At 62.3% G+C, this 57,318-nt stretch carries 49 protein-coding genes and 1 pseudogene (2 of these 50 cut by a window edge); 24 read left to right on the top strand and 26 right to left on the bottom strand.

The genetic code is table 11. From position 1 onward, the window contains the following. Positions 1-639 carry the end of a PQQ-like beta-propeller repeat protein gene (locus RH858_RS02550; protein ID WP_259533692.1) on the top strand. It extends 1,218 nt beyond the left edge of the window, so 639 of the gene's 1,857 nt are visible here — the last part of the coding sequence; its start codon lies beyond the left edge, outside the window; it ends in the stop codon at positions 637-639. A 30-nt stretch (positions 640-669) separates the two neighbouring features. On the opposite strand, the gene RH858_RS02545 is transcribed toward RH858_RS02550, so the two are convergent. Beyond that, the gene (locus RH858_RS02545) at positions 670-1,509 is read right to left on the bottom strand and encodes an MBL fold metallo-hydrolase (protein ID WP_310561072.1); all 840 of its coding nucleotides are present in this window, start codon (positions 1,507-1,509) and stop codon (positions 670-672) included. Beyond that, positions 1,509-3,038: an ATP-binding protein gene (locus RH858_RS02540; RefSeq protein WP_310561071.1), complete on the bottom strand. Its 1,530-nt coding sequence runs from the start codon at positions 3,036-3,038 to the stop codon at positions 1,509-1,511. Before RH858_RS02540 ends, RH858_RS02545 begins: the two co-directional genes overlap by 1 nt. 145 nt (positions 3,039-3,183) lie before the next feature. On the opposite strand from RH858_RS02540, the gene RH858_RS02535 reads away from it, so the two are divergent. Further along, a complete protein-coding gene (locus RH858_RS02535; protein WP_259533688.1) occupies positions 3,184-4,326 on the top strand; it encodes a thiolase family protein in 1,143 nt (380 codons plus the stop codon). Positions 4,327-4,447: 121 nt separating this feature from the next. Then, positions 4,448-5,587, top strand: coding sequence for a citrate synthase (gene citZ, locus RH858_RS02530; protein WP_310561070.1), 1,140 nt, complete (start codon positions 4,448-4,450; stop codon positions 5,585-5,587). A 45-nt stretch (positions 5,588-5,632) separates the two neighbouring features. Here citZ and RH858_RS02525 read toward each other — a convergent pair whose 3' ends face one another. Together RH858_RS02525 and RH858_RS02520 are read right to left on the bottom strand one after the other, a co-directional pair. Next, on the bottom strand, positions 5,633-6,643 hold the full coding sequence (locus RH858_RS02525; RefSeq protein ID WP_310561069.1) for an alpha/beta fold hydrolase: 1,011 nt from the start codon (positions 6,641-6,643) through the stop codon (positions 5,633-5,635). Further along, positions 6,640-7,032 (bottom strand): hypothetical protein, encoded by a 393-nt coding sequence (locus RH858_RS02520; protein WP_259533680.1) that lies wholly within the window; start codon positions 7,030-7,032, stop codon positions 6,640-6,642. The genes RH858_RS02525 and RH858_RS02520 overlap by 4 nt, the downstream gene beginning before the upstream one ends. Positions 7,033-7,122: 90 nt before the next feature. On the opposite strand from RH858_RS02520, the gene RH858_RS02515 reads away from it, so the two are divergent. The 3 genes from RH858_RS02515 to RH858_RS02505 all read left to right on the top strand — a co-directional run bounded on the left by RH858_RS02515 (position 7,123) and on the right by RH858_RS02505 (position 9,298). Further along, complete coding sequence (locus RH858_RS02515) at positions 7,123-7,842, top strand: DUF1405 domain-containing protein (protein WP_259533679.1); 720 nt, start codon at positions 7,123-7,125, stop codon at positions 7,840-7,842. 66 nt (positions 7,843-7,908) lie between these two features. Beyond that, positions 7,909-8,589, top strand: a complete 681-nt coding sequence (locus RH858_RS02510; RefSeq protein WP_310561068.1) for a DUF5806 family protein — start codon at positions 7,909-7,911, stop codon at positions 8,587-8,589. 145 nt (positions 8,590-8,734) lie between these two features. Further along, positions 8,735-9,298, top strand: coding sequence for a dienelactone hydrolase family protein (locus RH858_RS02505; RefSeq protein ID WP_259536432.1), 564 nt, complete (start codon positions 8,735-8,737; stop codon positions 9,296-9,298). Positions 9,299-9,530: 232 nt separating this feature from the next. Here the strand turns inward: RH858_RS02505 and RH858_RS02500 are convergent, their stop codons facing one another. The 3 genes from RH858_RS02500 to RH858_RS02490 form a co-directional block, all read right to left on the bottom strand. Continuing rightward, positions 9,531-9,887 carry a NifU family protein gene (locus tag RH858_RS02500; protein ID WP_259533677.1) on the bottom strand — a complete coding sequence of 119 codons (357 nt, stop codon included), beginning with the start codon at positions 9,885-9,887 and terminating at the stop codon, positions 9,531-9,533. Between the two features lie 137 nt (positions 9,888-10,024). Further along, positions 10,025-10,354 (bottom strand): DUF5783 family protein, encoded by a 330-nt coding sequence (locus tag RH858_RS02495; RefSeq protein WP_259533676.1) that lies wholly within the window; start codon positions 10,352-10,354, stop codon positions 10,025-10,027. Positions 10,355-10,638: 284 nt separating this feature from the next. Further along, positions 10,639-12,423 carry a transposase gene (locus tag RH858_RS02490; protein WP_310561067.1) on the bottom strand — a complete coding sequence of 595 codons (1,785 nt, stop codon included), beginning with the start codon at positions 12,421-12,423 and terminating at the stop codon, positions 10,639-10,641. A gap of 275 nt (positions 12,424-12,698) precedes the next feature. On the opposite strand from RH858_RS02490, the gene RH858_RS02485 reads away from it, so the two are divergent. Then, positions 12,699-13,346, top strand: coding sequence for a hypothetical protein (locus RH858_RS02485; protein WP_310561066.1), 648 nt, complete (start codon positions 12,699-12,701; stop codon positions 13,344-13,346). Between the two features lie 5 nt (positions 13,347-13,351). Here RH858_RS02485 and RH858_RS02480 read toward each other — a convergent pair whose 3' ends face one another. Further along, a complete protein-coding gene (locus tag RH858_RS02480) occupies positions 13,352-14,479 on the bottom strand; it encodes a PD-(D/E)XK nuclease family protein (RefSeq protein ID WP_310561065.1) in 1,128 nt (375 codons plus the stop codon). An 89-nt stretch (positions 14,480-14,568) separates the two neighbouring features. Continuing rightward, positions 14,569-15,573 (bottom strand): orc1/cdc6 family replication initiation protein, encoded by a 1,005-nt coding sequence (locus RH858_RS02475; RefSeq protein WP_310561064.1) that lies wholly within the window; start codon positions 15,571-15,573, stop codon positions 14,569-14,571. 161 nt (positions 15,574-15,734) lie between these two features. Between RH858_RS02475 and RH858_RS02470 the strand changes: the two genes are divergently transcribed. After that, complete coding sequence (locus RH858_RS02470) at positions 15,735-19,655, top strand: N-6 DNA methylase (RefSeq protein ID WP_310561063.1); 3,921 nt, start codon at positions 15,735-15,737, stop codon at positions 19,653-19,655. 172 nt (positions 19,656-19,827) lie between these two features. On the opposite strand, the gene RH858_RS02465 is transcribed toward RH858_RS02470, so the two are convergent. Next, positions 19,828-20,754, bottom strand: coding sequence for a hypothetical protein (locus tag RH858_RS02465; protein ID WP_310561062.1), 927 nt, complete (start codon positions 20,752-20,754; stop codon positions 19,828-19,830). Between the two features lie 112 nt (positions 20,755-20,866). On the opposite strand from RH858_RS02465, the gene RH858_RS02460 reads away from it, so the two are divergent. Beyond that, on the top strand, positions 20,867-21,826 hold the full coding sequence (locus tag RH858_RS02460; RefSeq protein ID WP_310561061.1) for a hypothetical protein: 960 nt from the start codon (positions 20,867-20,869) through the stop codon (positions 21,824-21,826). Positions 21,827-21,903: 77 nt separating this feature from the next. Here RH858_RS02460 and RH858_RS02455 read toward each other — a convergent pair whose 3' ends face one another. Next, positions 21,904-22,443 carry a hypothetical protein gene (locus RH858_RS02455; protein ID WP_310561060.1) on the bottom strand — a complete coding sequence of 180 codons (540 nt, stop codon included), beginning with the start codon at positions 22,441-22,443 and terminating at the stop codon, positions 21,904-21,906. Between the two features lie 270 nt (positions 22,444-22,713). Continuing rightward, positions 22,714-24,510 carry a S8 family serine peptidase gene (locus tag RH858_RS02450; RefSeq protein ID WP_259533675.1) on the bottom strand — a complete coding sequence of 599 codons (1,797 nt, stop codon included), beginning with the start codon at positions 24,508-24,510 and terminating at the stop codon, positions 22,714-22,716. 162 nt (positions 24,511-24,672) lie between these two features. On the opposite strand from RH858_RS02450, the gene sepF reads away from it, so the two are divergent. Continuing rightward, positions 24,673-25,023 carry a cell division protein SepF gene (gene sepF, locus RH858_RS02445; protein ID WP_259533674.1) on the top strand — a complete coding sequence of 117 codons (351 nt, stop codon included), beginning with the start codon at positions 24,673-24,675 and terminating at the stop codon, positions 25,021-25,023. A 25-nt stretch (positions 25,024-25,048) separates the two neighbouring features. Here the strand turns inward: sepF and RH858_RS02440 are convergent, their stop codons facing one another. Further along, complete coding sequence (locus RH858_RS02440; RefSeq protein ID WP_259533673.1) at positions 25,049-26,104, bottom strand: PrsW family intramembrane metalloprotease; 1,056 nt, start codon at positions 26,102-26,104, stop codon at positions 25,049-25,051. 204 nt (positions 26,105-26,308) lie between these two features. Here RH858_RS02440 and uvrA point away from each other — a divergent pair, with 204 nt between their 5' ends. Beyond that, a complete protein-coding gene (uvrA, locus tag RH858_RS02435) occupies positions 26,309-29,320 on the top strand; it encodes an excinuclease ABC subunit UvrA (protein ID WP_310561059.1) in 3,012 nt (1,003 codons plus the stop codon). 24 nt (positions 29,321-29,344) lie between these two features. Here uvrA and lpdA read toward each other — a convergent pair whose 3' ends face one another. The 6 genes and pseudogenes from lpdA to RH858_RS02405 form a co-directional block, all read right to left on the bottom strand. After that, entirely contained in the window at positions 29,345-30,772 is a 1,428-nt protein-coding gene (lpdA, locus tag RH858_RS02430) for a dihydrolipoyl dehydrogenase (RefSeq protein ID WP_259533671.1), read from the bottom strand. Between the two features lie 70 nt (positions 30,773-30,842). After that, positions 30,843-32,378, bottom strand: a complete 1,536-nt coding sequence (locus tag RH858_RS02425; RefSeq protein WP_259533670.1) for a dihydrolipoamide acetyltransferase family protein — start codon at positions 32,376-32,378, stop codon at positions 30,843-30,845. Next, positions 32,375-33,373, bottom strand: coding sequence for an alpha-ketoacid dehydrogenase subunit beta (locus tag RH858_RS02420; protein ID WP_259533669.1), 999 nt, complete (start codon positions 33,371-33,373; stop codon positions 32,375-32,377). The genes RH858_RS02425 and RH858_RS02420 overlap by 4 nt, the downstream gene beginning before the upstream one ends. A 3-nt stretch (positions 33,374-33,376) precedes the next feature. Next, on the bottom strand, positions 33,377-34,486 hold the full coding sequence (gene pdhA / locus RH858_RS02415) for a pyruvate dehydrogenase (acetyl-transferring) E1 component subunit alpha (RefSeq protein WP_259533668.1): 1,110 nt from the start codon (positions 34,484-34,486) through the stop codon (positions 33,377-33,379). A 114-nt stretch (positions 34,487-34,600) separates the two neighbouring features. After that, positions 34,601-35,551, bottom strand: a pseudogene (lipA, locus tag RH858_RS02410) (lipoyl synthase); the annotation flags it as partial. Between the two features lie 63 nt (positions 35,552-35,614). After that, positions 35,615-36,124, bottom strand: coding sequence for a PadR family transcriptional regulator (locus RH858_RS02405; protein WP_259533666.1), 510 nt, complete (start codon positions 36,122-36,124; stop codon positions 35,615-35,617). A gap of 95 nt (positions 36,125-36,219) precedes the next feature. On the opposite strand from RH858_RS02405, the gene RH858_RS02400 reads away from it, so the two are divergent. Together RH858_RS02400 and RH858_RS02395 are read left to right on the top strand one after the other, a co-directional pair. Continuing rightward, positions 36,220-36,501 carry a hypothetical protein gene (locus RH858_RS02400; RefSeq protein ID WP_259533665.1) on the top strand — a complete coding sequence of 94 codons (282 nt, stop codon included), beginning with the start codon at positions 36,220-36,222 and terminating at the stop codon, positions 36,499-36,501. Continuing rightward, the gene (locus tag RH858_RS02395) at positions 36,501-37,079 is read left to right on the top strand and encodes an adenylate kinase (protein WP_259533663.1); all 579 of its coding nucleotides are present in this window, start codon (positions 36,501-36,503) and stop codon (positions 37,077-37,079) included. Before RH858_RS02400 ends, RH858_RS02395 begins: the two co-directional genes overlap by 1 nt. Positions 37,080-37,101: 22 nt before the next feature. Here the strand turns inward: RH858_RS02395 and RH858_RS02390 are convergent, their stop codons facing one another. Beyond that, on the bottom strand, positions 37,102-38,157 hold the full coding sequence (locus RH858_RS02390) for a hypothetical protein (RefSeq protein ID WP_259533662.1): 1,056 nt from the start codon (positions 38,155-38,157) through the stop codon (positions 37,102-37,104). A 36-nt stretch (positions 38,158-38,193) separates the two neighbouring features. Continuing rightward, positions 38,194-39,351 carry a M24 family metallopeptidase gene (locus RH858_RS02385; protein WP_259533661.1) on the bottom strand — a complete coding sequence of 386 codons (1,158 nt, stop codon included), beginning with the start codon at positions 39,349-39,351 and terminating at the stop codon, positions 38,194-38,196. A gap of 106 nt (positions 39,352-39,457) precedes the next feature. On the opposite strand from RH858_RS02385, the gene RH858_RS02380 reads away from it, so the two are divergent. The 6 genes from RH858_RS02380 (at position 39,458) to RH858_RS02355 (ending at position 45,560) form a co-directional block, all read left to right on the top strand. Next, positions 39,458-40,339 (top strand): COX15/CtaA family protein, encoded by an 882-nt coding sequence (locus RH858_RS02380; RefSeq protein WP_343213804.1) that lies wholly within the window; start codon positions 39,458-39,460, stop codon positions 40,337-40,339. A gap of 103 nt (positions 40,340-40,442) precedes the next feature. Beyond that, a complete protein-coding gene (locus RH858_RS02375) occupies positions 40,443-41,231 on the top strand; it encodes a basic amino acid ABC transporter substrate-binding protein (protein WP_259533660.1) in 789 nt (262 codons plus the stop codon). Further along, positions 41,231-42,004 (top strand): amino acid ABC transporter permease, encoded by a 774-nt coding sequence (locus tag RH858_RS02370; protein WP_259533659.1) that lies wholly within the window; start codon positions 41,231-41,233, stop codon positions 42,002-42,004. The genes RH858_RS02375 and RH858_RS02370 overlap by 1 nt, the downstream gene beginning before the upstream one ends. Beyond that, on the top strand, positions 42,001-42,825 hold the full coding sequence (locus RH858_RS02365) for an amino acid ABC transporter ATP-binding protein (protein ID WP_303650961.1): 825 nt from the start codon (positions 42,001-42,003) through the stop codon (positions 42,823-42,825). Before RH858_RS02370 ends, RH858_RS02365 begins: the two co-directional genes overlap by 4 nt. Before the next feature lies 1 nt (position 42,826). Next, complete coding sequence (locus tag RH858_RS02360) at positions 42,827-43,771, top strand: amino acid ABC transporter permease (RefSeq protein WP_259533658.1); 945 nt, start codon at positions 42,827-42,829, stop codon at positions 43,769-43,771. 94 nt (positions 43,772-43,865) lie between these two features. Further along, positions 43,866-45,560 carry an aldehyde ferredoxin oxidoreductase C-terminal domain-containing protein gene (locus RH858_RS02355; protein WP_259533657.1) on the top strand — a complete coding sequence of 565 codons (1,695 nt, stop codon included), beginning with the start codon at positions 43,866-43,868 and terminating at the stop codon, positions 45,558-45,560. Between the two features lie 367 nt (positions 45,561-45,927). On the opposite strand, the gene RH858_RS02350 is transcribed toward RH858_RS02355, so the two are convergent. Then, positions 45,928-46,920, bottom strand: a complete 993-nt coding sequence (locus RH858_RS02350; protein ID WP_259533655.1) for an ABC transporter substrate-binding protein — start codon at positions 46,918-46,920, stop codon at positions 45,928-45,930. Positions 46,921-47,028: 108 nt separating this feature from the next. Here RH858_RS02350 and RH858_RS02345 point away from each other — a divergent pair, with 108 nt between their 5' ends. Next, positions 47,029-48,201, top strand: a complete 1,173-nt coding sequence (locus tag RH858_RS02345) for an ABC transporter ATP-binding protein (protein ID WP_259533654.1) — start codon at positions 47,029-47,031, stop codon at positions 48,199-48,201. A 42-nt stretch (positions 48,202-48,243) separates the two neighbouring features. Here RH858_RS02345 and RH858_RS02340 read toward each other — a convergent pair whose 3' ends face one another. Then, positions 48,244-48,900, bottom strand: a complete 657-nt coding sequence (locus RH858_RS02340) for a flavin reductase family protein (RefSeq protein WP_259533653.1) — start codon at positions 48,898-48,900, stop codon at positions 48,244-48,246. A 34-nt stretch (positions 48,901-48,934) separates the two neighbouring features. Continuing rightward, a complete protein-coding gene (locus RH858_RS02335; protein ID WP_259533651.1) occupies positions 48,935-49,930 on the bottom strand; it encodes an ABC transporter substrate-binding protein in 996 nt (331 codons plus the stop codon). A gap of 109 nt (positions 49,931-50,039) precedes the next feature. Here RH858_RS02335 and RH858_RS02330 point away from each other — a divergent pair, with 109 nt between their 5' ends. From RH858_RS02330 to RH858_RS02320, 3 genes are all read left to right on the top strand, one after another. Continuing rightward, on the top strand, positions 50,040-51,041 hold the full coding sequence (locus tag RH858_RS02330) for an ABC transporter substrate-binding protein (RefSeq protein ID WP_310561058.1): 1,002 nt from the start codon (positions 50,040-50,042) through the stop codon (positions 51,039-51,041). 66 nt (positions 51,042-51,107) lie between these two features. Then, entirely contained in the window at positions 51,108-52,346 is a 1,239-nt protein-coding gene (locus RH858_RS02325) for a transporter (protein WP_310561057.1), read from the top strand. 100 nt (positions 52,347-52,446) lie between these two features. Then, the gene (locus tag RH858_RS02320) at positions 52,447-54,273 is read left to right on the top strand and encodes an iron ABC transporter permease (protein WP_259533648.1); all 1,827 of its coding nucleotides are present in this window, start codon (positions 52,447-52,449) and stop codon (positions 54,271-54,273) included. Positions 54,274-54,312: 39 nt separating this feature from the next. On the opposite strand, the gene RH858_RS02315 is transcribed toward RH858_RS02320, so the two are convergent. Next, the gene (locus tag RH858_RS02315) at positions 54,313-55,809 is read right to left on the bottom strand and encodes a deoxyribodipyrimidine photo-lyase (protein ID WP_310561056.1); all 1,497 of its coding nucleotides are present in this window, start codon (positions 55,807-55,809) and stop codon (positions 54,313-54,315) included. An 80-nt stretch (positions 55,810-55,889) separates the two neighbouring features. On the opposite strand from RH858_RS02315, the gene RH858_RS02310 reads away from it, so the two are divergent. Beyond that, entirely contained in the window at positions 55,890-56,891 is a 1,002-nt protein-coding gene (locus tag RH858_RS02310; protein WP_259533645.1) for a TIGR04024 family LLM class F420-dependent oxidoreductase, read from the top strand. 18 nt (positions 56,892-56,909) lie between these two features. Here the strand turns inward: RH858_RS02310 and RH858_RS02305 are convergent, their stop codons facing one another. Further along, positions 56,910-57,318: the 3' portion of a hypothetical protein gene (locus tag RH858_RS02305; protein ID WP_259533643.1), read on the bottom strand. It continues 164 nt past the right edge of the window; the window shows 409 of its 573 coding nt (coding positions 165-573); its start codon lies beyond the right edge, outside the window — the gene reads right to left on this strand; its stop codon occupies positions 56,910-56,912.

Here is a 57,318-nt window from a genome sequence, read left to right as displayed (position 1 = left end):
GTCGGCGACACCGTCTACGCGACCCACATGGTCAGAACGACGCAGGCGCTTTCGGAGGGCGCCGACGCCAGGGAAGGCGGCGTCGTCGACTTGGTGCGATGGCTCAGGGACAACGCCGAACTCGGGATGACCAGCTTCGGTGCCGTCGGCGGCCTGCTCGGCGGCCTCGTCGCGGCCGGCCTCACGTGGGGGCTGATCCGGCTGGGCAACTACTCGCGGCTCCCGCCCACGATCTTTGCGGGAAAACTCCGCCGCCGGCCGATCGAGACGGTTACGGGACGGGACGCCGTGTTCGCTCACTTCCTTGCGGGCGTCGCGCTTTCGACCGTCTTCGGGGCGCTGTTTTTGGCCATCCAGCTCGGACTCCCCCGTCTGTTCGGCCCACTCGGTGGGGTTTCCGGGCCACTGCTCGTCGGGGCGTTGTTCCTCTGGCCGCCGGTGGTTGCGGCGCTTGCGATCGGCGGCCCGTGGGCGGTGATCGCCTATCGCTGGCTGCCGGCACACGAGACGGCGCTGGATCGCCCGGCAGACCGGATCAAACGCGAGTGGGCGATCGTCCACGTCGTCTTCGCGTTCGTCGCCGTCCCGATCTACGGGCTCGTGACGTTCCTGCTCGGTATGCTGGTGTTTTTCGTTTGAGCCCGCGTTTCGACGGCGCTGTCGGCCGTCTCACAGCTCGTACCGTTCGCCGTCGACGGCCAGCGGCTCCTCGAACGCCTCGTCTGCGGGGTAAAAGTGGGCGATGTGGACGAGTCGGAGCCTGTCGGCGTTCAGCTCCTCGGCCAGCTGGAGTGCGCCCTCTCGGGTCATGTGTTTGGTTCCGAAGGTCCTGGGGACCCCGTTGTCGTCGTGGTGGTTTCCGCCGATCGGATGATGGACACAGGAACTCGCCGGAACGATGGCGTCGGCAAGCAACAGGTCCGCTCCCGAAAGCGCCGCGCGACTCGCCTCGGGGATGTCGTAACTCGTGTCGCCGGTGATCGCGAGCACGGCCGGATCGTCGCCGTCCTCGACGGGCTCTTCGATCCGGAGCCCGTAACAGAAAAGCGGCGGATGCGACACGGGAACCAGCGTGACGTCGAATCCCGCAGCCCGGAACGGCTCGCCGGGCGTCTCGTGGTGGACCTCGAGCCGCCCCGCGAGGTAGTCGTACCGCCGTTCGACGGTTTCGGCCACGCTTTCGGTCGTTTCGGGGTCGGTCTCGTTTGCGGCGTGCACCGCCAGGTCGTCGATGGTCCGATAGACGTTGCCGAGCCCGTCGAGGTGGTCGAAGTGGATGTGGGTGACGATCGCCGCGTCCGGGAGCGGCACCCCCTGACGGAGCATCTGCGTCCGGAAGTCGGGGCTGACGTCGACCAGCAGCGACTCGCCGGTTCGCTCGTTTTCGACGTGGACAGAAAACCTGGTTCTGGCCACGCCTCGCCGGCGGGCCTCGCTGCAGGTGTCACAGTCACATCCGACCGTCGGCGTGCCGGTCGTGTCACCTGTTCCAAGCAGCGTGACGCGCATTAGTGCTGCGCCGGATCCTGTCGCTGTTCGGCCGACGACTTCGTATCGGACTCCCTCCCGTTCGACGTATCGTGATCGTGATCGTGGTCGTGATCGTGATCGTGGTCGTGATCGTGATCGTGGTCGTGATCGTGATCGTGGTCGTGATCGTGATCGTGGTCGTGATCGTGGGTGTGGTTGTCGTCTCCGCCCCCGGAATCGCCGGAGCCACCGGTGATCGCGGCCCCCTCGCCCTCGATCATGTCCATATTCTTGAGGTTGTCGCGTTCCTCGAAGTCCTCGACGGCCGCGAGGACGTCATCCTGGGTCAGTTCGCGACGCCCCTCGACCAGCGCCTCGAGGACGGCCTCACGCATCACCATCCGGAGGTCGGAGCCGGTGAGTCCCTCCGTCCGGGTCGCCACTTCCTCGGGGTCGAAGCAGGCGATTTCCATCTGCCGGGTGATCACTTCGAGGATGTCCCGGCGCATCTCCTCGTCGGGGCGCGGGAAGTTGACGATCTCGTCGAACCGACGCCAGGCGGCGGCGTCAAGCTGGTCTGGATGGTTGGTGGCGCCGATCAAAAGCACCTCGTCGCGGATCAGCGACACCTCGTCGATGCTCTTGAGTAGGGTGTTCACGGCGCGTTTCAACGCGGCGTGTTCGTCGCTACGTCGGGTCTTCGCCACGGAGTCGAACTCGTCGATGAAGAGAATACACGGGGAGAGCCGCTTTGCGACCTCGAAGGTCTTCTCGACGTTTTTGGCGGTTTCGCCGAGGTACTGGGAGGTGATCATCGAGAGCTTGACCTCGACGAACGGCAGGCCGAGTTCGTGGGCCAGCGCCCGGGAAATCGTTGTCTTTCCGGTTCCGGGCGGGCCGACGAACAGCAGCTTGCCGATCTCTCGGAGGCCGATCGACGCCAGGTAGTCCCGGTGTTCGATCGCCTGTACCAGCTTCGCGATCTCGTCCTCCTGATCTTCGGTCAACACCAGGTCGTCGAGGGTGGTTTCGATTTCCTCGGGCGCTTTCACGGTGACGAGATCCAGCATCTCGGCGTCCTCCTCCTCGTCGAAGTACTCCTCGAGCAGTGAGTCGATCCACACCCGGTCGGCCTGGATCGGCCGGACGTTCTCCTGGGCCTCTTCGTGGGTAATCGCGGTGACGTCGGGGCCGACCTCCTCCGGGACACCATCCTCGAAGAACTTCTCGGCGGCGGAAGCGAGCGTCGGGTTCGTCCGGAGGCGCTCCGGGTCGGTCCGTTTGAGAAACCACTCGAGCGCCATCTCCGGCTGCGTGAGCTGTAGCTCGCCGGAGAACTCCTCGCGCCCAGTGAAGAGGAGATCCGATATCGCCTCCCAGGGACGTTCGACGCCGGTGGCGGTCGTCGTCGTCGACTCCGTGGGGCGGAGCGGTCGTTCGATCTCGCCGTCCGTCCAGAACACCTGGCGGAACCGCGGCGGTAGGTCGCTCTCCTCGAGTCGACGGTCCTCGGTGTAGCAGTGAGCCGTCAACACGAACTCGACCACGTCGAGAGCGGGGTCGTTCATCCTACCGAATTAAAAGGCCGAGTCGTTTAAGCGCGTCGAAGCCGGGCGGCCCGTCCGGCCGCACGGGGATGTAAATAAACAACTTGTTTGGGATTTCTCCGCGTTCCATCCGTCTTTAAGACCGTGAGGGACGACTCACCCGTACATGAGTGACGATACCACACCGGTCGTTACGGCGGCGTACCGAACCCCCCAGGGTCGGGAGGACGGGGTGTTTGCGGACACGCGCACGGAGGATCTGTCGGTCGCGCTGATCGATCACGTTCTCGAAGAGACGGGGCTGTCGGCCGACCAGATCGACGACCTGATGTGGGGAATCGCCCAGCAGCGGACGGAACAGGACAACAACGTCGCGCGCGTGATCGCGCTCCTCTCGGAGCTCGGGGAGGGGACTCCCGCGACGACGATCAACCGATGGTGTGCCTCCTCGATGCAGGCGATCGTCAGCGCGGGCGACGCGATCGCGGCGGGCAACCGCGACTGCGTGCTCGTCGGCGGCGCCGAGAACATGACGCGCGTTCCGATGGACGGTGACTCCTATCAGCATCTCCACCCGGAGCTGTCGAACAAATACAACGTGTTCCAGCTCCAGATGGGAATGACCGCCGAGAAAGTGGCCGAGGAGTACGGGGTGAGTCGCGAGGCGCAAGACGAATACGCTGTTCGCAGCCACCACCGCGCGGCGGAGGCGACCGAAACGGGACGATTCGACGACGAGATCGTCCCCGTCAAAACTGACGAGGGACTGATCGAGGAGGACGAGGGCATTCGTCCGGACACCGACGTCGAGACGATCTCGGGGCTGCCGCCGGCGTTTACGGGCGATGGAACCGTTACGGCGGCCAACTCCTCGCAGATTTCCGACGGCGCGGCGTCGCTTCTGGTGACCAGTCGCGCCTTCGCCGAAGACCAGGGCCTCGACGTACTCGCCGAGATCGGCACCAACGCCGTCGCCGGCGTCGATCCGACGGTGATGGGCATCGGCCCGGTGCCCGCAACCCGGAACCTGCTCGAGCGGGCGGGACGGGAGATCGACGACTACGATCTCGTCGAACTCAACGAGGCGTTCGCCTCCCAGTGTGAGTACTCCCGGCGCGAACTCGGAATCGACGAAGAGCGGTTCAACGTCAACGGCGGCGCGATCGCGATCGGCCACCCGCTGGGCGCCTCGGGCGCGCGACTCCCCGTGACGCTGATTCACGAGATGCTGAAACGCGACGCCGACCGGGGACTGGCGACGCTTTGTGTCGGCTTCGGGCAGGGTGCGGCGATCGAGTTCTCGCGATAGCCGCGTTCCGTCGGGCGATATCCGCCTTTAATTCGTCGATCGACGAAATATGACCCGACGATTCGTTGAATCGGCGCGACAACGGTAATGTTTTTCCACCCTGTCTGTGAATCTCTACGTCATGTCCGAGGAGTTACGACCGGGTCTGGAAGGCGTCCTCGTCGCGGAATCGGAGCTGAGCTACATCGACGGCGAGGCCGGAAAGCTCGTCTATCGGGGGTACGCGATCGAAGACCTCGCACGGGAGGCGAGCTACGAGGAGGTGTTGTATCTCCTGTGGCACGGTGAGTTACCCACCCCGGCACAGCTCGATCGGTTCTCCGAGGAGATGGCAACACAGCGCTCCCTCGCGCCGGGAACGATGGACGTGGTTCGTGAACTGGCCGACCAGGAGGAGGAGCCGATGGCGGCGCTGCGGACGATCACGTCGGCGCTTTCGGCAGCTGACGAAGACGCGGGCGAAGCGGAGGTCACCGACCTCGAAGCGAACGTCCGGAAAGGCAAGCGGATCACCGCAAAGATGCCGACGGCGCTCGCTGCGTTCAAACGGCTTCGGGACGGCGACGAGCCGGTCGAGCCCGATCCCGAACTGGACCACGCCGAGAACTTCCTGTACATGCTCAACGGCGAGGTGCCCGACGCGGTGCTTTCCGAGACGTTCGACATGGCGCTGGTGTTGCACGCGGATCACGGGCTCAACGCCTCGACGTTCTCGGCGATGGTGACCGCCTCCACGCTCGCCGACATCCACGCCGCGGTGACCTCGGCGATCGGGACGCTGTCTGGGAGCCTCCACGGCGGCGCCAACGCCAACGTGATGCGGATGTTGCAGGAGGTCGACGACTCCGAGATGGATTCGGTGGACTGGGTCGTGAACGCGCTCGACCGCGGCGAGCGCATCGCCGGCTTCGGTCACCGTGTGTACGACGTGAAGGATCCGCGGGCGAAGATACTGGGGGAGAAAAGCGAGGAACTCGGCGAGGCGGCCGGCGACACCAGGTGGTACGAGATGAGCGTCGCGATCGAGGATTTCATGGCCGAAGAGAAGGGGATCCCGCCGAACGTCGACTTCTACTCGGCGACCACGTACTACCAGATGGGGATCCCGATCGACCTGTTCACCCCCATCTTCGCGATCTCCCGGGTCGGCGGCTGGATCGCACACGTCCTCGAACAGTACGAGGACAACCGGTTGATCCGTCCGCGGGCCCGGTACGTCGGCGAACTCGAACGGTCGTACCCGCCGGTTGCGGAACGGTAGCCATCCGAAGCGGTAGCGGTCTGCAGTGGGGGCCTCCCGGAACACTCACCGGGAGCGTTCGGGCTTTCCGACCGCGCGGTTCAGGAACGCGAGCTGGTAGGCGACGGCCTCTTCGAAGTCTCCGGCCAGGACGCTGAAGTGGTCCGCCGGCGCGCGAACCACGGTCGCCCGGTCGAGTTCGTCGACGGCCGCGGTCATCCGGCCCGACGGGAGGATGCGATCGCTTTCGGGAACGAACACGAAGGCGTCGACGTCGACGTCCTCGAGCCGCTCGACGGGACGGTACCGGACGAGATCCAGCAGACACCGCGCCGGCGTCGCGTTCTCCCACTCGGAGTTTCGGTCCACCAGATCCAGGTACGCCCGCCTCGTACCCGGTTCGGTGATCACGGCGAGTCGATCGGCGTCGCCGACGATCGGTACCTGTCTGGCACGGCCCGATCCTCGCGCTTCGGCACCGGTCCCCCCGGGGAGCCGTCGACGGAGCCGATCGCGAACGCCGGCGAGTGCGTCACGCGCACCGGAGACCGTCGCGCGGGCGACGTACCCGGCCGGCCGGGTTCGAAGGAAGACACGTCCGTCGGTGTACGGGGCGATCGCCACGACTGCCCGGACGTCGCCCCTATCGGCAGCGGTGACCAGCGCGTGGCCGCCGGAAAGCGAGTGGCCCCAGACGGCGATCCGGCCGGCGTCCACCCCGTCGATCCGGCGAACCCGGTCGATCGCGGCGTCGTAGTCGGCCAGTTGTTTCGACGGCGACACCAGCCGCCGCGGATGGCCGTCGCTTTCCCCGTGGTGGCGGTAGTCGAACAGGAACGCGGCGTAGCCCGCCTCCGCGAACCGCTCGGCGACTGCGGGGTAGCCGAACGACCGTTCGGCACCCAACCCGGGCGCCATGACGACGACCGGCGCGGTATCGGTGCGGTCGGGGAGGTACAACGACCCTCGAGCTCGGGTTCCGTCGCTGTCGAACCCGACCTTCCGGACCGCGTACCGCTCGCGGGCCGGCCGGCGGAGCGATCGCTGACTCCGGTTGATCGGTCGTCGCCTGGTCATGGCTCTCCTCGGTCGTCTGGTTCGCGTTCACCACGGTTCTGTCCTGACGAGTCGGGATAGGTGATCGTCTCGACGACCAGCGTAGAAAACTCGACTTCGGAACACTCCCCGTCCGAGACGTCTTCGATCCATTCGGGTTCTGCATGCCAGTACGCCAGCACGTCGTCGGCCGACCGCACGACGGTCGCGTCGATCCGAGTCGGCTCCCATCGTTCGTTCTCGTACAGGTCGATGAAGGTGCTGCAGATCCGACCGACCTCCCCGCGGTCGACTTCCCTTCCCGGGAACGCCGTCATGTAGGTGAGATCGACGGGTTCGCCAGCCTCGATGGATTCGACGTGTATCCCGTTGCTCCGGAGTTCCGCCTCGATTCCCTGGATGTCGGTCATACTACACACACCGTCCGGCCGCGGTAAATCCCTACCGGCGGTGCGCCCAGGAACCACTACTGCTTTGTCGCACGGACTACAGGATCCGGTATGGATCTTCGCGGCCACCGGCGGCCGGAGCCGGAGCCGGAGTCGCTCCCCCGCTGGCTCGCGCCGTTGCCCGACAGGCTCGAGTCGCTCGCGCTCGAATGGGTGTGGGTCATCGTCGGGATCAACCTCCTGGGCACCGCGTTCGGCTTCTGGTACTACCGGGCTCAGCTTTCCTACACGCCGGTCGTCGGGTGGCCGTTCGTCCCGGATAGCCCGCTCGCGACGCTTTTCATCGCGTTGGCGCTCGCGCTGTGGGCGCTCGACCGTCGCAACGAGTACCTCAACGCGCTGGCGTTTTACGGCAACATCAAACTCGGGCTGTGGACCCCGTGGGTGCTCGCGGTGTTTGCCGACCAGTTCCTCGAAATCAACCCGATCCCGATGTACGCGTTCCTGTTCGTGAGCCACCTCGGGATGGTCGCACAGGCGTTTCTCATCCATCGAATTTCGGAGTTTCCGACGAAGGCGGTCGGGGTCGCGCTGGCGTGGTACACCCTGGATCTCACCGTCGATTACTTCTATCCAGTTTTCGGCGGATTCACCCACACGTGGTATCCTGCGGCCCCCAACGAACCGTATCTCGGCACGACCGCGTTCTTCGTGGCTGCCTGGGCGGCGGTGATTCTCACCGTGGTGCCGACGTTCCTGGCGCTTTCGACGCGGGCGAAGAAACTCCAGGCCCGGACCGACGGCGGGGGGTCCGACATCCCGCGGCTGTGAGATCGGCGGCCGTCTGTCGGCTGACGGGCACGCAATCCTTTTGCCCCCCGCTCCGGAAGCCATCCCATGGCCGAGGACCCAACGACGGGACCGGATCCGGAGCCGACCGGCGCGGATCCCGATCCAACTGAACGGGAATCAGTGGCCGAATCTGAAGCGGAACCGACCGGCGATGTAGAGACGGACGCCGACGACGGGGGCGATGGCGATGGGGCGTCGATCCCGGCCGACGTCCGTCGGTACGAGCGCTTCAAGAAGATGGACGGCGCCCAGTACGAGCGGGTAAACGAGTTCCTCCGGGATCGGACGTACGTCACCGCCCGCGAGTGGGCGATCGCCAGGCTGTGTGCCGACTTCAGGACGGAAACCGGCGTCGAGATGACCAAGATCGGGGAGAACCTCCCGGAACTGGTGCCGTTCATGACCGACACCTACACCCCGCAGGCGGTCAACCAGGCGCGGTCCTCCTTCGAGGACAAGGTGACGAAGGCGGGGGCGACGTTCCTCTACGGCGCGATGTCCGGGTTTTTCACTGCGGAGGAACTCGACGACCTGATGTACGAGGTGACGGAGGTCGCGAAGTTCCTCCTCGAAGTCGAGGGCGTCGACCTCGCAGTCGAGGACGAACTCGACACCGAGGAGCGCATCTCGGAGGTGATGCGGGAGGTCCGACAGTCGAGCGCCGAACTCCGCGCGAGCGAAGTCGAGTGTCCCAACTGCGGACACGTCCACGAACCGCGGGAGTGATCGAGGGGGTGACTGGCCCATGGTCGCAACCGACGACACCGACACCGACACCGACGACACCGACACCGACACCGACGACACCGACACCGACACCGACGACACTGTTCTGATTCCAGGGGGGCGCGACGTCCGGGGAACGCTCGATATGGCTGTCGGTGTCGATCGGGCGGACGACGTCGTCGTCGCCTGCCCGCCTCACCCCCAGTTCGGGGGGACGCGACGCGACAGCCGCCTACTCGCGGTCGGCGAGGCGCTCGCGGACCGGGGGATCGACTGCCTCCGGATCGACTACGGCGACTGGGACGAAGGATACGGCGAGACGACGGATGCGGACAACGCGATCGGCTGGGCGCTCGAACGGTACGAACGGGTCGGGCTGTTCGGCTTCTCCTTCGGCGGGACGGTCGCCCTCGTCACAGCAGCTGCCCGACCGTGTCTGGTCGCGGTCTCGGCGCTCGCGCCCGCCGCCCGGGTCAACGCCGACGTCGACGCCGTCGAGGCGATCGACAGGATCGACTCGCCGATCCAGGTCGTCTACGGCACTCGCGACTCGGTGGCCGACTGGGAGCCGGTCGTCGAACGGGCTCGCAAGCGCGCCGACGCTGGCCACGACGTCGCCGTCGCCGAATTTTCGGCCGATCACCTGTTCGTCGGGCAGTACGACCGGGTCGCCGAGCGCGTCGGGGAGTTCATGGCGGCGCGGATGTAACGATTGTGGATTTGCTATCGTCACATGTGGTTTATAACCGCGCCAAACCCTCTGGAGAGCCCAGCGACACCGGCTTCAAAAACCCGCAGACCGCGGTCCGGCTGTCGTCGACGCCCGAGACGAGCGGTCGAATCGCTGAATCGGCTGAGAACACACGGCCCTCAGCGACGGCTCACGGTGTAACGATAATCGAACGAAAACTGAACTCGAACGGCCCCCGCGATCTCACCGCTTAAAAAGGCGCTTGCGGGCCTTCGTCGTCGGCGTCGTCGCCGCTTTCTTCGTCCGGGAACGAGGGGCTCATTCCGCCCATGCCGCCGCCCCCGTTGAGGCCGGTGTCCGCGTGAACTTCCTCGATTTCGGGAATCTCCTTGACCATCCGGGACTTGATCGCCTGGATCGTCATCGGGGAGATGCCACAGCCGGAACAGGCGCCGCCCAGCTGGACGTGGACCTCGCCCGTTTCGGTATCGAGGTGGCTGATCGCGGCACTGCCCCCGTGCATCTGGATCTGCGGGAAGTTCCGGCGCAGGAAGTTCGTGATCTCCTCGCGAAGCTCGCTTTCCGCATCCGCCGAGTCGGTGCTCATGGGCCGAGGTTAGCGATGTACGGGCTAAAGCCTTTGGTTGGTCCGATTGCTACTTCGATGTTCTTTATAAAACGCCGGGGATTCTCCGGCGAGAGCTGCCCCCCAGCGTGGCCGCATTCCGGCTCCGGAACGTCCGGTCAGTCGGGACGGTCGACGCCGAAGACCCTGTGCAGGTGTGCTTCGATCTCCTCGACGTATCGGTCCAGAATCGGTTCGACCCGATCCTCCTCGACGATGACGCCAACCCCTTCGATCCGGTCGAGGGGGTCATCCGGGAGTTCGACGACGAACTTTCCCTCGCGGTAGAACGGTTCCGACTCGTTGAGGACCGCCTGGTCGATCGCGTGGATCAACTCGGAGTCGTACTCGTCGTTCATCGTCTCGAAGGCGTTCTTGTACGCGCGTTGGAGTTCGGGGAAGTAGTTCGCGTACTTGTCCTCGAACTGCTCGGGATCGAAGTCGGCCATGCATCACGGTTTTACCCGACGGGAATAACGGTTACGCGACGGCACGCAGGTATACACCTTATATTGCGATATAAAATATGTCTCCTGTGGTTACGATTCCCCGTGTGTTGCTGAACGGGATTCCCAGTTTTAGCGACGTTTCGTCCGACTTGACTACCAAATCACGCCGAATAACCAATCAAAATCTAAATATTACGGCGAAACCACGGAGATTAGCACAAAAACACGATCACTGAACACTGATGGCTCTACGGAAAATGAGCTGCCCGAAGACGAGAGTCAGCCTATATCAGCCTCGTCAACCGGCGCTGAACATAGTTCCGGAATCGCTGCGCAGTGATCCGCGGCTTCGACCGGAACTCCACGTCTAACCCTACCTGAACGAGGAAATCGACCAACAACCACGCATTATACAGCAGCACTGCGAACCCGAAATGCCAGAGTCGTACCTCGAACTCTTTCGACGTCGTCCACGCTGCGAACTCCTTGATCTTCTTGTACGCCGTTTCAATACCTCCTCTCTTATTGTATCGTTCGACTTTCTTCTTCGTCTGCCGTCGATCCACCGCAATCTCATCATCCACATGTGTGTTCGTATAGAACGGGACTGGCTCCAGATTCGTTTCCCTATCGTCATCGTCGTTAGTCGCCTCATCCGAGTCTGACGTCTCACCGAACCCGTACTGCTCGTCATCAGGATCACCCGGTAGTCCAACGAGGTTCGTCGTCACGCGTTCGTTCGATGCGCCGTGTTTCACCGGGCCATAGATCGCCCAGTCTTGCTCAGTCGCAAGAATCCCGCGTTCGGCGTCTACGTTTCTCTCTAACCACCGCTTCGTCCGGTCATTCCGCGGTGCAGGCATCATGTACCTTGCATTCTCCTCTTCGAACGCAGCGATGGTGTCTGCCGACGCAAATTCACGGTCAGCGTAGATGCATCGTGGCGTCACGTACTGATTGGTGATCTCCAGCAGATCCCGAACGACGTCCCCAACAACGTACGACTTGTTATCGCTTCCAGGATACGCCTCGTTATCCACGTGAGCCGGGTTCCCGACCGGAAGCATCCCGACGACCATGTGGACGCCGTCACCGACGAGTGTTGCCGTAGCGAACTTGTGACACCAGTCGTACTGCTTGTGGTCAGGTGTTCCCGTCACCCACTCCATCTCATTCCGGTCTCCGTAATAGGCGACGTACGTCATGTCGATCGCCATGAACACGGGGTCTGGGAACTCGGCGTACGGCTTGATTCGGGTGAGCGCGCGTTCAGCTGCTCGGTTCACCATGTCGGTGATCCGTTCTACAGTGAGCAGCTTGATCGTCTCCAAAAGTGTCTCACCAGTCATTCCGTCTTCATAAAACGGGTCCTCTTCCTCGTCGATATCCTTCTCTTCATCAAGCCTGTCACCGTGCGTGACTGCACCGGCGTTTGCAGCGTTCCCCTCGATCCCCAACGCTGTCATCAACTCCAGCATATCGTCCTCGCTGTAGATTGCCTCTTCCGGCCGAGGAAGGTCCAGTGCTGGAAACACGACATCAGCCATCTGCTCCAGAACTTCTTTTGTTCGCTGTCGGAAGAGTCGTTGTTCAGTTCGCTTCGATACCCCGTCAGTTTCCTCAGACTCCAATCCAGTGTGATTACCGATTGGACTCCCGCGTTCCGTGGCGATCTTGTCAATATCCTTCGCAGCCCGCTCGATCCCTTCCTGCAACTCTTCGAACCGGTTGCGCCACGTACGGGCGAACGTATCCCCGTGTGGGATTTCGTTCTTATCGAACCCGAACGCGTCGGCAATCTCCGACTGGTTCTTGAGTCGGTCTGACAATCCCGTCACAGACTCGTCTTCGGTTTTCGCCCACAGAACAGCGAGGAACATAGGAGCGAACTCGTTCGTCTCTGCGTGCCACTCAGGGTACGGGTCCTGCCGTTCGTATCGTGAAACATCGAGCTCAGTAGCGAGTTCTTCCCAGTCGGTTCCAGCCTCGATGATGTCGTCAGCTTGCTTAGCGAGCGGCGTGAGCACCCGCTCCAGATCAAGGTCATCAACACTGGACCGGTCACTCACGACCCATCACCTCTGTAAGACGGTGGTGACTGGGTTGTGATGCCGCCGGACAGTCGTGTTCTCTTCGCATAGTTCTTCCACGAGCAACGACTCCAGAATGGAGTGTAAACATGCGCGTGTGATTTCCGAATATACCCTCATAAGCCGGAGTAAACTGCTTACTGTTCTGATTTCTGGGGGTGCGAGAGATTTGGGCTTGGAAGAAAATGGAGTTAGATTCGGCTTGGAGTTGAGTGTGAATCCTATATGTGTGACCGTCCTCTGACAACGTGAAAATGGCTGACTATGAGCCGTGCGACACTATTGAGGAGTTCCTACGGTCGAAAGGTGCGGTCGGCCTATTGGCGTTACTGCACGAGCGACCGCGAACGTATTCGGAAATCGAATCGGAAATCGAGATCACATCGTCAACGATCACGAACCGCCGTGATGATGCTGCAGACCTTGGACTCCTCACGGTAGAAGTGGCGAGTGACGACCACGGGACAAAGAAGGTCTACGTGCTGACTGACTTGGGTGAATTCCTGGCAGACAGAATGGCTCGGCAGGGACTGTTTGCCAGTTACCGGAAGATGCGGACACTCCAGCAACTCGTCGAGGAGGAAACTGAAGAGGTCATCGAGTGGGTGAGGCAGAACCCGTCACAGTTACTGGAATTCCCAGAGGCAGAACAAGGTATCCTCGATCTCACACGTCCCCAGAAACATTCAGACACTGCAAGGCCCGATGAGTCCGACGACGATGCCGGGAACGATGAGGAAGACACGGAGAATGAGTCGTCGTCTGCACGCGTAATTCGCCCTTCGGACAGAATCCCTGATGACGCAGGAGAATCACACGAAAACGAGTCACAAGGAACATTCGCTGATATTGAGGGTGATTCGGAGCCGGAACAGAGTGGCGGCGATGGGACGGGTTCCTAACAACGTCACTCTCCGGACTCCGGTTTCAGTTGTGTATCGGGGTCGGGACCGCTCAACGTGAGTAGTTCACCGTTGTTGGCACATTCCGGGCAAAACGGTGGGTCAGACGTGTCACAATCCCAGTCTACTGCATCCCACGCGTACGTTTCACCGCACCGCGGACACGACCAATCGTAGGCCCCATACTCAGTTGCTAACTCCGGGTACACGTGCGCAAGTGTCGGTGTCAGTCGCGCATCCGCGTCTGCGTGCGCGTCGAGATACTCTTCCAAGGCGTCCCGGTCGTACCCGTCGAACACCGGAAGCAGCCCGTCAATGTTGATGTCCTGGTATGGCGTATCGGCTTCCCCGCAGCGGTGTTTGAACGAACAGTAACTGCATTCCCAGTCTCGCTCCGGAGAAGCTGGCGGTAGCTCACTATTTTCCTCGTAATCTGTTTGCTTCGCCATCCAACTCACGACGCGCTCCCAAAACTCCACGTCGAATGCAACGTTGAAAACCTCCAAGTCGAGTGTTTCCCGCGACCCGTACAGCAGAACCCCGTTCGTGATGTCGTGAGCGTAGTCCTCATCAAGCGCGTGGAGATACGCGTGAAGTTGCGCTTTGTGGTGAGGCTTCGGTGCAGACATACGCTCAACGTTCGTCGTAGTCTTGATTTCTGTGACCAGAATAGGAGTCCCGTCGGCAGTCACGATCGCAGGGTCCGTCGAACCACGAACCCGAATTTCACTATCACCGACCGTCACCGTACTGTCTATCCACAGTGAGTTCTGCACGTAGAGACCGTCCGGGACTACATCCTGCAAGTACGGCACGATGATCTCTTCCTCGAACGTCGATCCGATCCAGAAAATGCCGTCAGGCGACGTGCCTTCACGTGGTGCGTTCTGTCGCGTATAGGTTGCCTTGCGATGACACTGTAGCAACTGGCTTGGAGAGTGTTTCCCCGGAGGTTTTGCTTGGGATGGGCCGTTGAAGTACGGTTTCCCATCGAGGATGTTCTGTTCGATTTGCCGCTCGTCGTACCATTCACTGAACTTGGTTTCAGAGATCGTTGCAACCAGATCGGTGAGTGACGTGTCCGAGACGAGAGACTCAGCTTCTCTCTCGGTGTTCGTGTCTTCTGATGGCATCTGCACACGTACTGGTCAAGACATGAAGGGATAGGGCTCAGCGTGCAGTTTCCGAAACACCCGAAAGAGAGCCAAATGAAAGGTGACTGTTACGCTTGAGCGCGGTAGACCCGGGCTTTCGTGTTCCCTTCTGCTTCTATGAGATTGTAGTGTTCGAGCTTGGAGAGATGGTTCCGGAGCGTGCGCTTTGTCTTTGGATCAGTCACTCTATTCTCGTACTCGTCGTAGAGAGGTTGAGGTTCGATCGTACCGTGCTCCGTGATGATGTCGAAGAGAGCTTGCTGGTGAGTTGTAAGCCGGTCAATCGTTTTCTGTTGGATTTCCGATTTCGTTTCCGGAACGACGTTCCGAATCACATCATCAGAGATAATGTCGAGGTTGTTTTCGTGAGCGCGCTGCGCCGCGTTGCGTAAGACCCCGATGGCGATTCGAGCGTCGCCAGCTGCCTTCGAGGTGATTTGACTCAACTGACCGTCGCTGATGACACCCGGGTCGAGGCCCCAGCGGACGCGATCGGTCAGTATTGAGTTCAACTCCGAATTAGAGTAATGGTTGAAATGGAGTCGCGTCGCGGTGGTGAGACGGCTTGAGAGGCGGTCATCAACGCTGGCAAACACCTCTGTTTCCTTGTTAGCGATGAGGATCATCGTGAGGTTCTGGATACGGTAGAGGTCGTAGAGAAGCCGTTTGTCCTGGAGTTGGTCTACCTCGTCAAGAATGACGACGTATGGCGGGCCAGTGTAGTCACGGAGTCGATCAAGGAGCACGTCTTTCGGCGTGGATTGCCGGTGAATGTCGATGGTGTCGTTGATGCCGTCGAGGATGCTGTAGAGGGTTTTGAAGCGACTGTAGTCTTCCCAGCAGTTCACGTACTGGTAGTTCAGGTCAACGACTTGTTCGCGGAGGCGTTCGACGGTGAATTGCGCGATGCAGGTCTTCCCCGTGCCTGACGGCCCATAGAGAAACGCTGGGTCAGCTCTGTTACCGTCCGTGAGTGGGCGAAGCACGCTGGAGAGCGTATTGACTTCGGCGTCACGGTGTTTCACCTCGCTTGGGATGAACTCCGGTTGGAGAACGCGTGCGTCCGAAATCATTCTGTGTCGACAGAGCCCGCGGAGGTAATAAATGGAAGGGAGTAATTTCCGAATCTTCCGAATGTAACCCGTCGGAACCCCGGAAATCGGCAGACGTCAGTGTATCGTCAGGTGAGTGACTTTCCAGAGATTTATAACGATGATCTCCAAATTGGAGTAATATGCCCTCGGCCTCCGATTTCCATGAATCTGCTCATGATATCGCCGATCGTGTAAACGATGATATGAGTGAACGTGACGTTGAAAACCTGTTCCTCGAAACCGGGTTTTATGACGCTCTTGGGTACGAAGGGACAGGGACAGACATTCGGAGCGAGTTCACGCTGCCTGACGACCGTCGCCCTGATTACATCACTCTCAACAGCAACGAATCTGTTTCTGTTGTTTACGAATTCAAGAGCCCATCACGTGAGCTCGCTGGCCATGAGGATCAACTCTTCCATTACGTCGAGCAATTACAAGCGGATTATGGGGTACTAACAAACGGCAAAACGCTTCGGGTCTATACGGCAGATAGTTCAAAACTTCTTCCACCACAAGCTCTCAGTGAGGTGTCTGAGGATGTTGCCCGCGACATCGTCAGTGCATTGCAGAAGCGGGCCTATGATCTTACAGATACTGATGATGTCCAGGAACTTCTTGACCCTGATCCTGTTCCCCTTGACAGTGATTCTGAACTCGGTCAAGAACACTTCTTCGACACGTTCAGGTTGGAAGAAGGAAGTCCATTCGCCGAACTGATTGTTGGGCTCATGGACGTGCTGAACGAACTTCGCGGTGAAGATGACGAAGAAGCTGAGAAGTTCGTTCAGGGTGCGTATGACTTCTGGGAGGCTACGTACGCCAGTGAGCCAGAAGTAGTCCCAAGTTCATGGGAGCCATTTATTGACGGGAAGCAGTCGCTTCGGGACTTCATGTTCTGTCTCGAAACAGGACACGCTCTTCTCTCACGGCTGCTGTTAGCAAAAGCAACGGAAGATCATGACTTCTTCCATAATACTGCGTATGGAGGGATGGGCGGCTACTTTGCGGAGTTGAGAGGTTTCGGGGATACCATCAACCTTGACGCTTTCCCCGTTGCAGCTAATGATCTTATCGATGATATGCAGGAACAACTCGTCGAAGGCCTGTTCCAAGATGATATTTTTGTCTGGTGGACTGTCGGTTACCGTGATACCTTAGCCACCGGGCATGATAGCGGTGCGAGTCACTTCCAAAGCATTGCGGAAGAGGAGGAAAGCGGTGTCGAATTATTAACGGACTCTACCCGTGATCGGTTTAGCCGTGCAGTCGCGGACATATTTTTCAACATCCTCCGATTCGACTTCTCTGAGGTTCAAGGAGACCTGCTTGGAGACCTGTACCAGCGGTACTTTGATCCAGAAACTCGAAAAGCGCTTGGTGAGTTCTACACGCCGCAACCAGTGGTAGACTACATCATGGATGGGGTGGAATACGATCGTGGTGTTTCTACTGAACGGCTGATGGACCCAGCATGTGGGTCAGGGACGTTCCTTGTCGAAGCAGCTGAACGATATCTTAAGGATGTAGACCGATATGCAACAGGAGAACCCGATTGGGAGAAGCGACTGAGAGAGTTATGCACGCAGCCTCATATTGTTGGACTTGATATTCACCCGTTCGCCGTGTTGATGGCTCAAATCAGGTTTGTCGTTGCCATCCTTCCAGAATACAAGAAGGCGAAGCATCAGAACCAGGATTTCACACTTCGTCGTCTTCCAATCTACCGAACGGACACGTTGCGAAATGAGCGGGAGTTGACCGGCGCTGATCTTGGTGGTGATGATACATGGCAGATCACGTTTGATGCAATGACGGAGGACGACCAGGATGTTCTTATCCCAGTTCCACTGCCGATCGAGGTTGATGAGGACGAAGTCTCTGAAACAGAGGACGGGTTCCTGGTTCGGCGAGTGAGAATGCCGTTGTTCGATACGATTAAACTGAACACCGGTGTGCGGAACTTTGGGGAGTACTTCGCAGCTCTCCAAGGTGTGCTGGACACGGTAAAGGATCATCTTGCCTTCGCCGAGAGCGACCTGGGAGATAAGTTCGATTGGACGTACAAAAGCGGATTAGAAGAGAACGTCAATCGGTATACATCGCAGCAGTACGGTGGAGTTGAGGAGTTCTTCGAACCGTATGTGAACGATATGCTTGAGAACGTCCGGTACCTGAAAGAAGAACATAATGACGGCCGACTATTCAAAATGCTCGAAGACGCGGTTCTGTCGTTAGTGGTGAAGAATTACATGGACTACGAGTATGTTGTGGGCAACCCTCCGTACGTTCGAATCCAACATCTCCCAGACAGTCAGAAGCAGATGATGGATCAGTTGTACGATTCGACAACGGGCAACTACGATATTTACTGCCCGTTCTACGAGCGAGGGCTCAACTGGCTCAGAGAAGATACAGGGAAGTTAGGATATATCACTCCGAACCAGTTCATGGTTACGGACTATGGTGAAGGGCTACGGCGTGTTCTGCTCCGTGATTCCGCGATTGATGAGGTATATGACTTCCGCGACTCGGGGGTGTTCAAGGATGCAACAAACTACCCGGCAATTGTTATCGCAGAAGACGAATCAGACCAAGAAGAACGGGAAAACAACGAAATCCGGTGTGTCCGCGTAAAGGCAAACGTCGAAGAAGAAACGGGAAGGGCCCTTGATGATGAGATTATCACTGCGGTTCGAGAGCATCGGCATAATGCAGGATACTCTGATGAGTTCATAGACGTCTTCGACTTCCCACAGGGAGATCTTGATGACGGGTATTGGTCGTTGATGCCCCCTGAGGAATACGAGGTCATCAAACAGTTAGAAAAGAACGCCTCTGGTACCGTTGAAGAGGTAACTGACTCCGTATTTGCTGGAACACAAACGAGCGCAAACGACGTGTTCCTCGTCACGCCACTCGACGCTGACCGCATCGAACCGGGAGAGACAGGCGGGACTGTCACCGTTGTTCCGAAAGGGCGAGATAAGGAGTACGAGATCGAGACGGATGCCCTCCGTCCATGGTTACAAGGTCGGGATGTCGAACGGTGGCGTGGTGAGTGGTCTGGCCAGCATGTCGTTGTTCCGTACTCCATTGAGCGTGGAGACGATGGAGAGTTGAACGTAGAGTTGCTCTCGCAAGAATACCTTGAGTCGGAGCTCCCGCTCACATGGGAGTTCTTCTGTGATCACAGAGATGAATTAGAAGAACGGGAAGGTGGCCGGTTTGAGGATCGTGATGACTGGTACGATTTCGGTTACCCAAAGAGCATGGATAGGTTCGAGAATCCGAAACTGATCGGTGCAGAGATTGCATCTGAATCCACGTTCATGCTTGATGAAGTCGGGAGTTGGTACTTTAAAGCGGCATACGGTGTCCAATTAGAATCGAAACACCAGCATCGAACAGAGGTATTCGCAGGGCTGCTGAACTCTAGTGCGTTGGATTACTACTTGAAGCACTATACGAGCATGAAAATGGGGGGATACTACAAGTACACGACAAACTACTTGTCCCCGCTCCCAATCGCGTGGGATGACTCAGATAAGACAAAAGAAATCGAGGACGCGATTGAGAAAATCACGACAGCGTTAGATACAGATAACCGCACGGATCGCTTCCCTGAAGCATATCTAGGTGACTTTGACGGTGAGATTGAATACATAACGTATGAATGGCAGACACGGCGGTATCCGGTTAAAGCTGAGGTACAAGGCGATGTAGAGGGTGAATTCACGGTGCAGGCTGGGCGGTCGGACACGATAACCGACCCAGCAATGTACTCCGACGACCGTGAAGGGCGGAAATTGCGTGCAGAGTACGTATACGAAGCTGTAGACGGTCGTAATGTCAAAAGCGGTGAAGAGACTACCATCCCGATTCCGAGGACAGACCGCGGTGTAGAAGAGTTGCTAACCCAGCTGAAGGCTGACGAGGAGACAGTTGGTAAGACAGACATCGAGGAGTTAGAGGCTGAAATTGATGCTGCTGTATACGACCTGTTCGACCTGACCAAAGAAGAACAAGAGGTTATTGAGGACTACTTAGAAGTCTTCTAACGACTGGTACTCACGATCTGGTTTGTAGTCTCGGTGCTCTGTGTCTGGTTTGTATAATCCCTATTGTGATATACCCCCGTTCAAGAGATTCAGCCAACTCTCGCCGTGACACAGATACAATCACTTTCTCTGGTGTTCGACTTCTGGAGTGTTGTGATTTGACGTGGAGCTTTCAGAGTGGATTGATGAAGACATCATCCACAACTTCCTCTGTGGTAGGAAGTGAGAAATCGACTCCGTCACGCACGTGGTTAATGATGTCCCAAACAATATCAGTGAAGTCCAACTCGTCGAATATTGAGGCAGGAACCTCGTAGACATCTCTGAGTAATTCGATGAAGCCTTCAACGACAGATTCGACTTCACCTGCGATGTTCTCTGCTGAGATATCTCCGTGCTCGCTCAGTATCTCTATTGTGTTGATGCCAACCCATGTGAGGAACTGGGACACTTGATCTACGGAAGAGTGGAGCGCACGCGGGACAATTCCGCGGATGGTATAGTGAACTTCGCTAAGTGTCATCCTGTATAGCGGTGAGTTCAACTCTCGGAGTTGGTAGAGGTACTGGTTGTTCACGTACCGGGTGCCCTGCCATGCAAGACGGTAGTTGTAGTGGTTGATCGGTGTCGTAAAAAGCAGGCATTCAAGAATGAAGATACATCCTGCCCGGTAGAACTCATCGTAGGTCTCTTCACTAACGTCTCCAGCGTCGTTCACGTTCTGGTACTCTTCTGTGAGTGTTTCAGAAGCATCGAGTAGATTGTTCGCTGCAATAGTAATCGAGACGATTGACGTGAGTTGCCCTGCGGTAGACGCAGCTTCAGCGAATTTCCCGTGACCAATATCGACTTGGGTTTCGTCTTCGATTATTTCAGCTACTTTCCGGGCCCGCCGTAGCTGAGTGACAGTCGGCGAAAGGTCATCCTTGGTGAATTCTTCACCGCTGTTGAATTGAACCGACTCATCACCAATCCGGTCAACAGTTGATAACTGGGTTGCGATGCTAACCGCAGTCTGGGCTGGTTTTTCCTCGTTCCGAAACCCATCCCGGATACGATCTAATGCAAGCCCTTCGCGTTCAACTTGCACGTCTTCCATTAGAGAGATGTTGAATCTCCTGTATTAATACTGTTCGCCATATCCCTACGCCGGTAGGGGCGTCGGGTATCTGCAAAGTAGTTTAATTGTGCAACATGTATTGTCGCGTGAAATGGAACGACGTGCATTCCTCCGGCGGTTAGCTACTGTTCCAGTTCTTGGACTTGCCGTTCGGGGAGACGTATCTGATTATACGGACTCAAGCAGAGTGCTTGAGGACTTAGCCGAAGAAATCGATCAGACTGACCTGACGCACGCAGACGAGGTATTCCACCTCTCAAACAGCGTGAGAAGGGCATTACAGGATGCTGAAGCAGGGATTAATACTTCTGAAACAGAGCGTGCGAGAACAGTCGCATCGATCAAACACTCTATTGCAGAAATACTCGCAATCATCCCAGGTGTAGACTCACCACCTGAACAGCCCCGTATTGAAACAGAGATTGACGCTATCGAATCCGCGGCTTCCTACTACAGAACACTACAGACGTATTTGCGTCATAGTGGCGATCTCTACATTGACATCTCAAGGTTTGAGGCAGACGTGTCTGATCCAACGGGTGAACCGTCACTTCCTGATGAGGACCTAATAAGCCGGGGAGATGACGCCGTTGTTCGCGTAAAATCAGAAGGTGAACGTCTTCAGAACGGGGGAGCGTCTCCTGTTCAATCATTACTACCCGATACCGAACGAGTCACCAATCTCTCAGAGGAACTTATGGAGAACTATGAAATCTACGTAACCGCACAACAGAGCTACTCCACAACGACAGAGTACATCACAGAGGGAGCGCAATCGCGTGAACAAGGCGGTTTTGATGACGCCGAGATACACTTCCGTCACGCGAAAGACCATCCGACAATCGACTTTCCAGAGAGTCGCCGAGAATATTCATTGGATGAAAAATCTCTCACACTCGATGAGTACGAAACAGTTATTTCGCTCACGCAGCGGGGAGCTCGCAAGATGCGCGAGTCGTGTGATAGCCCCGGTACTAAGCAGTCACGGGAGTCCTTCAAGGAAGGACTGAATGATGTTATTGCTGCAAGAGGCGTGTTCTCGACACAGTAACACCCGGTCGCCGGACAGAATAAAGAGACTACGACCGTCAAAGGACTACAGTCATGAAAATAACATCCCGCACCGTTCTACTCTGCTTCAGTTAGTGATATGTCCCACCCCTCGTGTTCTTCATCATCCATGAATTCAAGGTGGTTTTGTGCTTGTTCGTACGTGTCGAATCCCCTGAACTGGAAGAATGGGGCATCACATATTGGGCAAGCAGGAGCATCATCGTGACGAGCGGTGGCTGAGGCCCCACTGGACGACACTTTTTCACCTTTTGTGACTCGAATTGCCCGGGAGACGTAATCAACATCTCCTGGCTCAAACTGCTTTGGGATTTGCTCCATCAACGCGATCGCCCAGTTGACTGCTTCAGTTGCCTTGGTAACTTCGCTAGGAGGATCAAGTGGGGCTTCAACACCACCGAACCTATCACCCCACTGTAGAACATGAGTGTAGATGTACTCAACATCGATCTCCTCACCCAGATCAGCAGGGTCAAACTTTGAGACTCGCACCTCTACATCAAGGTGCTTATGTTGGTAGGTTCCTGTGAGAGATTCCTCGTCAGAACTGTATCGGCACTCCCATTTGTCAGGCAGATCAATGGTTTCGCTTGTCATCAGTTGGTCTATTTTGGAGTAAAATCCAGTTTTGCATAAACCCTTACCATCACAGGGTTGATGAACAACTCACGAGTTTCACAAAGGAATCATCAGTGGGAAATCCCGTTCAGCAATTTTGGCGTCCGCAACTACAGTGTCTCCCGGGGGATCGCGTTCCTGTGGCCCACCCGGCTCGTTCGGACGACCAGTCGCTAATTGCTTTGAGTCGACTCCTCCGCGGCCGACCACTGCGTTGAAAACAAGAAAACCGCCGACCGTCGAACGCGACTAGAAGTTCTCGGTGGCGCTCGTGGTTTCACCTTCTTCGTCGGTCACGACGAGCCGAACCTCGTCTGCGTCCCCGCGCGTACGCACTTCGTGTTCGCCGCTGGCACTGGAACCGCTGACGGTGCTCGTCTCTTCGGCAACGACAGAGCCGCCCTCGAGGAGTTCCGTGGTAACGGACTCGAGGTTACCGTCGTCGTCGGACACTTCCCACACCGATTCGGCACGGGACCAGGGACCGGTCGTCCGGGTGCTGACGTCCCAGCTGTCGATTACCGGCGCAGTGTTTTCTGTTTCTTCTTCATCCTCGGTAACGAAAGTCAGTACGTCGCCTTCGTCGCTACCCCCTGCCGTCTCCGCGATTGCGCGGAACTCGTATTCGGTGCCAGACGCGAGGTCCTCCACTGTCGCGTCGAAGGTTCCCGTCGACGAGAGTGTTCCAGCGTCGGCCGTGTTCGCGAGGTCGCCGCCGGTCTCGCCGTACTCGAAGCCGACGTCCGCTTCGTCGGCGTTTTCGAGTTCGGTCACTTCGCCGTTCAGCGTCGCCGACGTCTCACCGACGTCGGTCGCTTCGTTTGTAACGACCGAGACGATCTCCTCGTCGCCGTCATCGTCGTCATCGTCATCTTCGTCCGCGTCGACGGCGTCGGCAACGTTCAGTCGACCGGCACCCTGCTCGTTATCGTCGAGTCCGATGTCGTCGGCCGCTTGCTTCAGTTCGGCCCGCACCGCCTCCCGGTCGGTCGTCCCGTCGGCGATCACGGTGGCGGCTGCCCCCGAAACGTGCGGACACGCCATCGACGTGCCGTCGAACTCCGCGTAGTCGTCCCGTGGCACCGTCGAGAGCACGCCGACGCCTGGCGCGGCGAGTTCGACCTCGGGACCTGTCGAGGAGAAGCTGGCCAGGTCGTCGTTCTCGTCGGTCGCCGATACCGCAATGACCTCCTCGTGTCGCGCCGGGAAGCCAACACAGTCGGTACATTCGCCGTCGTTGCCGGCTGCCGCCACCAGCACGACGTTCCGCTCGACGGCGTAGTCGATCGCGTCCGAGACCACGTCAGAATCGGAGTCCGCCCCGAGGCTCATGCTCTGGACCTCGTGACCCTGGTCGGCCGACCACTCGATCCCGGCGGCGATGTCGTCGAAGCTCCCGCTGCCCTCACAGTCTAACACCTTCACTGCGTGGAGCGTTGCGTCAGGAGCTACCCCGAGCACACCCTCTCCGTTGTCCGCCGCGGCGGCGGTCCCGGCACAGTGGGAGCCGTGGTCGTTGTCGTCGTCCCATTCCTCGAGACATTCGTCGATGTCGTTGCCGCCGAAGGGACCGCCTCCACAGTCGGTGGTACACGCAGCGTCGTCGGTTGCCCAGCCCTCGCCGAGGTTCTCCTCCAGCGTCTCGTGCTGGGCATCGATCCCGGTGTCGAGGATCGCGATCGACACCCCGTCGCCGGTGTTGCCGCCGTCGATGGCGACGTCGGCGTCGGTGATCTCGATCCCGTACGGCGTCGTCTGGTCGAACGCGTACATCTCGCCGTTCTCCTCGACGTACCGGACGTTCCGATCCGCCGCCAGCCCGTCCACGGCCTCGCGTGGCACCGTCACTGTCAGCGCCCCGAAGGAGAACTCCCGTTTTACCGAGGTGGCCGCCTCCAGGGCGGCCCGTCGACCGCGTGCGTTCGCGAAGCCGACGTTCACTTCGACGCGGTCGGCGGCGGTTGCAGTTCCTGTGAGCCCCGCCGCCCCCACGGCGCCGCCCGTGTATTTCAGTACCGTTCGCCTTGAGATGCCCTCTCGTGACATGCGACGGATTGTAGTGTTACTCGGTCGACTTAAGCTTATCTGCGTAACTGTGAGCAAAAAACACCCCCGTCCACGTCTCGGACAGCCCCGGTGTCGCTGTTCGAGAACGCGTGCTGTGCGTCTGACGCAAGAACTATTGTTGCTTCCACGTGTGTGTACCCTATGGGCATCATGAGCAAGATCCTCGGGGCCGGTGGAAGCCACAGCACCGAGGACTACGTCGAACTGGACGTCGACGACGCGGAGGCAGCGGTCACCGAAAGCAACATGGCGGTCCACATCGCCGAGATCAGCGATCAAAGCGACGTCATCCCGATCAAGGACGCCGTCTACGACGGTGACTTCGTAATCGCTGACATCACCCGCCACTCGACGAGCGACAGGACGATCGAACACATCATCGACGAGCTGCGGCAGGTCGCCCGCGAGGTGGACGGCGACATCGTCCAGAAGGGCGACGATCAGCTCATTTTGACGCCGACGGGCGTGTCGATCTCCCGCGAGAAACTGTAGGTCGACGATCGGCGTTCGTCCCCGATTACTCTTCGAACTCCGTCAGTTCCGGGTCTGCCGCTTCGAGATCGGTCGGTCGCTCGTTTGAATTCTCTCCGTCCGCGCCGGTCTCGTTTCTCGTTTCCAGATACACCGTCCGGTAGCGCCACAGCTTGCGCAACAGAATCCCGCCGAAGAAACCCTGATAGAGCAACACGAACAGGGCGAACGCACCGAGGAACGGCAGGCCGGTCCCGGCCTGGATAACCGTCGTGCCGGCGCCCGCGGTCGCGTTGTACGTCGCGTGGATCAGCGCCGCGATCAACAGCCCCTTGATGACGATCGGCCCCCGGTTCCGTGGGTTGAACTTCGCGAGCCCGAGGTAGTAGCCGGCGTACGCCGAGTAGATGACGTGCCCCGGTCCCGCGAGCGCGCGGATCCCGACGATCCCCTCGCCGGCGCCGACGAGCCCCACGACGCCAGCGCCGATCGTGAGCTCCCCGATGTCGACGTTCCTGGCGATGTACAGCGAGTTTTCGATGGTGGCGAACCCCAGCCCCGCGACCGCGCCGTACACCGCCCCGTCGATGACGGCGTCGAACCGGCGGTCGGTGTAGGCGTACAGTCGGACCGCGAGCAGTTTGACGGTCTCCTCGACCGGCCCGACCACCAGATAGAAGAACAGGAGCAGTCCGATCCCGCCGAGCGGGAGGAGCAGTCCGGCGGCGAGCCCGTTGACGACGGCGGCAAACGTCGCGGTCAACACCGAAAGCAGGAACGTCGCGACAAGAAGAGACAGCGGTTCGTTCGTCGTCACGTCCGAGTACCAGACGTAGCCGGTCAGCGCAAGCGCCGGGATCGCCGAAAGCAGCGTCAAGAACGCGATCGGCGGCTCAGAGAGGACCCCGAGTGCACCGATCGAGAGCAGGATCAGCGCTGCGAGCAACACCACGACCAGCTTCGCGGCCCGGACGAACAGCCAGTGGAGCGCCACCGCCAGCCCGTCGAGGGAGGTCCGCTCTTCCCAGGTGGCGACGTCGTACAGGTCACGATCGTCGTCATCGTCGACCGCCGACTGGATTGGGTCCGACCGCGAGCTCATCGTTTCGTCAACGGGCGCCGCCGGTTAAGCTCTGTTGGCGGTTGGATCGCCGCTCCCGGCTGCGCTACGGGACGAACATCGCAAGCACGTTAAGTTCGAGCAGTCCGAACGGGGGGTAATGAGTCGGCCAGCCACTGTCACCTGTCGTTCCTTCTCACGGACCGGACTCTCGAGCAGATCGCCTCGCGCTGTGACGATCGTCCCATGAAGGAGTACATCGACGTCCGGGGGGCCGAAGAGCACAACCTGAAGGACCTCGACATCTCCATCCCTCGCGAGCAGTTCAACGTCGTCACCGGGCTGTCGGGGTCGGGGAAGTCATCGCTCGCGTTCGAGACCGTCTACGCCGAGGGACAGCGCCGGTACATCGAGTCGCTGTCGGCGTACGCCCGGAACTTCCTCGGCCAGATGGACAAACCCCAGGTCGAGGCGGTCGAGGGGCTCTCGCCGGCGATCTCGATCGATCAGAAGAACGCCGCAAACAACCCTCGATCGACGGTCGGCACCGTCACCGAACTCCACGACTACCTCCGACTCTTGTACGCCCGCGTCGGGACGCCGTACTGCCCCGAATGTGGCAGGGAAGTCGGCGAGCAGTCCGCCCAGCAGATGGTCCGGCGGATCATGGCGCTGCCCGAAGACACGCGGGCGAAGATCGCCGCGCCGGTCGTTCGCGACCAGAAGGGTGCCTTCGAGGACCTGTTCGACGAGCTCGTCTCGGAGGGATACACCCGGGTGGAGGTCGACGGGGAGTCGTACGATCTCTCCTTCGACCGTCCCGAACTCGACGAGAACTACGATCACACGATCGACGTGATCGTCGACCGGATCGTGATCCGGGGAGACGAACGCTCGCGGATCACCGACTCCGTCGAGACCGCACTCGAGGAGGCGCAGGGAGTGGTGAAGCTGATCGTTCCCGACCCGCCGGAGGGCGCCGGCGACCAGCTCGGCGGCTCCGTCGCCCGGGCAACCGGAGATCTCTCGGGGTCGGACGACGCAGACACCGACGCGGTGAGCGAGGACGGGTCGTCCGCCGCCGATGGGGACGACGAGAGCGACCGACTCGTCGTCGAATTCTCCGAGGAGCTCGCGTGTACCCACTGCGGGATCGACTTCTCGGAGATCGAAACGCGGTCCTTCTCGTTCAACTCCCCGCACGGCGCCTGCCCGGAGTGTGACGGCATCGGCGAAACGAAGGAGATCGACGAGGATCTGGTTGTCCGGGACACCTCGAACCCCATCAAAGACGTCTTCGAGGCGTGGAGCTACAGCCGGTCGTACTACCGGACCCGGATCGACGCGGTCGCGGAGCACTTCGGCGTGAGCGTCGACGCCCCGTTCGAGGAACTACCCGATGAGGTGCAACGCCAGTTCCTCTACGGCACCGACGACCAGGTCGTCTTCCGTCGGGAGACCAAAAACGGCGTCCGCCGGAAGGAGAAACGGTTCGAGGGGGTGCTCCCGAACCTCGAACGGCGATACGTCGAGACCGAATCCGAACGCACTCGCGAACACATAGAGGAGTACATGGCGGTGACGACCTGCCCCGCCTGTGAAGGAACGCGGCTCAACCCCCAGTCCCGGTCGGTACTGGTCGCCGACACCTCGATCACCGAGGTCAACCGGATGAGCATCGGCGACGCTCTCGACCACTTCGAGGGAATGGAAGACGAATTGACCGACCGCGAACGCACAATCGCCGAGGAGATCTTGAAGGAGATCCGGGCCCGGCTGGGGTTCATGGAGGAAGTCGGCCTGGAGTATCTCACGCTCGATCGGGAGGCCTCCACCCTCTCGGGCGGTGAGAGCCAGCGGATACGCCTTGCCACCCAGGTCGGCTCGGGGCTCGTCGGCGTGTTGTACGTCCTCGACGAGCCGTCGATCGGACTCCACCAGCGGGACAACGACCGCCTGTTGAACACTCTCGAGGGGCTTCGCGACCTCGGCAACACGCTGCTCGTGGTGGAACACGACGAGGAGACGATGCGCCGGGCGGATTCGATCATCGACATGGGCCCCGGGCCCGGAAAGCGGGGCGGCGAGGTCGTCGTGCAGGGGGACTTCGACGACGTCGTCGACTGCGAGGAGTCGATCACCGGCGATTACCTCGCCGGTCGCAAGGAGATTCCAGTCCCCGACGAACGACGGGAACGGGACGGCGAACTCGTCGTCAGAGGCGCCCGCCAGCACAACCTGTCGGACCTCGACGTCGAGATCCCGATCGGCCAGTTCACCGCAGTGACCGGGGTTTCCGGCTCCGGAAAGTCGACGCTGGTCCACGAGGTTCTTTATAAAGGACTGGTTCGGCGGATGAACGACACCGACGTCAACCCGGGCGAACACGACGCGATCGACGCCCTCGAGGAGATCGAGACCGTCCGTCTCATCGACCAGTCGCCGATCGGTCGGACGCCACGGTCGAACCCCGCCACCTACACCGGCGTCTTCGATCACATTCGGGAGCTGTTCGCCGAAACGAAGCTCTCCAAACAGCGCGGCTACGAGAAGGGCCGGTTCTCGTTCAACGTGAAAGGCGGGCGGTGCGAGGAGTGTGGCGGCCAGGGCACCGTCAAGATCGAGATGAACTTCCTGTCGGACGTGTACGTCCCCTGCGAGGAGTGTGACGGCGCGCGGTACAACGACGAAACGCTGGAGGTGACTTATAAGGATGCGACGATCGCGGATGTTCTCGATATGAGCGTCGCCGAAGCGTACGACTTCTTCGAGGGGCACACCGGGATCCGCCGGCGACTGAAGCTGCTGAAGGACGTCGGGCTCGGCTACATGCAGCTTGGCCAGCCGTCGACGACGCTGTCGGGTGGGGAGGCCCAGCGGATCAAGCTCGCCGAGGAGCTGGGCAAGAAGGACAGCGGCGACACGCTCTACCTGCTGGACGAGCCGACGACCGGGCTCCACAAGGAGGACGAACGGAAGCTGATCGACGTGCTCCACCGGCTCACCGACGACGGCAACAGCGTGGTGGTGATCGAACACGAACTCGACCTCGTGAAGAACGCCGACCACGTGATCGACCTCGGGCCGGAGGGGGGCGAGGGCGGCGGTGAGGTCGTCGCGACCGGCACACCCGAGGATATCGCCGAAATCGAAGCGTCGTACACCGGCCGCTATCTCCGTGATTACCTCCCTGAGGTCGACGCCGAGGGACCCAGAAGCGACCGGCGGAAGCCGGCGAAGGCGACCGGCGACGACTGAAAAGCGGTTCGACGATTCGGCAACTCACCGATTCAGCGTGTGAATCGCCTGCCCCTGCGCGTTCTCGGCGGCCTCCATGACAGCCTCCGCGAGCGTCGGGTGGGTGTGGATCGTCGAGGCGACGTCCTCGAGGGTCGCGCCCATCTCGACCGCCAGCGACACCTCGGCGATCAGCTCGGAGGCCTCGGGGCCGACGATCTGGCCGCCGAGGACGAGCCCGGTCTCCTCGTCGGCGACGATCCGGACGAACCCGTCGGTGTGATCGGCCGTGAGCGCCCGTCCGGAGGCCCGGAACGGCATCTCGCCGACGACCGGATCGAACCCGTCCGCTTCGGCTTCGGCCTCGGTCATGCCGACCGTGGCGACCTCTGGGTCGGTGAATACTGCCGCCGGTACCGCCTGGGCGTCCATCGCGGCGGGCTCGCCGGCGATCACCTCGCTGGCGACGATCCCCTCGTGACTCGCGACGTGGGCGAGCATCGGCTCGCCGGCGACGTCGCCGATCGCGAACACGTGGTCCTTGTTCGTTCGCATCCGGTCGTCGACCGGGATGAACCCGTTCTCGTCGGTTTCGATCCCGGCCGCCTCGAGGCCGACCCCCTCGGTGACGGGCCGTCGGCCCACGGCGACGAGCACCTTGTCGGCGGCGTACGTCGACTCGACGCCGTCCTCGGTCTCGGTGACGACCTGGATGCCGCCGTCGGGCGACTCCTGCCACTCGCTTGCGCCTTCGCCGAACTGGAACTCGATGCCGAGGTCCTTTGCGCGCTTGCGGACGACGCGGGCGACGTCCGACTCGTACATCGGCAACGCGTCGTCGAGCATCTCGACGACGGTGACGTCGGTGCCGAGCTTCGCGAACACGGTCGCAAGCTCCATGCCGATGTAGCCCGCCCCGACCACGACGAGCCGGTCGGGGATCTCGTCTGCGGCGAGCGCGTCCCGCGAGGACCACACCTCCTCGTCCGTGAACTCGAAGCCGGGGATCTCGATCGGCTGTGAGCCGGTGGCGACGATCGCGTGTTCGAACTCGATCGACTCCGAGCCCTGGCCGTCGCCGCCGTGGGCGACGCGGACGGTGGTTTCGTCCGCGAACGTCGCTTCGCCCTCCACGAGATTGACGCCGTTTGCCTTGCACAGTTTCTCGACGCCGCCGGTGAGCTGATCGACCACCCCGTCTTTCCAGCCGCTCATGGCGGCCATGTCGACGGCGGGATCGGCGTGGATCCCCATGTGCTCGGCGTTGCCCGCCTCGTGGGCGAGATCCGAGCCGGTGATCAGCGCCTTCGAGGGGATACAGCCGTAGTTCAGGCACGTCCCGCCGTAGGCGTCCCGCTCGACGAGCGTGGTGTCGAGGCCGTGTTGTGCCGCGCGGATGGCGGCGACGTAGCCGCCCGGTCCGGCACCGATGACCAGTACGTCTGTCCCGGTGGAAATGTCTCCGACAACCATTGTTCGTGGAGAATATGCGTCGAATCGTTCCTTAAGTCGGTCGGTTGTGGATCCGGACGCCGAGGAACCGCTACTCCAGCAGCAAGAGCGGTTCGTTCAGGTACGACATCACCGTGTTGGTGAACGCTGCGGCCTCCGCGCCGTCGATCACGCGGTGGTCGATCGACAGCGACAGCGGTAACGTCGGCCGGGCGACCACCTCGTCGTCCTCGACGACTGGGCGTTTCTCGATCGCGCCCAGACCCAGAATCGCGGTTTCGGGGTAGTTGATGATCGGGGTGGCGTACTCGCCGCCGATCGCCCCGAAGTTGGTGATCGTGAACGTCCCGCCGCGCATCTCCTCGAGGTCGAGTTTCCGGTCTCGCGCTCGCGAGGCGAGGTCGTGGACTTGCCTCGACAGTTCGAACAGCCCCTTCCTGTCGACGTCCTCGACAACCGGCACCATCAGTCCGGCGTCGGTTGCGACCGCGATGCCGACGTTGTAGTACTTCTTGAGTGCGATCTCCTCGTCCTCCTCGCGGAGCTGTGAGTTGAGTACGGGGTACTCCTTCAGTCCCTCGACGACTGCCTTCATCACGAACGGAAGGTATGTGAGCGAAACGTCCTGCTCCTGTCCCCGCGGTTTCAGACGTTCGCGGGCCTCCACGAGCGCCGACACCTCGACGGTGTCGTGGTGGGTGACGTGGGGTGCGGTGTACTTCGACTGCTCCATCTGGTCGCCGATCGTCCGCCGGACTCCGCGGTAGGGGACGGTCTCCTCGGGCCGTGCGCCCGCCCCGGTTTCTCCGGGCGTCGGGGTCGCGGTCTCGGCGCCCGCCGCCTCGGCCGCCGCGGGTTCGGCGGTCGGCTTGGCGGCGGGTTCCCGTGCGTCCGCCTCGAGCGCCTCTGCGTACTCTCGGACCTGCTGTTCGGTGACGAACGGTTCGCCGTCACGAGTCTGGTCGGTGGGGACGTCGTCGATGTCGACGCCGAGTTCTCGGGCGACCCGACGCGTCGCCGGCACCGCGAGCGTGTTGTCCCTGTCGACGGCGTCGACGCCGGACGGAACCGCCGCGTCCTCGGTGTCGGCCTCCGTTTCCGGGGCGGATTCGGCCACTGTCTCCTCGGCGGAGGGGGTCGGTTCGGGCTCCTGTGTGGCGGTCGATTCAGCGTGGTTCCGGACGTCGGCCTCCGTCACCCGGCCTCCCGGACCGGAGCCGGACACTGCAGCGATGTCGACGCCGAGTTCTCGGGCGAGCCTGCGGGCCGACGGCGGCGCGAACACTCGATCATCGGGGGTTTCGACTTCCGCCGGCTCCCTGTCAGCCGGTTCCCCGTCAGCCGGTTCCTCGTCGGCCGGTTCGGCTTCCGCCGTCTCCTCGTCGTCCGGGAGTTCGAAACTGATGATCACGTCGCCGACGGGCACCATCTCCCCCTCTTCGACGAACAGTTGCTTCACCGTGCCGTCGTACGGCGAGGGTACTTCCACGAGCGCCTTGTCGGTCTCCACCTCGGCGACCGGCTGGTCCTCGCTTACGGCGTCGCCGGGTTCGACGAGCCAGGAGACGAGTTCGCCCTCGGCGACGCCTTCGCCGACGTCCGGGAGCTTGAACTCGGTTATCGTCATGGGAACTCGACCGCCTCCCTGATGCCCGCCTCGATCCTGGCCTCGTTGGGCAGGTAGTAGTCCTCCAGCGCGTACAGCGGGTAGGGCACGTCGAAGCCGGTGACCCGCGTTACGGGCGCTTCCTGGTAGGCCAGCGCCTCCTCCTGGATGATACTCGTGATCTCGCCGGCGAGCCCGCCGGTTCGGGGTGCCTCGTGGACGACCGCCGCCCGGCCGCATTTCTTGAACGCCTCCAGGATCGTCTCCTCGTCCAGGGGAGAAAGCGTCCGGAGATCGACGACCTCACACTCGATGCCGTCCTCGGCGAGGTTCTCTGCGGCCTCCAGCGTCCGGCGTGCCATCGCACCCCAGGTGAACACCGCGACGTCCTCGCCCTCCCTTCGAGTCTTCGCCTGGCCGAGTTCGATCGTGTACTCGCCTTCGGGCACCGCCTCGCGGAACGCCCGGTAGATGAGTTTCGGCTCGAGGAAGATCACCGGATCCGGATCACGGATCGAGGCCGCAAGGAGCCCCTTTGCGTCGTACGGCGTCGATGGAATGACGACCTTGAGCCCCGCCTCGTGGACGTAGAACGCTTCCTTCGACTCCGAGTGGCTTTCGGGGGCGCGGATCCCGCCGCCGTACGGGGCCCGCAGCGTCATCGGGAGGGTGTAGCGCCCCCGGGTGCGGGTGCGCATCCGGGCCATGTGGGAGATGATCTGGTCGAAGCCGGGGTACATGAAGCCGGAAAACTGGATCTCCGGAACCGGTCGCATCCCCATCGCGGCCATCCCGACGGAGGTGCCGACGATCCCCGACTCCGCAAGCGGCGTGTCGATCACCCGGTTTTCGCCGAACTCCTCCCAGAGGCCTTCCGTCGCCCGGAAGACGCCGCCGTTCTTCCCGACGTCCTCGCCGAGGACGATCACCTCCTCGTCGCGTTGCATCTCGGTGTAGAGTCCGTCCCGTACTGCCTGTACCAGCGTGAGGTTCTGTGTTTCCTGTTCCGTCGCCATAAGTTACTCCTCCAGAAACGCTTCGTCGCCGAGCTCCTCTCGAAGCTGTTCGAACCGGTCGTACTGCGTTCGAAGCCGGTCTGGCATCTCTGCGTACGCGTTCTCGAACATCTCGTCGGGGGTGGGACGCACGGTCGATTCCGCGGCGTCGATCGCGTCGGCAACCCGGGTTTCGATCGACTCCTGTATCTCGTCGATCCGGCGGTCGTCGAGGATCCCCTCGGTTTTCAGATACGCCTCCAGCCGCGGGATCGGATCCTTCCGACGCCAGCGTTCGACTTCTTCTTCGTCGCGGTAGACGCTCGGATCGTCGGCTGTGGTGTGGGCACCGAACCGGTACTGCACCGCCTCGATCATCGTCGGTCGCCGCTGGCCTTCGCCGGGATCTTTCGCCTTCTCGACGGCCTCCCGCGTGACCTCGTAGACGGCCAGCGGATCCATGCCGTCGACCTGGATCCCCTCGAAGCCGTACGCAGTCGCCTTCTGGGCCAGCGTCTCGGAGGCAGTCTGGCGCTCCCGCGGCACCGAGATCGCCCACTGGTTGTTGTTACAGAAGAAGACGTTCGGGGTGTCGAACACGCCGGCGAAGTTGAGCCCCTCGTGGAAGTCACCCTCCGAGGTAGCGCCGTCCCCGAAGTAACAGATAAACGCTTTGTCTTCCTCGCCGCGGAGCTTTGCGGCCCACGCCGCCCCGGTCGCGTGCGGGATCTGTGAGGCGATCGGGACCGCGACCGGGAAGATGTTCGCCTCCTCGGCGACGGCGTTGCCCGCCTCGTGACCCATCCAGTACAGCAGCGTCTTCTCCAGGGGGAGCCCCCGCACGAGCGCTCCGCCGTGCTCGCGGTAGCTGGGGATCATCCAGTCGTCCTCGTCCAGCGCGTACGCGCTTCCGATCTGGGCGGCCTCCTGTCCGGACAGCGGTGGATACGTTCCCATCCGTCCCTGGCGCTGGAGGCTGACCGCCCGCTTGTCGAAGTGGCGGGCGAGCTTCATGTGCCGATACATCCCGACCAGCGTCTCTTCCTCGAGATCGGGGACCTCACCGACGGCTGTGCCGTCCTCGTCGAGAACTCGATACATGTCGTCCCTGGGATCGCGCTCGAGTACGCTCACGGTCGGACCCACCTACGCATACGGTGGAATCTCGCCGCTCGAGTAATAGAAGTTTCGTAAATAATTTTTCATGGGGAGAAATACTGCCGGCCGCGGCTCCAGTCCCCGGACCGACTACTCGCTTGCGGTGCGGGCGATGCGGCGGGCCTCGTCGAGGCTCTCCTCCTCGCGAGCCATCGCCTCGACGAACAGTTCGCCGGCCCTGTAGGAGGACCGGACCATCGGGCCGGAAGCACAGTAGCTGAAGCCGAGCTCCTCCTCTGCGACCCGTCGCCAGGTGTCGAATACCTCGGGGTGGACGTACTCGAAGACGTCGAGGTGTGATCTGGAGGGCTGCAGGTACTGGCCGAACGTGACGATGTCGACGCCGATCTCCCTGAGGTCGACGAGGGTCTGATACACCTCGTGGTCGTACTCGCCGAGCCCGAGCATGATGCTGGTTTTCGTGTACGCGTCCGACTCTCGGCGGACCTGATCGAGCACCGAAAGCGACTGTTCGTAGTCGGCCCGTCGGTCCCTGACGGGCCACTGTAGCCGCTCGACGGTTTCGACGTTGTGTGCGATCACGTCGGGTTCGGCGTCGATGATCTTCCGAACGAGGTCGGATTCGCCCTGGAAGTCCGGAATCAACACCTCGACGAGGGTTTCCGGAGCCGCCCGTTTTATTTCCCGTATCGTCTCCGCGAAGTGTCCCGCGCCTTGATCGGGGAGGTCGTCGCGGTCGACCGAGGTGAGGACGACGTAGTCGAGTCCGATCTCCTCGACCGCCGCCGCGACGTCCGCGGGCTCGTCGGGGTCCAGCGGGTCCATCCCGCCGGTCTGGACGTCACAGAAGTTGCATCCGCGCGAACAGCGCTCGCCCATCAGCATGAACGTCGCCGTGCCCGGGCCGTCGTGCCCGCTCCAGCACTCCCCCATGTTGGGACAGTTGGCCTCCTCACACACCGTGTGGAGGTCCCGATCGCGGAGGGCGGATTTGACCTCGGTAAACCGGGTGCCCGTCGGCGCCCGCATCTTCAGCCACTCCGGCTTGCGCCTGGTGCTCATACAGTATCGTTCGTGCGTGGAATCAAAAACGTGCGGATCGGCCGCGTTCGTGACTGGCGGCGCCCTCCCGGAGCGGAGGGGTCACAACCCGTGTCTCTCGTTGAACTCCGGTGGCGTCAGGTCGATCCGTTCGAACTCCCCGAAATCGCGCTCGTGGTGGCGGATCATCTGCTCGACGATCCACGAGCTGAACTCCTCGTCGAACTGCCAGTTCCCGTCCCGCTCGGGAACCCGAAAGCGATCGTCGGTCGCGACGGCGGCGTACACGTGATAAAACCCCAGAATGACGTCGGCGAACTCCTTGGCTTTGCCGGCGGTCTCGTCCCGCTTGTCTTCGAGTTCGGCCAGCCCGTCCTCGGTGAGTTCGAAGTACTTGCGGTCCGGCTCGTCCTCCCGTTCGATCCGACGGGTCCACCCTTCCTCCTCGAACTTGTAAAGGATGGGGTACACGGAGCCGTACGACGGCTCCCAGTGCTCCCCGCTTATCTCGGAGATCTCCTTGAGTATCTCGTATCCGTACCGCGGTTTCTCTTCGAGTAGCTCGAGCACGAGATACGAGATCAACCCTTTGGGTGGGCCACTTTTCCGCATCGTCTCACGCTTCCGTACATCGCCGTGAAAGCGTTTCGGTTGCGGTGATGGGTGCCTGACACACTTATATGCTATGTGGAATAATAACAACCTGCATGAGACTTCCACAGACCCGGGACCTGTTCATCCGCGAGTTCGACTTCCCGGCCCACCGCGACACCGTGATCGAGGGGGTCGGGAACGTCGAACTCGACGCGATGTACGGCGACCCCGAGACCATCGCTGAGGTGCTCTCTCGAACCGATCAGGCGGAGTTCGACAGCGTCGACGAGCTGTACGACGCGTTGATAACGTTCGTGGGCGAGCAGTACATCGGACGGAAGTTCTACGACGATAGGGGAATGAACCCCGAAACCGACGAGGAGGTGTCCTTCTGATGGATCTCACTGTCGTTTCCGGCGTCCCCGGAGTCGGTGCCTCGGAGGTGTGTCGGGTCGCCCGCACGGAGCTCGGTGACGGGTACGAACTGATCAACTTCGGCGACGTGATGCTCGAGAAAGCCGCCGCCCGTGGCCTCACCAGGGACCGGGACGACCTCTCGAACCTGAGTCAGCGTGAACTCCGGCTGCTGCAACGACGGGCCGCCGAATACGTCGCCGGACGTGCGCGCGGACGAGCAGTCGTCCTCAACACCCATCTCGCGGTCGCGACGGTCCACGGCTATCTGCCGGGGCTGTCCAGGTCGTCGCTTCGGGAGGTCGATCCCGACCGGTTCGTGTTGATCGAGGCGTCTCCCGAGACGATCGCCTCGCGACGCGAGGAGGTGAGCCACCGGACCTACCGGGAGACGGGCGTCCGATCGATCGACTTCCATCAGGATCTGACCCGCGCGGCGGCGATGTCGTACGCCATGCAGACGGGTGCACCGGTCCGAATGGTCGAAAACGAGTCGTCCATCGAGGCGGCCGCGGCGGACCTCGTCTCCGTCGTCACCGAGGGCGATCCGGTCGAGTGACGTCTCGGCCGTGGCTGTCCCGCTAGGTCGCGCTGTTATCTTCCCCGTCGCCACCCGCGTCGGGATCCGGGAGCACCGAACCGGGAAGCAGCATGAACGACCGGTTGGCGCCGCCCAGCACGGCCAGCTGGTAGGTCGTCATGTAGGTGACCACGAGGATCCGGATCGGGAGGATCACCACCGCCAGTGCGAGGATCACGAACAGCACCAGCAGCCCCAACAGTGCCAGGCCGACGACGGATTCGACGGCGGCGGCGAGACCGCCCAGGAGGCCGACGATCACCAGTCCGGCGATCGCTCCCAGGGCGACGACGATCCCGGCCAGTACGAGCGTGACGATGCTCTGGCCGATGCCGATGCCGATCGCCAGAAGGAGGTACACCACTAGATACACCAGAAACTGCACCCACTCTCCTTTCAGCGTCGGCCAGAACCTGCTCCAGGCGCCGAGGACAGTCTCGTCTTCGAGCACCATGATCGGGACGACGAAGTCGTCGGTGAACGTCAACACCAAAAGCCACAGCAGGAACACGCCGACAAGTCCCAGGCCCGCCAGAACGAACACCGCGAGTCGCGAGGGAACCGCCGGATCGGCCACGTACAGGCCGTAGCCTGCGAGGGCGACCGGCGCGAAAACCAGCACGGTGACGCCGATCTGAAAGAGAATGAGCCGTATCCCCTGGAGGAACCGGCGCTTGAACGGGCCCCACAGGAGGACGTCGTTCGTGCGGAGGGCGTCGTAGAAGACGAACTCCAGTACCGTCGAGACGATCGAAAGCAGCACCGCCAGGAGGACGATCCCGGCCGCGACGGCGATGACCAGCTCCGGGGTGAGGAACGGATCGCCGGGCGGGGCGGCTCCGTTCGGAGGCGCGGCGCCGTCGGCGGGGAATCCAGTCGGGAGTGTAAACTCTCCGCCTGCGGAGGGAACGTTCGAGGCGTTGCTCGCGCTGCTACCGCCGCCGATGAAGAGGACGATCACCGCGAGTTTGACCCAGCGAACGAGGCTAAACGGGAACAGGAATCGACGGGTCGCGTCGATCGCGTCGTCGACCGCGTCGATCGCGTACCAGGGCATGTCCGTCCCGTATCAGCCCTTCGACAAATAGGTTTCTCATCGGTCGCCGAGAACGACGGGGGCGTGCCGGCACAGCGTGGGTAACTCGACGGATTCCGGGAGCGCTTCCGGGACAGCCTCGACCTCGAGAGTCGGCCAGTTTCCGGTTTCGGTCAGCGTTTCGAACCCGCCGTCGATCAGGACGGTATCCTCGCTTTTGGCGCCCTGGACGGTGGGGTTCCAGGCGTACGCCATCGGCGCGTACACTGGATCCTCCGCGTCGGGTCTGGCGATCCACTCCCGTCCGGCGTAGCCGGCGGCGCCGCCCTGGTGGTGGTTTTGCCACTCGCCGCCCCAGCCGAGCGCGTCGTATGCCCGCTGGATCGTACCGAACACGTCGCCGGCGGTCCCCCGGATGTCATTCGACCCGTTCCCCGAGTCGGCTCTGTCCCCATCGCTTCCGGCGGCCGCTCGCGTGGCCGCAAGCGCCGTCACCTCGACCCGCGCAGCCGCCCGGAACCGCTCGCGGAGCCAGTCCGGCGGGTCGAACGCGACGGTTCGCGTACAGGAGGCGTACAGCCCGCCCCGCTGGGCGGTGACCGACACCAGCGCGTAGTCGCCGAGTTCGGCGTCGGTGGGCGTGTAATGCCGGTACTTCCGTGCGCGTTCGCCCCCACCGACGAGTACGACCGGCGCCTCGACGTTTCCGGCGGCAAGCGAGATCCGGATCCCGGCGGCGACCTCGTGTTCCGTGTCGTCAGGTTCGAGTTCCCGACAGACGTTCTCGACGGCTGCGGCAACCTCCTGCCCGAGTTCGCGGTACCGGTCCGTGTCCTCCCCGGAAAGTGGCTGTCGGAGCCGGCCCGGCTCGAACTCCTCGAATCCGGAGATCGGAACGTCCGCCGCCGCCGGCGTCGGGGAGCGCTCGGCGACGGCCTCCGCGAGGCTGCTCGAATACCACGGTGCTTCCTCGGGGGTGAAGACGTCCGGCACCTCCTCCGTGGCGATGCGCTCACCTTCGATGTTGTTGGTGACGACGCGGAACTCCCCGTCGTAGCCGGCGGCGGCGACGCCGACCGGGGCGTCCCGATCGACGATGTTGCTGCCGCCGGTGAGCCACGCGAAGCCGTTGGGTCGAGCGAACCACACTGCCTCGAGTTCCCGTTCCGCCAGGAATCCGTCGAGTCGTGCGGCCCGTTCGTCGAGATCGACCATACCGTAGCTTCGTCGTCGTCGACTTGAATGCGGTGGACCCCTTCGGGGCCCGAATCCGGTGCTGGGAGTGAAACGCTCAAGTAGGCGCCACCCCGACAGTGCTGCAATGAGTCTCCGCCCCGATTGGCTCACGTTCCGGCGGTATGCGGGCCTCACCACCGGGATGACACTCGCGCTGTTTGCGATCGGCGTGTACACGGCCGCGACCGGGTCCGGCCTGGCGTGTGAGGCGCAGTGGCCGCTCTGTTCCGATCAACTGGTGCCGGCACTCACGTTCAACCCCGACTTCGTGGAGTGGTTCCATCGGGTTTGGGCGATGATCACCGGCTTTTTCATCATCGGCATGGCGGGCTGGGCGTGGCGACTCGACGACCGCCGGATCCGGCTTGCAGCCACCCTCGCGGTGGTCGTGCTGCCGCTGCAGATCGCCGTCGGCGCCGTCACCGTCACCGTCGGCGGGCTGGTCCCCGGCGGCTACACGATGTCGACCCACGCGCTTCACCTCGTGGTCGCGCTGTTGATCTTTACGTTTCTCGGACTCGCGACGTTCTGGGCTGGATCCGGCGGCGGAGGTCCCTCGATCCGCCGGGTTCGGCTGACGCTTTTCACCGCGCTCGGTTTGCTTCTGGCCGGCGCCGTCTTCTCCCGGGCGGTCCCCCTGCTCACCTACTCTCCTGGGGCACAGGCGTGGTTTTACGGCCTGTCGCTTTCCGGATACCTGGCGCTGCTCTCGGTCGTGGTCGACACGTTCGAAGGGGGCGGATTCCCCGGTTCGGACCGAGTTCGTGCGCTCGCTTTCGCCGCAATCGTGCTCCTGGTGGGGACGCTGCTGCTCGGCCGTGATCTGGTTCTCTACGACGCCACGTGGCAACTCGTCAATCTGTTCGCGCTCGCCGGCGCGCTGGTCGGTGTCGCCGCCGCTGCCTGGCTGCTCGGGCGCGAGTCGCCGGCGACCGACGCCCGGTCCGGCGTGGCCGAGGCCGACTGATCGGCCGAGTCAGGTCGTCGGTGGGAACTGTCTCACCGTGCAAAATTTGCGCCGGCGTCGGCTCCAGAAAGGTTGAAACCTCTCCTCGACATTGTAGCCGAGTATGACACGCTACGTCACCGATTCTGTAAGCCGTCGGACGTACCTGAAACTCACCGGTGGATCCGCAGTCGCCGGATTGACAGCCACCGCAGGCTGTCTCGGTGGGGACGACCTCCTGACGCCCGGGACGGCACCGGGCTTCCCGCCGTTCGAGATGATCGAAGACGGCGAAATCGTCGGCTACGACATCGATCTCCTCGACGCTGTCGTCGCCGAGACCGACTACGAACTCGACGAGTGGGAGGAGTTCGAGTTCTCCTCGCTCATCCCGGCGCTCCAGAACGAGCGGATCGACGTGATCGCCGCCGCGATGACGATTACCGAGGACCGCCAGGAGTCGATCGCCTTCTCGAACCCGTACTACAACGCCGACCAGACGGTTCTCGTCCGGGCGGGCGGCGACTTCCAGCCGACCTCCTTCGACGATTTCGAGGGCGTGACGGTCGGTGCCCAGGAGGGAACCACCGGTGCGGGCGTCGTAGAGAGCGAACTCATCGAGCCGGGGATCATCAGCGAGGACGACTTCAGCCGGTACGGGAACTACGTGCTGGCGGTTCAGGACCTCGAAAACGAGAACATCGACGCGATCGTGCTCGACCAGCCGGTCGCCGAGACGTTCGCCGCCCAGCGTGACGTCGAGGTCGCGTTCGTCTTCGAGACGGGAGAACAGTTTGGCTTCGGTATCCGGCAGGAGGACGAGGACGTCCAGGCCGCACTCAACGACGGCCTCGCTGCGGTCCAGGACGACGGAACCTACGAGGAGATCACCGCCCGCTGGTTCGGCGAGTGATGTCGTCTGCGGCGGGGTTCGTGGCGATACCCGGCTCGCTTGCCGATCCGATAGCCGACACGCTGTTGTTCGTCGGCGACCTCGAAGACTGGCTGTTCGTCCTCGACAACCTGGATTACCTCTTCGGCGGGCTGGTCGTCACGATCGGGTTGACGATCGCGAGCATCCTCCTCGGCTTCGCAGTCGGCTTTCCCGCCGGCGCGATCGAGGTGTACGGCGGACGCTACAGCCGGACGTTCGTCGAGACGGTCGGGGTCGTCCTCCGCGGAACGCCGATCGTCGTCATCCTGATCTTCATGTACTTCATCTTCCGTGCACCGGACCTCTACTTCGGGTTTACGACTATTTCCGGTGCGGTCGTTGCCGGCATCCTCGGACTCGGCCTCCGCAGCGGTGCCTACCAGTCGCAGATCTTCCGGGCGTCGCTGCAAAGCGTCCACAGCGGCCAGCTCGAGGCTGCCCGAGCGATCGGGATGACGAAACGCGATGCGGTGCGACACGTCGTCGTTCCGCAGGCGCTTCGCCGCTCGGTACCGGGCTTTCAAAACGAAGTGACGATCGTGCTGAAGGACACCAGCATCGTCTTTGCGATCGGCCTCGCAGAGCTCCTGACCCGGAGCTATCAGCTGTTTACGACGGCGGAGGGCAACACTGCGGTGCTGGAGCTCATCCTCTTTATCAGTGCGATCTACTTCGTGCTCACGTTCTCGACGAACCGCGCGTTGGATTACGTCAGCGACTACTACGCGATCCCATCGGGTGAGACGACATGAACAGAGACGACACGAGCCGTGAATACACGAGTAGCGACGACCTGGGCAGCGACACCGAAACGCGTCCGGACGGCGGACGGGAGAACCTGTTGCGGGTCGAGAACGTCTCGAAGTGGTACGGCGACGAGCAGGTACTTCGCGAGGTCAGCTTCGAGATGGAGAAAGGCGATGTCACCGTACTCATCGGTCCCAGCGGAAGCGGGAAGTCGACGATGCTGCGGTGCGTAAATCGGCTCACCGACGCCCAGGAGGGCGAGATCTATCTCGACGAGGAGTTGATCACCGCCCCCGACATGGACGTAAACAGGCTCCGCCGCGACGTCGGGATGGTGTTTCAGGACATCAACCTCTTTGCTCACCTCACCGCGCTCGGCAACGTCGCGCTCGGCCCACAGCGGGTGCTGGGCCTCGACAAGAAGGCGGCCCGCGACCGTGCGCGGAGACAGCTCGAGCAGGTCGGGCTCGCCGCGCAGGTCGACTCGTATCCGGCGGAGCTGTCCGGCGGACAGAAACAACGGGTCGGAATCGCGAGGGCGCTGGCGATGGAGCCGAAGCTGATGCTGTTCGACGAGCCGACCAGCGCGCTGGACCCCGAACTCGTCGGCGAGGTGCTCGAGGTGATGCACGGGCTCGTCGAAGAGGGGATGACGATGCTCGTCGTCACCCACGAGATGAGCTTCGCCCGGTCGGTCGCCGACGAGATCGTCTTCCTCGACGGCGGCGCCGTCGTCGAGCGTGGCCCCCCCGAACAGCTGTTCGAACACCCCGAGCGCGACCGGACCGCGCAGTTCCTCAGCCGGATCACTCAGCTCCACGACTGACATGTCCGACACCACCACTCCGGCCGGCACCACTCGCCCCACGACTGTCCGAGACCGGGTCGACGAGGCGACGCCCTCTGCCGGTCGGATGGCGTTGTACGTCGCGGGCGTGGTGTTCTGGGGCTGGGTGCTGTTCCGGTGGGTGAACCGGTGGCTCGGCGAGCCGTTCGTTCCCGACGGGGAGCCGGTGGTTCCCCCGGCGGCGATCGAGGCGGGTCTCGCCGGGCTGCCGGTACTGGGAGCGTACGCCGACGGGATCGCCTTCGCAGTCGAGACGCTTCCCCGGCTCGCGGGGGGACTGTGGCTCACGGTGTTGATAACCCTGTCGAGCCTCTTCGTCGGCTTCTTCATCGCGGTGCCGCTCGCGGTGGCGCGGGTGTACGGTAACTACACGGCGTACGCTTCGCTCGGATACACGGAACTGCTCCGGGGAACACCGCTTCTCGCACAGCTGTTCGTGCTTCACTTCGGGCTCAACCTCGGCGGATACGTGCCATCGTTCCTCGATGGGGTGTTCCCCCGAAACGTCGTGTGGGTCGCCATTGTCGGGTTCATCCTGAACGGCGCCGCCTACCAGGCGGAGTACATCCGTGGGGCGCTCGAAAGCGTCGATCTCGGGCAGATCACCGCCGGCCGGGCGATCGGACTCTCGAAGATCGAGACGATCTACTACGTCGTCCTCCCGCAGGGGCTCCGGTACGCGATCCCCTCCTGGACCAACGAGTTCGTCTACCTGATCAAGTACTCCTCGCTCGCGGCGTTCATCACCGTCCCCGAACTGTACTACCGGGCGTTCGCCATCGCTTCAGACACGTTCCGGTACACCGCGATCTTTGTCGTGGTCGGCCTGCTGTATCTCGCCTTGGTGCTTACAGCCTCAAACGTGATGGGGTGGGTCGAACGGAAAACCGCGATCCCCGGGGTCGGCACCGGAAGCGAGCGGTGATCCCGGTTTCGACGATTCCCTTGCATCCGGTCGGTTCCGGCAGAGACCACCCCCCACGCCAGCGTTTATGCTGGTCCCGCCGGTCAATTTGACCATGCTCCACGCGAAGGGGCCGCTTCTCACAGTCGACGTGAGCGAGCGGACCGCAACCGCGACCGAGATCGACGACCTCCTCGAGACGCACGTTGGCGGCCGGGCGGTCGCGACCGCCCTGGCCCACGAGCGGATCCCGTTCGACGCCGATCCGTTCGGGCCCGAAAACCGGGTGTACCTCGCGACGGGGCCGTTGCAGGTGAGTCAAACGTCGTTCACCGGACGCATGTCGATGACCGGGCTGTCGCCGCTTTCCGACGGGCTTGCCTCGACGAACGCCGGCGGCTTCCTCTCGCGTAACTTCGCCGACACCGGCTACTCCGTCTTCGAGGTCACCGGGAAGAGCGACGAGCTGCTTGCGATACACGTTCGCGATCCCGACGGGGACGGCGACCCACGGGTCACGTTCGAACCCGTTCCCGAACTCGAAGGAGCGACGGTTTCTGCGACCTCAGATTACATGGAGGAGCACCACGACCTCGGGCCGGAACACTGCATCGCCATCGGCCCCGCCGGCGAGAACCTGGTCCGGTTCGCGTCGGTGATGACGTTCGACTCGCGGGCGTTCGGACGCGGTGGCCTCGGCGCGGTGCTCGGATCGAAGAACGTCAAGTGTGTCACGTTCGCGGGGGAATCCCGGCCCGAGATCGAGATCCCCGATCCGCCGGAGTCGGAGATCCACCGGGAGGCTGCGACGTCGGACGACCGAATGAAACGCCAGGGCACCACCGGCGGCACGGAGTTCATAAACGAGAACTTCTCGCTTCCAACCAGATACTTCGAGGAGTACCACTTCGAAGACGCTGCCGGGATCGGCGGCGACGCAGTCGAAGAAAAGAAGTACCGCACCGGCACCTGCTCGTCGTGTGCCTACGCCTGCAAACTCCCGACCCGCGACGAGGCGGAAGGAATCGAGACCGAGGGGCCGGAGTTCGAAACAGTGTACGCGTTCGGTTCCTCGCAGGGGGTCGGCGACATCGTGGACGTGATGAAGGCGAACGAACTGTGCGACGAACTCGGGATGGACACCATCTCGGCGGGCGTAACCGTCGCCGCCTACCTCAAAAGCGAAGACGCCTTCGGCGACGCCGAGCTCGCACGCGAGGTGACAGAACAGATCGCACGCCGGGAGGGGATCGGCGACTTGCTCGCGGAGGGTGTCGCCCGTGCTCACGGGGAACTCGGCGTCGACAACTACACGGTGAAGGGCATGGAGTTCGCTGCCCACGACGGCCGGGTGCTCCACGGCCAGGGGCTGTCGTATGCGGTGGCCAACCGCGGTGCAGACCACATGTACGGCGGGATGTTGGGTCCGGAGTACAACGGCGAAATCGACCCGGAAGGAACCCTCGGGAAAAGCGAACTGCTGGCGAGAAAAGAGAACCGCAACGCGGTGCGGGATTCGGCGATCATCTGTGCGTTCTCGAGCGATTACATCACAGACGACCGGCTGGCGACGCTGCTTGGAACCGAGTACGAGGAACTGCTCGCCGTCGGCGCCCGGACGGTCGAACGGGAGCGTCACTTCAACAACAAACGGGGGATGGACCGCGAGGACGATCGACTCCCCTACGACATCCCCGACCTCGAGGCCGCGATCGACGAGTACTACGAGGAACGCGGCTGGAGTTCTGATGGGACCGTTCCCGACGACGCGATCGAAGCGAGCGACGTCCCGCCTGTGCGCTCAGACTGACGCCGGGTAGTGATCGAACGTAGGAGCAATTCTTCGCGGACCAATACTCTCCAGCGCAGCGGCGGATCGATCATTATTTTTTGAACTATTGCATGAACGTTTGGTCTATTTTACCGACTGAAAGACTATGTACAAAAAGGTTTATCCGGCCAAAGGTAGTAATATTGTATACGATGTCGCAAAAGAGCACACGCTCGTTCGAAAATGCACAGTTGATGGGAACAGTCGATTCGGAACTGCTGTCACAGACGCAGAGTCCGTTCGCAAAACTCGCGTCCCGGTTCAGCCCGGACGACAAATAACTGCGGAAGCAATCGGTCTTTCAGGATCGTTTTTCCGTTTTGGGGTCACTTCGGAGCGGCAGCACTCAGCCGAACGTGCCGATTTCCAGCGATTCGGTGGCGAACAGTTCTTCGAGGTCGTATCGACGGTCTGCGATTCCCTGTCGGTGGGCGTACTCCACCAGGGTGTTCAGGACGGTCCGGTTGGACTCCGTCAGCCCGTACTCCCAGGGATCCTCGAGCAGGTCGCGCTGGCGCTCGGCGTGGATGTCGGCCCACAGGAGCGGGATCCACTGAGGACGCTCCAGCCGCCGGAGACACTCGCGTTTCGCGTTCTCGAAGGCGTCGTACAGTTTCTGGACGAGCCACGGGTGGTCTGCCAGGAGTTCGTTTTTCAGGACGATCGCGTGCATGATCGGAAAAATTCCGGTTTCTTCGAAGTAGGCTTGCTCCTCGGCGATGGGATCTTCGAACAGGCGCTCGGCCGCCGGAATCTGCAACGGCACGGGATGCAACACCGCATCGAGTTCTCCGGATCCGAGCAACTCCTCCATGTACGGAACGGTTCCTCCGCCCGGGTCGAGGTCCGTCACCGTGTACTCGCCGGGTACCTCGATCGGGACGATTTCGGAGCCGACGCGGTGCCAGTCGACGTCGGTCGTGTCGACCCCGTACTGCTCGCGCAAGATTCCGCGCTGCCAGATTCCGGTCGTCGTCTGCCAGTTCACGACGCCGACGCGTTTCCCCTCCAGATCCTGCGGGCCGTCGATATCCGCGTCCGTCCGTCTGTAAATGTACGAATGTCGAAACCGCCGGTGTGGGAACACCGGGATCGCCGTAAACGGATACCGTTCCGGTCGGGACCGGGTTGCGAGATACGTGCCCATGGAGAGTTCACAGGCGTCGAACTCCAGGTTGTTCGCCATTCGTGCGAACCGCTCCGGGTTGTGGTACTCGAGGGTCGACAGGTCGATCCCCTCCGGCGAAACGCTTCCGTCCCACAGGCCCCGGGTCCACTCGTACCGGCCACACGCAAGCGAGAGGTCGAGCATGCCCGTGGATTTCCACCGGCGAACCATAGTCGCACCGAACGGCCCGAAACCCCCATCGCTTATTACATAGAACTTGTAATGTGGAATACGGACGGTCGGATTCCCGGGACACCGACCAGACCACATCCCTCACACATGACAGAGACGACGCGGCTCCAGGTACGGGATCTCGACAAGAGCTTCGGGACGGAGTCGATCCTCTCGGCGGTCAGTTTCGACGTCGCCGAAGACGAGATCGTGGCGCTACTGGGCCCCAGCGGGTGCGGGAAGACCACGACCCTGCGGTGTATTGCGGGCGTGGAGACTCCCGACGCGGGAGAGATTATCATCGACGGCGAGACGGTCTTCTCGGCGGACGTCTCGCGGCCGCCGGAGGATCGCGAAATCGGCATGGTGTACCAGAACTACGCGATCTGGCCACACAAGTCCGTGTACGAGAACGTGGTGTTCCCGCTGAAGTACGCCGACCACTCGTTTTCGAAAGACGAGTACGAATCCCGGGTGGATCATCTGCTCGAACTGGTCGACATCGCGGCGCTGAAACACCAGCCCGCGACGGATCTCAGCGGCGGACAGCAGCAACGCACCGCCCTCGCCCGCGCGCTGGCGCACGATCCGGACCTTTTGTTGCTCGACGAGCCGCTGTCGAACCTCGACAAGAAGCTCCGGGCGACCATGCGCTACGAGCTCCAGAAGCTCCAACAGGAGGTCGGTGTCAGCATGCTGTACGTGACACACGACCAGGAGGAAGCGTTCTACCTCGCGGACAAGGTGCTGGTGATGAACGAGGGGGAGATCGTCGAGCGGGGGGCGCCGGAAGAGCTGTATCGTCGCCCGTCTTCGGCGTTCACCCGCGACTTTGTCGGCCACTGGAACCGCCTCGACGGGTCGATCGAACGTGGCGCGGAGGGGACTCGCGTCGTTCGGACCGCACTCGGGGCAGTCCCAGTCGAGGGCGTCGACGTCGTCTCCGCCGGCGAGATCGGTGGACAGGTTCACTGCTTCCTCCGCCCACGGGACGCCACCGTTCGACGGCCGTCGGCAGTCGACGGCGGTCGCGCCTCCGGAGCCGAGACCGGCGGTTTCGCCGTCGCTACGGAAGACCAACCGACGGACGGCCTCTCGCACCGAGGGACGGTTCTCGCGGCCGGTCTCTCGGGGGATCTCTACGAAATGACCGTCGGCTTCGAGGACGCCGACGCCGAGGTGGTCGTCCGATCGGACCACATCCACGACTTCGATCGTGGGGATCGCGTTCTCCTTCGGGCGTCCGCAGAAGCCATCAAACTGTACCCGACGGGCGAATAACCGTCGTCGTGTACCCGACGGGCGAATAACCGTCGTCCCGTCCTATCGGTGTTTCTCCTGTAGCTCCTCGGGAAGGCTCTCGAGCACCTCGTCGCCCGGGAACGACTCGAGGTCCTCGGGGCCCAGGTCGGCGTAAAAGCGGTGTTTGGTTTCGTCGTCGCCAACCCAGTCGCTACCCATGTATGCGAGCACGTCTTCCTCCAGCGAGAGCAGACGGCCGTCCATGCCCCCTTCGGTGACCCACGCCTTCTCGACGCTCCCGAAGTAGTAGGTGGTGTTCTCGAACTCGAAGGAGTCGAGCACCGTGCACTCGATGTTGCCGACGGCGTCCGCGAGGATCGGGACGTCGATCTCCGCGCCGGGGATCGTCTCGAGGTCCAGGTGCTCGATCTTGTCGAGTTCCCGGCCGCTGACCATTCCGGAGAGTACCATCGCGTCGATCAACTCCGTCGACGGCACCGACAGGACGAACTCGGGGTTCTCCTCGATGATGTCGTAGGTGTACGTCTTCTGGCTGACGCCCAACATGTACCGGAACGGGTTGTATCCGGCCGTCATCCACCACCCCGCGGTCATCAGGTTCGGTCCCTCGGTCTCGCTTTGCGTCACCACGAGCGCGATCGGCTTCGGCTTCAGGAGGGCCTTGGACTCGATCCCGTCGATCTCGTCGAAACGGTCGGTCGGCGTCGACTGCGTCATGCGTTATCGTTCGGTCTCGGAACCAAGAGGGTGTCTATTCGTCCACGTCGACGAACAGTTCCTCGGGCTCGTACTCTCGATCGGCGATCCCCTGCTCGTGGGCGTACTCGAGGAACTTCGCCAGCTCGCGTCGCGTCCGATCTGTGAGGCCGTACTCCCAGACGTCCTCGCCGGGACCCATGATGTCGCGCTGTTCGAGCCGGTGGAGGTGTGCCCACGTCAACGACATGTTGTAACTCGGTCGTCGCACCCGGTCGAGTCCGAGGTCGCGTGCCTCGCAGAACACCTCGTAGACGCTCTTTGCGACCCACGGGTGCGCTTCGAGCACGTCGTCGCGAATCGCCACCACGTGCATGATCGGGTGAATTCTCGTCTCCTCGTAGTAGGCACGTTCGGCCGCCAGCGGGTCGTCGAACACGAACTTCACGTCGTCGGCCTCGAAAACTGCCTCGAGCAGGGAGCCCGACGGGTCCATGACTGCATCCAGTTCGCCGGCAAACAGCAGCTCACGCATGTCGCGCGGCTCCTCGATCGCGTCGCCGTCCTGGGATCCCGGCACCGGCCGGACCTCGAACCGGTCGGGGACGGGCCTTTCGACGTCGTCTTGCCGGCGACGGTACCAAGTCACGTCCTCGAGATCGAGCCCGTGGTGCTCCCGTGCGATCCCGCGCATCCAGACGTTGGCCGCCGTTTGCCAGGACTGGACGCCGACCGTCTTTCCCGCGAGATCTGCCGGGGCGTTCACGTCCGCGCCGACGTGTTTATAAAAGAAAGCGTGCCTGAACGTCTTGCTCGGATAGACCGGAAGCGCCGTGAACGGGTACCGATCGGGGTCGGATCGGGAGGCGACGTAGGAGGCGAGACACAGTTCCGCGACGTCGTAGGCGTCGGTCCGGCAGAACCGGCGGTGACGCCGGGGCGGGTAGGTCGTGTCCGTTGCGAGGTCGATCCCGTCGGGGTCCACCTCGCCCGAAAGCAGCGCCCGGGTGAGATCTGTGTCGTCACAGCTGAGCGTGAGTTCGACCGCCATACGTCGCCGTGTCGGCGACTGAGACTAATAACTGGCGGACGGGTCCCACCTCCCGGTGACGGCTGAACACACCGACAGAACTAGGGCGCCCACCTGAGCAGTTCCCGGCATGTCAGTGGAGCTGACCTTCTGCGGGAGCGACAGCGACCTCACCCGGGCGCTCTTGACGGGCGAAGTCCAGCCGAAAGGGATCGATCTAACCGCGATGACGGAGTATCCCCCTCGGCGTCACCGCCGGTTCTTCCGGCACGGCGAGTTCGACGTCTGCGAGGTATCGCTAGCGTCGTACCTCTCCTCGCGCGCCGAGCCCGAGGAGTATCCATTCACGGCGATCCCCGTGTTCCCGAGCAGGCGCTTTCGCCACTCGTTTTTCTACAAGCACGTCGACGCCGACGTGACGGAGCCGGCCGACCTCGAAGGAAAGACGGTCGGGGTGCAGTCCTGGCAGACGACGGCCAACGTCTGGCTGCGTGGAATCTGTGCGAAACACTACGACCTCGATCTCGAGGACGTGACCTGGGTCCGTCGGCGCGGGGACGACGTTCCCGTCGAGCTCCCCGATCGATTCGACGTCCGGCCGGTCTCCGGGGACAGAGAATCCGACGCCGTCGACGATCCCCGGGACATGCGGGAGCTGCTGTTTGCCGGCGAGCTGGACGCGGTCATGGACCCGGCCGGGTCGCTGTTTCACGACGTCGCCGACGCCGACGAGGTAGAGTTCGTGTTCGACGACCCAAAAGCCGAAGAACGCGCGTACTTCGAGGAGACGGGCATCCACCCGATCATGCACGTGGTGGCGATCCGCGACGACGTGCTGGCGGACCATCCCTGGGCGGCGGTGAACCTCTACGACGCCTTCCGTGAGGCGCGCGATGTAGGGCTCGAACGCGCCCGGAGCCCCAGCACCCACATGGCGCTCACGTGGGGACACATCGAGGCCGCGAAACAGCGTCAGGTTCTGGGGCCCGACGAGAAGGTGTGGGAGTACGGGGTCACTGAGAAGACCCGGCGCGAGCTGGCGAAATTCGTCCAGTACGCCCACGATCAGGGATTGATTCTCCGGGAGTACGATCCCGAGGAACTGTTCGTGGATTCGACGCTGTCTCTGTGAGGTCCAGTGGGTCCCGCGAGAGCTACAACGGAAGATTTTTATTACCTATTACAAAAATCCTATAACATGGAAAGGAGTCTCGGATCCGGTGCTGTGTCGGAGGGGGACACGGGAACCCACGGCGGAAGGAACCGGGGCGGGGTATCGGCGCCCCACTCGCGGCGCGCCGTCGTCGCCGGAGGAGGCGTGGCAGCGCTGACCGCACTCGCAGGCTGTACGGGACTTCTCGGAACTACCGACGACGGGGAACCCGACGCGGAGAACGCGCCCGAGACGCCGTGGACGACCGAGGAGCTGGCGGCGGTCGTCGGCGACGACACCGACGTTACGATCTACGCGGCGGCCGGCACCCGCGACGCGTGGGTCCAGCTGGTGGACGTCGTCAATGAGGAGTTCGGGACCAGCCTCGACCCGGACCTGTACGTCAGCGACGGCGGAGACGTCGCCCAGCGAGTGATCCAGGAGCGACAGGCCGACCGCGACCAGGCCGACATCATCTCACAGGGGACGGCACTGTACGATCAGATCCACGAGGAGGACATGGAGGCGGGCGACTACTACGAGCTCGGCATCGACGAGAACTTCTGGTTCTCCGAGGTGCTCCCCGGAGAGATGACCGAGCCCTGGTACGTGTCGGCGCTCAACGGCGGTCCGTCGACGTGCATGGCGATCAACTCGGAGATATTCACGGAGCGCGGTCTCGAGTATCCGGACACCTGGAACGACCTGCTGGACGACCAGTACGAGGGGCTCGAGACGTGTTTGCCCTCGTATGTGGTTCCGAGTCGAATCGGCTGGATCGTCCGACACCACGCCGACCAGCTCGGCATGGACGACGAGGAGTGGCTGCGCGAGATGATGGATCACCTCGAGTTCAAAGGCGTCGAGAGCCACACGCGAGGCGCCAGGGAGGTCGGCCAGGGGAACGTCCCAGTTATGTTCTACAACTTCCCGTGGACGGTCCGTCAGGTGATGGACGATCTGCCGGTCGAGAACCACTACCCCGAGGGAATTCAGGCGCTGATGAGCTCCGGACACCTGGCGATCAACAGCGAGGCCCCGAACCGGTGGGCCGCCCGGTTCCTCTTGAGTGCGGCCCTCGAGGAGTCGGTCCAGCGCCGAATCCTCGAGGACGTCGAGCTGTTTGCCCCCAGCCGGCTCGACGTCGACTACTCCGATCTCGACGTCGATCCGTACTACGAGGAGCTTTTCGACGCCGACGTCTCCCTGGTCACTTTCGAGGAAGAGGGACAGTACACCGCTGTGGGTGAACGAGTGATCGAAACCGTAATCGAGGATCGGTGAACCGCGCAGTCGACGGTCCGGTTCGAGCCGGGCTGCCGTCGGCCCCGTTCGGACCGCCGCCGGACCTGTTCGGGCCACCGATATCGCGTTCGCAACACTGATGGACGGCAAGAAAGCGGTCGAAACGACAGTGAACGTCCTGGGCGAGCTGGCCGTCCGTGCGCGGGGTGCGTTGCCGGGCACCGATCCCGAAACGGGGGGGAACGTGACCCGGGGGGACCTCATCGAACGCGTCACCCTCGGTTCGGCCGTGGTCGCGATCGGGGTGTTGACGGTGGTCCCGCTCGTCTTCCTGCTGTGGTCGAGCCTCTGGTCGGCGTTTCCGGGGGATTTCAGCGGGTCGTTCACGCTGGAGAACTTCGAGCTCGTGTACATCCAGCGGGTGTACGACGTGACCGGCCTGTTCGCGAACTCGCTTTTCGTCGCCGTCGGCATGACGCTGATCGCGATGACGTTCGGTCTGGGGTTCGCCTGGCTCTTCGTCCGCACCGATCTGCCGACGCGGGGGGCGATGGAACTGGTGATCGTGTCCCCATATGCGGTCCCGGGATACATCTACGCGATCATGTACATCGCGACGTACGGCCCCGACAGCGGGCTCGTGACGTCGGCGCTGAGCTGGATACCCGGCGTCGACGCGGCGGCGAGTCATCTCTTCAGCGGGTGGGGGATCGCGTTCGTCGTCGGCATCAACGCGGTGACCTCGTTTTATTTGCTGACGGCCCCGGCGCTCCAGCAGATGGATCCCGGACTCGAAGAGGTGAGCCGTATCCACGGGGCGGGCATCTTTCGGACGCTCAGGTCGGTTAGCTTCCCCCTGGTCGTGCCGGCGATCCTGGCTGCGATCACGGTGACGTTTCTCCGCGGGCTCGGCGAGTTCTCCGTGGTCGCGATCCTGGGAGCGCCGGAGGGGTTCGACGTGTACGCGACTGCCATCTGGTCTGCGGTCTCGCTTCGGGCACCCCCGGAGTACGGCCAGGCGGCGGCGCTGTCATTTAGCCTCATTGCGGTGACAGCGGTTCTGACCTGGTACTACCGGTCGGTGACGAGCCGCAAGGCCGACTACATGACCGTGACCGGCCGATCGTACAGGCCCAAGAAGTGGGAGCTCGGCACATGGGGCTGGCCGCTGGCGCTCTCTATCTGGGTCGTGCTCTTCTTCGTGTGGGTGCTCCCGGTTCTCGTCATGGTCCTCGTCTCGTTTCACTCCTTCTGGACCGGGATCCCGACGCTTTCGGATCTCACGCTGGCGCATTACCTCGAGGCAGTGACCGACCGGAACGTTCGGCGGGCGTTTCTGAACAGTATCACCATCTCGCTGGGGGGTGCGACGCTCGGGACTGCGCTTGTCGTGTCGGTCGCGTACTACACCGAACGGACCGAGTACCGTGGGCGTGGGGTCGTCGATTTCCTCACTCTGTCGCCGCTGGCGGTGCCGGGGATCATCATGGGCACTGCGGTCATCTTCACCGGACTGTGGGTCGGGAAGATACACCCGATCTTCGACCTGTACGGGACGCTGTGGATCATCATGATCGGGTCGATTATCGTCTTCATTCCGTACGCCTCGCGGATCGCGATCGGGAACGTCGTCCAGATCCACGACGAGCTGGAGGAGTCGGCCCGGGTGTTCGGCGCGTCGTGGCTCCAGGGGATCCGGGAGGTGTTCCTCCCGCTTTTCAGAAACACCGCAGCAGTCGTCTGGTTTTACCTTCTCATCCACATCTTCCAGCTGCTCACGATCCCGATCATGACGTACACCTCGGGGACGGAAGTGATCGCAATCGAGGTGTTCCACCTCTGGACGAAGGAGGCGAACCTGGAGCTGGTGTCCGCGCTCTCGACGCTGTTTATCGGGATGACGTTCTGCATCCTGCTGGGGTTGCGGCGAGTGGGGATCAGCTTCCACGACCTGCAACGGCGGTGAGAACGGTCCTTCCGGCCGTTTGCGGGAGACCAGTCGCGGTCAGTTCTCTTCCCCCCGCGCCCGCTCGAACATCTCCAGCGCCAGCTCGCGGCGCCTCGAGTGGTCCACGGTCGGTTCGGGATAGCCGGGCGCGATCCGATGTCGCTCCGTCTCCGACAGCTCGTGCCACTCGTGGATGACCTCCGGATCCACCCCCGCAAGCTCCGGCACGTACGTCTGAATGTACTCCGCGTCGGGGTCGTACCGCTCGCCCTGTGTCATGGGATTGAAGATCCGGAAGTACGGCTGGGCGTCGGTCCCGGTCGAGGCGGCCCACTGCCAGCCACCGGTGTCGTTTCCGGTGTCGTGATCCGCGAGCTTCTGTTTGAACCACTCGTAGCCGTACCGCCAGTCGACGAGCAGGTCCTTCGTGAGAAAGGAGGCGACGATCATCCGCACCCGGTTGTGCATGTACGCCTCTGTCCGGAGCTGTCGCATCCCGGCGTCGACGATCGGATACCCGGTCTCGCCGTCCTTCCAGGCGTCGATCAGTTCGGGATCGTTCTCCCACTCGATCGGGTTCTCGTACTCGCGATAGTTTTCCGAGACGACCTCGGGGTTGTGAAACAGCACCTGTGTGTAGAACTCTCGCCAGGCGAGCTGTGACTGGAACTCCTCGACCGATTCGCGTTTCTCCGCGCCGACGGTGCCGTCGTCGCCGTCGGTGCCGTCGTCGCCCTCGCTGTCTTCTCTCGCCTCGATCGCTTCGGCCGCCTCGACGGTCGCCTCCCACACCTCGCGGACGCCGATCGTTCCCCACTTCAGGTCGGCCGACAGCCGCGAGGTCGTCCCGTCGGCCGGGTAGTCCCGGCGGTGTTCGTACCGGCAGATCGGCCCGTCACAGAACTCCCGAAGTCGCCGTCTGGACGCCTCCGTACCGGCCGACTGGATCTCCGCGTCGGGCTCGGAGAATCCGAGCTCATCGATCGACGGGAGCGTTTCCAGCGCACACTCGAGTGCCGAAGTCAGGTTCCGGACGCGCTCGGCGTCGACGAGGTCGTCAGGATTCGGGGGCGGATACGGCGAGTCTTTCTCCCGATCGCGCCATTTCTTCCAGTAGTAGGTAAACACCGAGTAGGGATCGCCGGCGTTCGTCCGGATCGCGTCGGGGTCGTGGTGGACCGCATCGTGAAACGACTCTCGGGGGAGATCGACCGCGTCGAGTGCCCGACGAACGCCGGCATCGCGTTCGCGGGCGAGCCCGGAGTAGTCGCGGTTCCAGACGACTCGGTCGACCTCCAGCTCCGTCGCAACGTTCGGCAGAATCGTCGCCGGATCGCCACGGGCGATCAGTAGCTGCGAGTCGTGCTCCCGATACTGTTCCCGCAGCGCCGACAGCGCATCGAGCATGAACGCGACTCGCGGTGAGGCTGCGTGTTCCAGGACAGCGTCGTCGAAGACGAATATCGAGGCGGCCTCGCTACTGCCGTCTCCCGCGGCCGCAAGCCCCCGGTTGTCGGCGATCCTGAGGTCCCGCCGATGCCAGAACAGCTCCATGGGTTTCGATTGGGCGCCAGTCCCCTGAAGATGGGGGATCCTCCCCTATCTTCTTGTGTCTCCTGTGAGCAGTCCCGGACATGGACGCCGCACGCGACCTTTCGTTGCCGGTGGCCGCACAGCCGTCACTCGAGGCGATCGTCTCGATGGTCGAACGGGCCGAAGACGCGGGCTACGACCGGGTATGGCTCCCGGAGACGTGGGGGCGGGACGCGGTGACGACGCTTTCGGTCGCCGCCGAACGAACCGACGAGATCGGTCTCGGAACCAGCATCACCAACGTCTACTCCCGATCGCCGGCGCTGGTCGGTCAGACCGCCGCGACGCTGCATGAAGCCAGCGACGGGCGGTTCCGTGTCGGCCTGGGCCCCTCCGGACCGGCCGTGATCCAAAACTGGCACGGTCAGTCGTTCGAGCGCCCGCTTCGGCGGACCCGGGAGTACGTCGAAATCGTCCGGGCGGTCTGTGCGGGCGAGGAGCTCGACTACGACGGGGAGCTGTTCGATCTCTCGGGGTTCCGGCTCCGGTTCGATCCACCCGAGCCGGCACCGCCGGTCGACGCCGCCGGGCTCGGGCCGAAGTCGGTCGAGCTGGCGGGCCGGTTCGCCGACGGGTGGCACGCGCTGCTTTTGACGCCCGACGGGCTCGCAGATCGGCTGGAGGATCTGCGACGCGGTGTTGAGCTCGGCGGCCGGGATGTCGACTCCGTGCGGGTCACCCTCTCGGTTACCTGCTGTGCGCTTCCGGATCCCGAACCGGCTCGCGACCTCGTCCGGCAGCATCTCGCCTTCTACGTCGGCGGGATGGGGACGTTCTACCGCGACGCGCTGGCCCGGCAGGGGTACGAGGAGACCGCAACCCGAATCCACGACGCCTGGCAGGAGGGTAACCGACGGGCCGCGCTCTCTGCGATCGACGACGATCTCCTCGAGGAACTCGCGGCCGCGGGGACGCCCGAGGCGGTCGCATCGCGGGTCGCAGAGTTCGAGGCGCTCGAGGGAGTCGACGCCGTCACGGTGTCGTTCCCGCGGGGCGCCGACCGGGACGCGATCGACGCGACCCTCGAAGCGCTGTCGCCGTGACCGGGCGATCGACGCGGGTCAAAGCCGGTTCTTTCGCGTCTGATACAGCTGTGCGATCGACGCACTCGCGAACGCCACTGCGATGATCGTCGCCGCAGCGAGGCCGGACAAACTGGCGAAAAACACCGCCTCGAGGGTGACTGCACCCAGGAGTACGCCGGAAAATATCGACAGGAGCACGTAGAACTCGGCCCACGTCAGCTCCTTCTCCTCGACGACTTCCAGGTAGACGTCGAAGGTGTTTGCGACGTCAGTCAAGCTGACCGTCCCGCTGCGGGCGTCGTAGTCGACGATGCCCCGGCGGGCGAGCTGTGGCACGTGTGACTGATACAGCGACGTGTACACCCGCTTGCGCTGTGCGTACGTCACTTCGTGTGGAGCCACACCGTTTTCCAGTCCGGCGATCGTACTCGAGAGGTCCCGTATC

Origin of the sequence: Halalkaliarchaeum sp. AArc-GB (assembly GCF_031432225.1) — an archaeon.
GTDB lineage: Archaea > Halobacteriota > Halobacteria > Halobacteriales > Haloferacaceae > Halalkaliarchaeum.
Note: the sequence above shows the minus strand (reverse complement) of the source record. Positions and strands in the feature narration are given on the sequence as shown.

What these genes read in the sequence shown, in the direction of transcription:
- RH858_RS02545 (WP_310561072.1), bottom strand. Translation starts at nt 1,509, where the DNA reads ATGCGCGTCACGCTGCTTGGAACAGGTGACACGACCGGCACGCCGACG.
- RH858_RS02540 (WP_310561071.1), bottom strand. Translation starts at nt 3,038, where the DNA reads ATGAACGACCCCGCTCTCGACGTGGTCGAGTTCGTGTTGACGGCTCAC.
- RH858_RS02535 (WP_259533688.1), top strand. Translation starts at nt 3,184, where the DNA reads ATGAGTGACGATACCACACCGGTCGTTACGGCGGCGTACCGAACCCCC.
- citZ (WP_310561070.1), top strand. Translation starts at nt 4,448, where the DNA reads ATGTCCGAGGAGTTACGACCGGGTCTGGAAGGCGTCCTCGTCGCGGAA.
- RH858_RS02525 (WP_310561069.1), bottom strand. Translation starts at nt 6,643, where the DNA reads ATGACCAGGCGACGACCGATCAACCGGAGTCAGCGATCGCTCCGCCGG.
- RH858_RS02520 (WP_259533680.1), bottom strand. Translation starts at nt 7,032, where the DNA reads ATGACCGACATCCAGGGAATCGAGGCGGAACTCCGGAGCAACGGGATA.
- RH858_RS02515 (WP_259533679.1), top strand. Translation starts at nt 7,123, where the DNA reads ATGGATCTTCGCGGCCACCGGCGGCCGGAGCCGGAGCCGGAGTCGCTC.
- RH858_RS02510 (WP_310561068.1), top strand. Translation starts at nt 7,909, where the DNA reads ATGGCCGAGGACCCAACGACGGGACCGGATCCGGAGCCGACCGGCGCG.
- RH858_RS02505 (WP_259536432.1), top strand. Translation starts at nt 8,735, where the DNA reads ATGGCTGTCGGTGTCGATCGGGCGGACGACGTCGTCGTCGCCTGCCCG.
- RH858_RS02500 (WP_259533677.1), bottom strand. Translation starts at nt 9,887, where the DNA reads ATGAGCACCGACTCGGCGGATGCGGAAAGCGAGCTTCGCGAGGAGATC.
- RH858_RS02495 (WP_259533676.1), bottom strand. Translation starts at nt 10,354, where the DNA reads ATGGCCGACTTCGATCCCGAGCAGTTCGAGGACAAGTACGCGAACTAC.
- RH858_RS02485 (WP_310561066.1), top strand. Translation starts at nt 12,699, where the DNA reads ATGGCTGACTATGAGCCGTGCGACACTATTGAGGAGTTCCTACGGTCG.
- RH858_RS02480 (WP_310561065.1), bottom strand. Translation starts at nt 14,479, where the DNA reads ATGCCATCAGAAGACACGAACACCGAGAGAGAAGCTGAGTCTCTCGTC.
- RH858_RS02475 (WP_310561064.1), bottom strand. Translation starts at nt 15,573, where the DNA reads ATGATTTCGGACGCACGCGTTCTCCAACCGGAGTTCATCCCAAGCGAG.
- RH858_RS02470 (WP_310561063.1), top strand. Translation starts at nt 15,735, where the DNA reads ATGCCCTCGGCCTCCGATTTCCATGAATCTGCTCATGATATCGCCGAT.
- RH858_RS02465 (WP_310561062.1), bottom strand. Translation starts at nt 20,754, where the DNA reads ATGGAAGACGTGCAAGTTGAACGCGAAGGGCTTGCATTAGATCGTATC.
- RH858_RS02460 (WP_310561061.1), top strand. Translation starts at nt 20,867, where the DNA reads ATGGAACGACGTGCATTCCTCCGGCGGTTAGCTACTGTTCCAGTTCTT.
- RH858_RS02455 (WP_310561060.1), bottom strand. Translation starts at nt 22,443, where the DNA reads ATGACAAGCGAAACCATTGATCTGCCTGACAAATGGGAGTGCCGATAC.
- RH858_RS02450 (WP_259533675.1), bottom strand. Translation starts at nt 24,510, where the DNA reads ATGTCACGAGAGGGCATCTCAAGGCGAACGGTACTGAAATACACGGGC.
- sepF (WP_259533674.1), top strand. Translation starts at nt 24,673, where the DNA reads ATGGGCATCATGAGCAAGATCCTCGGGGCCGGTGGAAGCCACAGCACC.
- RH858_RS02440 (WP_259533673.1), bottom strand. Translation starts at nt 26,104, where the DNA reads ATGAGCTCGCGGTCGGACCCAATCCAGTCGGCGGTCGACGATGACGAC.
- uvrA (WP_310561059.1), top strand. Translation starts at nt 26,309, where the DNA reads ATGAAGGAGTACATCGACGTCCGGGGGGCCGAAGAGCACAACCTGAAG.
- lpdA (WP_259533671.1), bottom strand. Translation starts at nt 30,772, where the DNA reads ATGGTTGTCGGAGACATTTCCACCGGGACAGACGTACTGGTCATCGGT.
- RH858_RS02425 (WP_259533670.1), bottom strand. Translation starts at nt 32,378, where the DNA reads ATGACGATAACCGAGTTCAAGCTCCCGGACGTCGGCGAAGGCGTCGCC.
- RH858_RS02420 (WP_259533669.1), bottom strand. Translation starts at nt 33,373, where the DNA reads ATGGCGACGGAACAGGAAACACAGAACCTCACGCTGGTACAGGCAGTA.
- RH858_RS02405 (WP_259533666.1), bottom strand. Translation starts at nt 36,124, where the DNA reads ATGCGGAAAAGTGGCCCACCCAAAGGGTTGATCTCGTATCTCGTGCTC.
- RH858_RS02400 (WP_259533665.1), top strand. Translation starts at nt 36,220, where the DNA reads ATGAGACTTCCACAGACCCGGGACCTGTTCATCCGCGAGTTCGACTTC.
- RH858_RS02395 (WP_259533663.1), top strand. Translation starts at nt 36,501, where the DNA reads ATGGATCTCACTGTCGTTTCCGGCGTCCCCGGAGTCGGTGCCTCGGAG.
- RH858_RS02390 (WP_259533662.1), bottom strand. Translation starts at nt 38,157, where the DNA reads ATGCCCTGGTACGCGATCGACGCGGTCGACGACGCGATCGACGCGACC.
- RH858_RS02385 (WP_259533661.1), bottom strand. Translation starts at nt 39,351, where the DNA reads ATGGTCGATCTCGACGAACGGGCCGCACGACTCGACGGATTCCTGGCG.
- RH858_RS02380 (WP_343213804.1), top strand. Translation starts at nt 39,458, where the DNA reads ATGAGTCTCCGCCCCGATTGGCTCACGTTCCGGCGGTATGCGGGCCTC.
- RH858_RS02375 (WP_259533660.1), top strand. Translation starts at nt 40,443, where the DNA reads ATGACACGCTACGTCACCGATTCTGTAAGCCGTCGGACGTACCTGAAA.
- RH858_RS02370 (WP_259533659.1), top strand. Translation starts at nt 41,231, where the DNA reads ATGTCGTCTGCGGCGGGGTTCGTGGCGATACCCGGCTCGCTTGCCGAT.
- RH858_RS02365 (WP_303650961.1), top strand. Translation starts at nt 42,001, where the DNA reads ATGAACAGAGACGACACGAGCCGTGAATACACGAGTAGCGACGACCTG.
- RH858_RS02360 (WP_259533658.1), top strand. Translation starts at nt 42,827, where the DNA reads ATGTCCGACACCACCACTCCGGCCGGCACCACTCGCCCCACGACTGTC.
- RH858_RS02355 (WP_259533657.1), top strand. Translation starts at nt 43,866, where the DNA reads ATGCTCCACGCGAAGGGGCCGCTTCTCACAGTCGACGTGAGCGAGCGG.
- RH858_RS02350 (WP_259533655.1), bottom strand. Translation starts at nt 46,920, where the DNA reads ATGGTTCGCCGGTGGAAATCCACGGGCATGCTCGACCTCTCGCTTGCG.
- RH858_RS02345 (WP_259533654.1), top strand. Translation starts at nt 47,029, where the DNA reads ATGACAGAGACGACGCGGCTCCAGGTACGGGATCTCGACAAGAGCTTC.
- RH858_RS02340 (WP_259533653.1), bottom strand. Translation starts at nt 48,900, where the DNA reads ATGACGCAGTCGACGCCGACCGACCGTTTCGACGAGATCGACGGGATC.
- RH858_RS02335 (WP_259533651.1), bottom strand. Translation starts at nt 49,930, where the DNA reads ATGGCGGTCGAACTCACGCTCAGCTGTGACGACACAGATCTCACCCGG.
- RH858_RS02330 (WP_310561058.1), top strand. Translation starts at nt 50,040, where the DNA reads ATGTCAGTGGAGCTGACCTTCTGCGGGAGCGACAGCGACCTCACCCGG.
- RH858_RS02325 (WP_310561057.1), top strand. Translation starts at nt 51,108, where the DNA reads ATGGAAAGGAGTCTCGGATCCGGTGCTGTGTCGGAGGGGGACACGGGA.
- RH858_RS02320 (WP_259533648.1), top strand. Translation starts at nt 52,447, where the DNA reads ATGGACGGCAAGAAAGCGGTCGAAACGACAGTGAACGTCCTGGGCGAG.
- RH858_RS02315 (WP_310561056.1), bottom strand. Translation starts at nt 55,809, where the DNA reads ATGGAGCTGTTCTGGCATCGGCGGGACCTCAGGATCGCCGACAACCGG.
- RH858_RS02310 (WP_259533645.1), top strand. Translation starts at nt 55,890, where the DNA reads ATGGACGCCGCACGCGACCTTTCGTTGCCGGTGGCCGCACAGCCGTCA.